Genomic DNA, 56,146 nt, shown 5'->3' on the forward strand with positions numbered 1-56,146 from the left:
TAGCAAAAACACAGGTCTCTGCGAAGCCGTAAGGCGAAGTATAGGGGCTGACACCTGCCCGGTGCTGGAAGGTTAAGGAGAGGGGTTAGCGCAAGCGAAGCTCTGAACTGAAGCCCCAGTAAACGGCGGCCGTAACTATAACGGTCCTAAGGTAGCGAAATTCCTTGTCGGGTAAGTTCCGACCCGCACGAAAGGTGTAACGATTTGGGCACTGTCTCAACCAGAGACTCGGTGAAATTATAGTACCTGTGAAGATGCAGGTTACCCGCGACAGGACGGAAAGACCCCGTGGAGCTTTACTGTAGCCTGATATTGAATTTTGGTACAGTTTGTACAGGATAGGCGGGAGCCATTGAAACCGGAGCGCTAGCTTCGGTGGAGGCGCTGGTGGGATACCGCCCTGACTGTATTGAAATTCTAACCTACGGGTCTCATCGACCCGGGAGACAGTGTCAGGTGGGCAGTTTGACTGGGGCGGTCGCCTCCTAAAGTGTAACGGAGGCGCCCAAAGGTTCCCTCAGAATGGTTGGAAATCATTCGTAGAGTGCAAAGGCATAAGGGAGCTTGACTGCGAGACCTACAAGTCGAGCAGGGACGAAAGTCGGGCTTAGTGATCCGGTGGTTCCGCATGGAAGGGCCATCGCTCAACGGATAAAAGCTACCCCGGGGATAACAGGCTTATCTCCCCCAAGAGTCCACATCGACGGGGAGGTTTGGCACCTCGATGTCGGCTCATCGCATCCTGGGGCTGTAGTCGGTCCCAAGGGTTGGGCTGTTCGCCCATTAAAGCGGTACGCGAGCTGGGTTCAGAACGTCGTGAGACAGTTCGGTCCCTATCCGTCGTGGGCGCAGGAAATTTGAGAGGAGCTGTCCTTAGTACGAGAGGACCGGGATGGACGCACCGCTGGTGTACCAGTTGTTCTGCCAAGGGCATAGCTGGGTAGCTATGTGCGGAAGGGATAAGTGCTGAAAGCATCTAAGCATGAAGCCCCCCTCAAGATGAGATTTCCCATAGCGTAAGCTAGTAAGATCCCTGAAAGATGATCAGGTTGATAGGTTCGAGGTGGAAGCATGGTGACATGTGGAGCTGACGAATACTAATAGATCGAGGACTTAACCATATAATATGAAGCAATGTTATCTAGTTTTGAAGGAATATACCTTCATCAGTTTGGTGATGATGGCAGAGAGGTCACACCCGTTCCCATACCGAACACGGAAGTTAAGCTCTCTAGCGCCGATGGTAGTTGGGACCTTGTCCCTGTGAGAGTAGGACGTCGCCAAGCAACCTTTAGACGAGTCATAATGACTCGTCTTTTTTGTATATAAAAAGTTTTGACTTCTCAGTTGGGAGGAAGAAACTTTCATTAAATAAAATACGAATTTGGTGATTAAGGAACAAAAAATTTGGCTACTATAGTGAAGAGGCAAAAGAGTTGCAAATTTCTTTAATACGTATATAATTAAAGTCAAAGATAGTCAAAGTCAATAAAGGTGGCGGATAAATGAGAAATATATCTGATATCATTGAGCAATATCTAAAGCAAGTTATTGACTTAAGCAATAATAATGTGATTGAAATTAAGAGAAATGAGATTGCCGATAGGTTTGATTGTGTGCCGTCTCAAATTAATTATGTAATCAATACCCGCTTTACGCTAGAAAGAGGATTTTTAGTTGAAAGCAAACGAGGTGGAGGAGGTTACATTCGCATTATCAAAGTCAAATTGCATGACGATATAGACATTATTGATCAAATGCTTCATATGATTGAGCGTAGTATTGCGCAAGGAAATGCAGAAAGTATTGTCATACGTTTAGTTGAAGAGGATATTGTGACAAAAAGCGAAGCAAAGCTTATGCTAAGCGTGTTAGATCGATCCGTATTATTAATGGATTTACCCTTTCGAGATGAACTTAGGGCTCGGATATTATGCGCAATGTTAAGAACGTTGAAATATAAATAAATACAGCTTTTGTTAAGAAGTGTTTTCACTGGTTATTCATTTCATAATGAGACTTTTTCACAGGTAATGTGTATTTTTCTCATAGAATAGTTTGAATGGAGAAAATAAAATCTAGTAATGTATGAAAAGTCTCATGGAATAACTCGTTCCTATTGTAAAGGTGGGGGGATTCGATGATTTGTCAAAATTGTAATACAAGACCAGCAGCTTTACATGTTACAAAAGTAATAAATGAACAAAAGACGGAAGTTCATCTTTGTGAGCAATGTGCTGAACAAAATGGCTATACGTCTTTCTTTCAATCACCACAATCTAGTTATTCTTTTCATGACTTATTAGCTGGATTACTACACGGGGAACAATCGATGTTTGAAAAACAGGAAGATAGTTTTTCGGATATAAAGGTATTGCGATGTCCAACGTGTAATATGACATATCAACAATTTGCTAAAATGGGTCGCTTTGGTTGTTCTTCCTGTTATGAAACATTTAAGGATCAACTACAGCCTATGTTAAAACGTCTTCATGGTGGTCATACACATCATTGTGGAAAAATTCCACAGCGTACAGGAGGAAATATTCATCTAAAGAAAGAATTAGATGAACTAAAACTAAAATTAAAGCGATGTGTACAACAAGAAGAGTTTGAAGAAGCGGCTCAGGTCCGTGATCAAATTCGAGGCATTGAAAATCAGCTTAGTGAGCATAGAGAGGGGGAATAATTCTATGTCACTGGATCGAATTATGAATGAAGCAATTAGCCCATGGATGAGGGGAGATGGTCCTGATTCCGATATTGTTTTAAGTAGTCGTGTTCGTTTGGCTCGTAATTTAAAAGATTATCATTTCCCTACTATGCAAACTGATAAAGAAGCAAAGCAGATCATCAAGATGTTTCAATCGAAGTTTGCTAATGAAACATCGAAATCCTTCGGGACGTTCGAACTATTAAAAATGAATGAACTTCAGCCGCTTCAAAGAAGAGTTTTAGTAGAAAAACATTTAATTAGTCCCAATCTTGCTGGAACAGAATTGGGTGCTTGTCTATTATCAGAAGGCGAACAGATAAGTGTGATGCTTAATGAAGAAGATCATGTGCGAATTCAGTGTTTGTTCCCGGGGCTACAATTATCAGAAGCACTCCAAAGTGCAAATCAAATGGATGATTGGATTGAAGAAGCGGTTGAATATGCTTTTGATGAATCAATTGGTTACATTACAAGTTGTCCTACAAACGTTGGTACGGGATTACGAGCTTCTGTAATGATCCATTTACCAGCGCTTGTTTTGACGAAACGAATAAACCGTATCATACAAGCAATTCAACAAATAGGTTTAGTTGTAAGAGGAATTTATGGTGAAGGTAGCGAAGCCTTAGGTAATATATTTCAAGTTTCCAATCAAATGACATTAGGAAAGTCAGAAGAAGATATTATAGAAGACTTAAAGAGTGTTGTTTATCAGCTTATACAGCAAGAAAGAGCAGCGCGAGAGATGGTTACGAAAAATTCAAGTATTGAACTTGAAGATCGAGTATATCGTTCTTATGGTGTATTAGCCAATAGTCGTTTAATTCAATCTGCTGAGGCAGCTACTTGTCTATCGGATATACGACTTGGCATTGATCTTGGTTATATAAAAAATGTATCAAGGCATATTTTAACGGAGCTAATGGTACTTACTCAGCCAGGAATCTTGCAGCAATATGCCGGTGGTCCCCTACAGCCTGGGGAAAGAGATTATCGTAGAGCGACTTTAATCCGTGAAAGATTAAGAATTGAACAAAATTGAGCGCAAGTAGGAGGCGATTTCTATGATGTTTGGAAGATTTACAGAACGAGCACAGAAGGTATTAGCTTTATCTCAAGAAGAGGCAATTCGCATTGGTCATAATAATATTGGAACAGAACATATTTTACTTGGGCTTGTACGCGAAGGTGAAGGAATTGCGGCTAAAGCATTAGTTGCTCTTGGGTTAAGTCCAGAAAAGGTGCAAAAAGAGGTAGAAGCATTAATCGGTCGTGGAACAGAAATGTCTCAAACGGTACATTACACACCTCGTGCAAAAAAAGTAATTGAGTTATCAATGGATGAGGCACGTAAACTTGGTCATTCTTATGTCGGAACGGAGCATATTCTACTTGGATTGATTCGTGAAGGTGAAGGAGTAGCGGCACGCGTTTTAAATAACTTAGGTGTAAGTTTAAATAAGGCAAGACAACAAGTACTGCAGCTTCTTGGAAGCAATGAGGCAACATCGGGTCATCAAGGCGGTGCTTCAGCAAGTGCGAATACACCAACACTTGATAGTTTAGCACGTGATTTAACAGTTGTTGCACGTGAAGGACGGTTAGATCCTGTTATTGGCCGCAGTAAAGAAATTCAACGTGTAATTGAAGTGCTAAGCCGTAGAACGAAAAATAACCCAGTGCTAATCGGGGAACCCGGCGTAGGTAAAACAGCAATTGCAGAAGGATTAGCACAACAAATTGTAAACAATGAAATTCCTGAAACTTTACGTGATAAGCGTGTTATGACATTAGATATGGGAACCGTTGTTGCTGGTACGAAATATCGTGGTGAATTTGAAGATCGCTTAAAGAAAGTAATGGATGAAATTCGCCAAGCGGGTAATATTATCTTATTTATCGATGAACTTCATACATTAATCGGTGCGGGTGGTGCAGAAGGTGCGATTGATGCATCTAATATTTTAAAACCATCTTTAGCGCGCGGGGAACTGCAATGTATTGGGGCGACAACGCTAGATGAATACCGTAAATATATTGAAAAAGATGCAGCATTAGAGCGACGGTTCCAACCGATTCATGTTGATGAACCAAGCTTAGAAGAATCTGTTCAAATTTTAAGAGGATTACGTGATCGTTACGAAGCGCATCACCGTGTTTCTATTACAGATGATGCAATTGAAGCGTCTGTAAAGCTTGCTGACCGTTATATTACAGATCGTTTCTTACCAGATAAGGCAATTGATTTAATCGATGAAGCTGCTTCCAAAGTACGCTTACGTTCTTATACAACACCACCAAATTTAAAAGAACTTGAAGTCAAACTTGAAGAAATTCGCAAAGAAAAGGATGCAGCTGTACAAAGTCAAGAATTTGAGAAGGCAGCTTCCTTACGTGATATGGAACAACGTTTACGTGAAAAATTAGAAGAAACAAAACGCCAATGGAAAGAGCAGCAAGGAAAAGAAAACTCGGAAGTGACAGTAGAAGATATTGCAAATGTCGTTTCTACATGGACGCGTATCCCTGTTTCTAAACTTGCACAAACAGAAACAAATAAATTGTTGAATCTAGAATCCATTTTACATGATCGTGTAATTGGTCAAGATGAAGCGGTTGTTGCGGTAGCAAAAGCAGTGCGCCGTGCGCGAGCTGGTCTGAAGGATCCAAAACGTCCGATTGGCTCATTTATTTTCTTAGGACCGACTGGTGTAGGTAAAACTGAGCTTGCACGTGCGTTAGCAGAATCTATGTTTGGTGATGAGGATGCAATGATCCGTATTGACATGTCTGAGTACATGGAGAAACATTCTACTTCTCGTTTAGTGGGATCTCCTCCAGGATATGTTGGATACGAAGAAGGTGGTCAACTGACAGAAAAAGTTCGTCGTAAACCATATTCTGTTGTTCTATTAGATGAAGTAGAGAAGGCACATCCAGATGTATTTAACATTTTACTGCAAGTGTTAGAGGATGGTCGTTTAACAGATTCTAAAGGACGTACAGTTGATTTCCGTAATACGATTGTAATTATGACATCTAACGTTGGCGCTGAGGCGTTAAAACGTAATAAACATCTTGGTTTTAATGTGCAAGATGAGAGCCGTGATTACTCAGATATGAAAGGAAAAGTAATGGATGAACTGAAAAAGGCATTTCGTCCAGAGTTCTTAAACCGTATCGATGAAATTATTGTCTTCCATATGCTTGAGAAAAAACATATTCAAGAAATTGTAATCCTTCTGGTTAATCAATTAGTGAAACGCTTAAAAGAAAACGAAATTGATTTAGAGTTAACAAGCGCGGCAATTGAAGCCATTGCTGATAAAGGATTTGACCGAGAGTACGGTGCTCGTCCACTCCGCCGAGCAATTCAAAAACATGTGGAGGATCGATTATCAGAAGAGCTTCTAAAAGGAGCGATTGAGAAAGGTCAAAAAGTTGTTTTTGATACTGAAGGAGAATCATTTGTCATTCGCAGTGCAGAAAAGGTAAAATAAGTATAGACAAACGAAGAGGGCTAAATGATAGCCCTCTTTCTTGTACGAGAAAAATATATGTATATATACATATGAAAGTGAAGTGAAGCGTAAAACACAATGGCTAAAAAGAAAACGAAATTTATATGTCAAGAATGTGGGTATCAATCGGCGAAATATATGGGGAAGTGTCCCGGATGCGGGCAATGGAATAAGCTTGTTGAGGAGATAGAACCAGTTGTATCATCACGTCGTATTAACTATGCAAATGCGATTCAATCAGAAGTAACGAAGCCACGTCGTCTTACAGAAGTAGAAACGAAATCAGAAGCACGTATTGAAACGAAATTTCAAGAGTTTAATCGTGTACTTGGTGGAGGAATTGTAGATGGTTCCCTTGTACTTATTGGAGGAGACCCTGGGATTGGAAAATCAACATTATTACTACAAATATCATCGCAACTAGCAGACTCCTCCTATGATGTGTTGTATATATCTGGTGAAGAATCAGCAAAGCAAATTAAAATACGCGCAGATCGTCTGCACGTAAATGGAAATAATTTATTTGTTGTTTCGGAAACAGATTTACAGCGAATTGCAACATATATAGATGAAATGAACCCTTCATTTGTTGTCATTGATTCCATTCAAACGATTCATTTACCGGAAGTGACTTCGGCGCCAGGAAGCGTCGCGCAAGTACGTGAATGTACAGCAGAGTTGATGAAACTTGCAAAAACGAAAGGAATTCCTATTTTTATCGTGGGGCATGTAACGAAAGAAGGGGCGATTGCTGGACCTCGTATGTTAGAGCATATGGTGGATGCGGTTCTTTATTTTGAAGGAGATCGTCATCATACATATCGTATTTTACGAGCAGTAAAAAATCGTTTTGGTTCCACAAATGAAATGGGAATTTTTGAAATGAAGGAATTGGGTCTTTCGGAAGTGTTAAATCCTTCTGAAATATTTCTAGAGGAAAGACCTGTTGGGGTCGCCGGCTCTACAGTTGTTGCTTCTATGGAAGGAACAAGACCTGTGTTAGTAGAAATACAAGCATTAATCTCTCCTACTAGTTTTGGAAATCCGCGAAGAATGGCTACAGGAATCGATCATAATCGTGTATCACTTATTATGGCGGTATTAGAAAAAAGAGCGGGACTATTATTGCAAAATCAAGACGCCTATCTAAAGGTTGCTGGTGGAATAAAGTTAGATGAACCAGCCGTTGACTTAGCGGTTGCCTTAAGTATTGCATCTAGCTTTCGAGATAAACCAACTGCGCCGGGAGATGCTGTGATAGGAGAAGTTGGTTTAACAGGTGAAGTACGGAGGGTATCACGAATTGAACAACGGGTACAAGAAGCGGCTAAATTAGGATTTCAACGAGTTATTATCCCGCGCAAGAATTTGGGTGGCTGGACAATTCCAGATGGGATTGAAGTGGTCGGTGTGTCCAATATAGGAGAGGCGCTTCGTTTGATATTAGGAGGCTAGGCTATGGAAGAAAACAAGCAACGAGTCAAAAGTATGATTAATATTTTACAGCTTGTTGCACCAGGGACACCGTTACGAGAAGGAATAGATAATGTACTTCGTGCGCAAACAGGTGGTTTAATTGTCCTTGGGTACAACGAGCAAATTAAAAGTATTGTCGATGGAGGATTTCACATTAATTGTGCATTCTCCCCTGCGAGCTTATATGAACTAGCAAAAATGGATGGAGCTCTTATTTTAAATGAGACGGGAAGTAAAATTTTAATCGCAAATGCACAGTTGGTTCCGGATGCATCTATTGATTCTATTGAAACAGGGATGCGTCATCGTACTGCAGAGCGAGTGGCAAAGCAAACGGCCAGTCTTGTTGTCGCTATTTCACAAAGGCGTAATGTCATTACGTTATATCAAGGAAGCTTACGTTATACATTAAAAGACATAGGTGTTATTTTGACAAAAGCAAATCAGGCGATTCAAACGTTAGAAAAATATAAAGCAGTATGGAATGATGGTATCACAAATTTGGGTATTCTAGAATTTGAAGAAGTCGTTACACTGTCTGAAGTTGTCCATGTTTTACACAGTGTTGAGATGGTGCTTCGTATTAAGAATGAAATCCTTAGCTATATTCATGAACTGGGGACAGAAGGTAGACTCATTCGGTTACAGCTTACCGAGCTCTTAGCAGATTTGGAAGCAGAGGCAGCGTTATTAATTAAAGATTATTACCAAGAAAAAACGCAAGACCACTATCAAATCCTAAAAAAATTACAAGAACTTGCGAATGCACAGCTATTAGAAGATAGTGATTTAGTCAAACTGCTTGGCTATTCTGGACAAACGAGTTTAGAGGAAAGTGTTACGCCAAGAGGGTACCGGATTGCGAGTAAAATTTCTAGAGTCCCACCTCTGATTATTGAAAATTTAATTAATCGATTTAAAAATCTGCAAGGGATTTGCCGTGCGACCATCAGTGATTTAGATGATGTAGAAGGAATTGGAGAAGTTCGAGCGAAAAAAATACGGGAAGGCTTAAAACGAATCCAAGAGCACCTATATATGAGTAGACACAATTAAGAATATTACATTGATTCCACAATATAACGACACTCAAACATTTTTGGTATATGATATGATATATTGGTAAATAAAGCAATTTATGAAAAGACACGTCCGCTTTTGCATTCGGCGTTTTGAGTAGCAAAACAATGGTTAATAATGAGTAGGAGGTGGTTGGATGTTAAGACGGATCGTACAGCTCTTCTTTTTAGTAATTGGTGGAGCGTTAGGGATTTTTCTGATCCCAAAAGTTATTAATGTATTGGACATTGGTGCAATCCCTTTGCTTGAAGGTTCTTATGTTCGTGCAATTATTGGTGCAATTATTTTATTTTTAACAACATTTTGGCTTGTAGATTATATCGTTCAACTTATTAAACATATTGAGGAAGCCCTTGTAAAGGCTCCTGTAACAGATGTTTTATTTGGCACGCTAGGATTAATTTCAGGTCTTATTGTTGCATATTTAATTTTGATACCAATTCGTGAATTTACAATTCCAGTCATTAGCACCGTATTGCAAATCTTCTTTACACTTTTACTTGGCTATTTAGGATTCCAAGTAGGATTTAAAAAGAGAAATGAATTGCTAGGGTTATTTACATTACCACAGCGCGGAGGTAAGAAGAAGAATAATAATAGCGAAAATGAAGATACAGAAGCAGAAAAGTCTTCTTCACATTGGAAGATACTTGATACAAGTGTAATTATTGACGGACGTATTGCTGATATTTGCCAAACAAAGTTTTTAGAAGGAACAATTGTGATTCCTCAGTTTGTGCTAGAGGAGTTGCAACATATTGCTGATTCTTCCGATGCGTTAAAACGTAATCGTGGCCGAAGAGGATTAGATATACTAAATCGCATTCAAAAGGAAATGCCGATTCCAGTAGAGATTTATGAAGGTGATTTCGAAGACATTCAAGAAGTAGATAGTAAGCTTGTAAAATTAGCGAAAATAACGGGCGGTACTGTTGTAACGAATGATTTTAATTTAAATAAAGTTTCTGAACTACAAGGAGTAACCGTTTTAAATATCAATGATCTAGCCAATGCAATTAAGCCGGTTGTCCTTCCTGGTGAGGAATTAAGCGTGTATGTCGTAAAAGACGGAAAAGAGCAAAATCAAGGTGTTGCCTATTTAGATGACGGCACAATGATTGTCGTAGAAGATGGTAGAGAGTACGTTGGTTCACAACTTGCTGTACTTGTTACGAGTGTACTGCAAACATCGGCTGGTCGCATGATTTTTGCGAAACGTAAATTATTAGAAAAAGCATTGTAAGTAGAGGGTTATTAGCATGTATACATTAATTATTCCAGCAGCAGGCCAAGGAAAACGAATGGGTGCTGGTAAAAATAAATTGTTTTTACTTATTAATGAAGTACCTATTATTGTGCATACATTACGTGCTTTTGAGAAAGATGAAGCATGTAAAAATATTATTATGGCGATTAATGAAGAAGAACGTTCTTATTTTTCCGAATTAATTCAGACATATCGTATTCAAAAGAGTGTTCAGTTTATTCATGGTGGAGCTGAAAGACAAGATAGCGTGTATAATGCGCTTCAACACGTAGAACATGTCGATTATGTCCTAGTACATGATGGGGCACGTCCATTTGTGACGAGCAAAATGATTCATCATGTATTGGAAGCAGCGAAGCAAAAGGGTGCCTCGATTTGTGCGGTACCTGTTAAAGACACGGTGAAAAAAGTAGAACAGAATACGGTGGTTGAAACAGTTGAACGTTCTCAGTTAAGAGCGGTACAAACACCCCAAGGATTTTATGTTCCGCTTTTATTGGAAGCACATAAGAGTGCGAAACAAGGATGCTTCTTTGGCACGGATGACGCGAGTCTAATAGAGCGGTTAGGTGAAAAAGTAGGTGTAGTAGAGGGGAGTTACTACAATATTAAGGTAACAACTCCTGAAGATTTATTGATTGCCGAAAGTTTTCTACGTGTTCAGTAGAAATGGTTGCGGTGGTATAATATGCTAAGAAAAGCTCGGTAGTTGCCGGGCTTTTCTTAATAGAGTCATCGATATAATATAAGTTCATAAAGTTCAGTAGTTTAGCTCAAGGAGGATGTAAAAATGTTTCGAATTGGACAAGGTTTTGATGTACACGAATTTGCAGAAGAAAGACCATTAATTCTAGGTGGAATTACAATTCCATATGAAAAAGGATTGTTAGGTCACTCAGATGCGGATGTACTTTTACATACAATTGCTGATGCATGTCTAGGAGCAATTGCTGCAGGTGACATCGGAAAGCATTTTCCGGATACAGATCCTGCCTTTAAAGATGCAGACTCAGCTGTGTTACTACAAAAAGTTTGGGAGTTTGTACGTGAGCAAGGATATGAATTAGGAAATTTAGATTGTACAATTATTGCACAGAAACCAAAAATGGCACCATATATTGAAAGTATGCGTAAACGTATTAGTGAATTGCTAGAAACGTCTATAGACAATATTAATGTGAAAGCAACAACAACTGAAAAATTAGGATTTACGGGAAGAGAAGAAGGAATTGCTTCTCAAGCAGTTGTATTATTACAGAAAAAATAGTTGTTTTTGAGTTGTAAGATGGATAATCGTATTTTTTTGGTGTACAATTATAGAATGTGTTGACATTAAGATTGGAAGGTGTACCAACTATGGAAAAGCAAGTGAGAGTGCGCTATGCGCCAAGTCCAACAGGACACTTACATATCGGAAATGCGCGTACGGCATTATTTAATTATTTATTTGCTCGTCATCAAAATGGCAAGTTCATTATTCGTATTGAAGATACTGATGTAAAACGTAACGTTGCTGGCGGTGAGGAAAGTCAATTAAAATACTTGAAATGGCTCGGTATGGACTGGGATGAAGGTGTTGATGTTGGCGGTGAATATGGACCGTATCGTCAAATGGAACGTTTAGATATTTATAAAAAGTTATATGAAGATTTATTAGAGCGTGGTTTAGCTTATAAATGTTATATGACAGAAGAAGAGCTAGAAGCAGAGCGTGAAGGACAAATCGCTCGCGGTGAAACACCTCGTTATGCAGGAAATCACCGTGATTTAACAGAAGAACAAGAGAAACAATTTGAAGCGGAAGGTCGTATTCCGAGCATTCGTTTCCGCGTGCCAGCAGACCGCGACTATACATTCAAAGATATCGTAAAGGATGAAGTAGCTTTCCACTCAAATGATTTTGGTGACTTCGTTATTGTGAAAAAAGATGGTATTCCAACTTACAACTTTGCAGTAGCAGTAGACGATCATTTAATGGAAATTACACATGTTCTTCGTGGTGATGATCATATCTCTAATACGCCGAAACAAATGATGATTTATGAAGCATTTGGATGGGATATCCCGGAATTCGGACATATGACATTAATCGTAAACGAAAGTCGCAAAAAATTAAGTAAACGCGATGAATCCATTATTCAATTCATTGAACAATATGAATCGCTTGGATATCTTCCAGAAGCAATCTTTAACTTTATCGCATTACTAGGTTGGTCACCAGTAGGAGAAGAAGAAATCTTCTCTAAAGATGAGTTTATCGAAATGTTTGATGCAGCTCGTTTATCAAAATCACCTGCATTATTCGATTCTCAAAAATTAAAATGGATGAACAACCAATATATGAAAAAGCAAGATCTAGATGGTGTTGTTGAGCTAAGCTTGCCACATTTAGTGAAAGCTGGTCGCGTAAGTGAAAACCTAAGTGAACAAGAAATGAATTGGGTTCGCGATGTAATAGCTTTATATCATGATCAAATGAGTTTTGGCGCTGAAATTGTAGAACTTTCTGACATGTTCTTCAAAGACCATGTGGACTATGAAGAAGAAGGACAAGAAGTATTAAAAGGTGAGCAAGTACCAGAAGTACTTCGCGCATTTGCAGCAGGACTAGAAGCATTAGAAGAAGTAGAGCCTGCAGCAATTAAAGCTACAATTAAAGCTGTTCAAAAAGAGACTGGTCATAAAGGTAAAGGTTTATTTATGCCAATTCGTGTTGCGACTACTGGTCAAACACATGGTCCAGAACTTCCGAATGCAATTGCATTGCTTGGAAAAGAAAAAGTTTTAAATCGTATTCATAAAGTAATTGGTTAACATTTTACGAATTTAGAAATATAATAAAAATACTTAAAACCTAATAAGGAAAAGCGACGAGAAGGAGAAGTAGAAAATCAGGCTTTTTACAGAGAGAACCACCATTTGGCTGGAAGTGGTTTATAAGCGGATTTTTGAAATGCCCCTTCGAGTCTTCTGCCCAACAACGAAGAGTTTCGGGAAACGTCATCAGGACGTAAAGTAAGCAGAAGCGGTATAAACCGTTATCATGGATGAGTTTGGGGTTTTTTTAAAAACCTAAACAGAGTGGAACCGCGCTTGAAAAGCGTCTCTGTCTATTGACAGAGGCGCTTTTTTTTATACCATGTAATTGGGTATGAGTATAAGCCTTTACACAGTTGGATAAAGAATAGGTAACAAGTGAGGGACAATTGTTAGCGATAGATCGGTTCACTCGGAAAAGCGGCCCATAAAGTGAAACTTCCATCAGTGGGAGTTTTTGATTCCCTACTGATGAAAAGCTATCACCAATCAGGCTCTTACGGATAGTTATTCTCCACCTAACTTTATTGTTTTTTTCGGATTTTGAGGTGAAGGTTTTACTACCCGTTATAGCGGGATAAAAGGGGAGGGGACGTCGATGTTTAAGAGACTTCGAGAGGATATTGAAGTCGTTTTTGAACAAGATCCAGCGGCGCGGAGTTATTTTGAAGTTATTTTAACTTACTCTGGATTACATGCAATTTGGGCACATCGAATTGCGCATGCCTTTTATAAACGGAATTTTTTCTTTATTGCACGTTCTGTTTCACAGGTTAGTCGTTTTTTTACCGGCATTGAGATACATCCAGGGGCCACAATTGGTCGCCGCTTTTTTATTGACCATGGCATGGGAGTTGTAATTGGGGAAACGTGCGAAATTGGAGATAATGTAACCATCTATCAAGGGGTTACGTTAGGTGGTACAGGGAAAGAAAAAGGAAAGCGTCATCCGACGATTCAAGATAATGTATTAATTGCAACAGGCGCGAAAGTACTCGGATCAATTACGGTTGGGGAAAATGCCAAAATTGGTGCCGGGTCTGTCGTATTGAAAGAAGTTCCAGCTCATTCTACAGTTGTAGGTATTCCTGGGCGCGTCAAGGTTCAAAATGGAGTGAAAGTAGGTCAAGAGTTAAATCATGCTGATCTACCAGATCCAATCTTTGATAAATTGAAAGTGATGGAAGAAGAGCTTGAACAATTAAAAAAGCAACTTGCAGTGAAAATGGAAAGGAAGGACGAAAATGACTATTCACATTTATAATACGTTAACGCGTCAAAAAGAAGAATTTGTTCCATTAGAAGAAAATAAAGTGAAGATGTATGTATGCGGACCGACAGTATACAATTATATTCACATTGGAAATGCAAGGCCACCTATGGTATTCGATACAGTGCGTCGCTACCTAGAACATAAAGGTTATGAGGTGCAATACGTTTCTAACTTTACAGATGTGGATGATAAGTTGATTAAAGCAGCAAATGAACTAGGAGAAGACGTTCCAACAATTGCAGATCGTTTTGTTGAAGCGTACTTTGAAGATGTAACTGCACTAGGTTGCAAGCATGCAACTGTTCATCCTCGTGTAACAGAAAATATGGATATTATTATCGAGTTTATTCAAGAGCTTGTGAATAAAGGATATGCATATGAATCTGAAGGTGATGTGTATTACAAAACAAAGGAATTTGAAGGTTACGGTAAACTGTCACATCAACCAATTGCAGACTTACGTCATGGTGCACGTATTGAAATTGGTGAGAAGAAACAAGATCCATTGGACTTTGCTTTATGGAAAGCTGCGAAAGAAGGCGAAATCTTCTGGGAGAGTCCGTGGGGGAAAGGTCGTCCTGGATGGCATATTGAATGCTCTGCGATGGCGCGTAAATATTTAGGTGATACAATTGACATTCATGCTGGTGGGCAGGATTTAGCGTTCCCACACCACGAGAATGAAATTGCACAATCAGAAGCGCTGACGGGAAAAACATTTGCACGCTACTGGATGCATAATGGATATATTAATATTAACAATGAAAAAATGTCTAAATCGCTAGGGAACTTCATTTTAGTTCACGATATTATTAAGCAATATAATCCGCAATTAATTCGCTTCTTTATGTTATCTGTTCACTATCGTCATCCAATTAACTTTAGTGAAGAATTATTACAGAATACGAATAATGGGTTAGAGCGTATTAAAACGGCATACGGTAATTTAAAACATCGCATGGAAAGCAGTACGGATTTAACGGATCATAACGAGAAATGGTTGGCTGAAATGGAGAAATTCCAAGTTGCATTTGAAGCAGCGATGGATGATGATTTTAATACAGCAAACGCAGTGACAGAATTATATAACTTAGCAAACCATGCAAATCAATATTTACTAGAAGAGCATACATCAAAAGCTGTGCTTGAGGCGTATGTAAAACAGTTTGAAACATTATTTGGCATCTTAGGATTAGAATTAACAAAAGAAGAATTACTTGATGAAGAGATTGAAATGTTAATTCAAAAACGTATTGAAGCTCGTAAAAATCGTGATTTCGCATTATCAGATCAAATTCGCGATGATTTAAAAGAGCGTAATATTATTTTAGAAGATACAGCACAAGGTACAAGATGGAAAAGAGGATAAACATGATTGATGCAAAGCAATTGAATAGCTTAGCGTTAGCATATATGGGTGATGCGGTATATGAACAATATATCCGCCATCACCTCCTTCAAAAAGGAACGGTTCGTCCCAATCAACTACATCGTTTAGGGACAAGCTTTGTTTCAGCAAAGGCGCAGGCGAAAGTTGTTTATTATTTTTTAGAGACGGCATTTCTAACAGAGGAAGAAGATGCGGTACTACGAAGAGGACGTAATGCGAATTCTGGTACTGTTCCAAAAAATACGGATGTACAAACGTATCGCTATAGTACTGCCTTTGAGGCATTGCTCGGCTATCATTATTTATTGAACAATCGTGAACGATTAGAAGAGCTTGTATATAAAGCAATTGATGTATTAGAGGTAAAGGAAGGAGACACATCAACATGAGTAGTGAATACATTATCGGCCGTAACCCTGTAATTGAAGCGTTACGATCAGGACGAGATATTAATAAGATTTGGATTGCAGAAGGTGCTACCAAAGGACAAGTGCAAATTGTATTAGCGTTAGCGAAAGAGAATAAAATTATTTTGCAGCATGCACCAAAGAAAAAATTAGATCAGCTTGTTGAAGGAAATCATCAAGGGGTGATTGCACAAGTTGCGGCATATCAGTATGCGGAATTAGAAGATTTATTTGAGGTGGCTGCTAAGCGTAACGAAGATCCGTTCTTCTTAATTCTTGATGAAATTGAAGATCCACATAACCTAGGATCTATTATGCGTACAGCAGATGCAACCGGAGCGCATGGGATTATTATTCCAAAGCGCCGAGCAGTTGGATTAACGGCATCGGTTGCAAAGGCTTCAACGGGAGCAATTGAATACATTCCAGTTGCTCGTGTGACAAATCTATCACGAACAATTGATGAGTTAAAGGAACGTGGTCTTTGGATTGCGGGCACAGATGCAAAAGGGAAAACAGATTATCGCAACTTAGATGGCAATATGCCGATTGGATTAGTAATTGGTAGTGAAGGGAAAGGTATGAGCCGTATTATTGGTGAAAAGTGTGATTTCCTTATTCATTTACCAATGGTTGGTAAAGTTACATCCTTAAATGCTTCAGTAGCTGCTAGTCTGCTAATGTACGAGGTATATCGCAAACGTCACCAGATTGGTAAGTAAAAATGGACGATATTTTAATCGTTGACGGTTATAACATTATTGGGGCTTGGAGCGATTTGAAACAACTTAGGGATGTGGATTTACAAGCATCAAGGGATGCGTTGATTGATAAAATGGCGGATTATCAAGGATACACAGGAACAAAAGTGATGATTGTATTTGATGCCTACACTGTTCAGGGTATTGAGAAGAAGATGAAGCAAGCGCGTGTTGATGTTATATTTACAAGAAAAAATCAAACGGCCGATGAAAAAATTGAGCAGCTTGCAATTGAACTCCGCAATATAAATACACAAATTTATGTTGCGACTTCAGATTACACAGAGCAGTGGGTTATTTTTGGTCAAGGTGCATTGCGAAAATCAGCCCGTGAGTTAGAGCTGGAGGTTAAGACGATGGAGCAGCAAGTACGTCGTCAAACACAAGAAGTGAAAGAAAAACAGCCAGCTATGCGAACGATATTTAGTAAGGATATTACAGAAAAGTTAGAAAAATTAAGGCGGGGAGAGCGTTGAAGCATTGACGCTCTTCAAGTATTTACTGTATAATATTTCTAAATAAATAGCGGTCGGAGGGATCAGGGTGGAAGCAAGCTTCGTGAGTACCAACAACGTTACGTTTCGCGATTTAGAGGATGAGGCAATAGTTGAGTTAGTTCGACAAGGTAATATCGATGCCCTTGAATATTTGATTCATAAGTACAAAAACTTTGTTCGTGCAAAATCAAGATCGTATTTTTTAGTGGGTGCCGATCGGGAAGATATTGTTCAAGAGGGTATGATTGGATTGTTTAAAGCGATTCGTGATTATAAAGAGGACAAGCTATCTTCTTTTAAAGCGTTTGCTGAACTGTGCATTACCCGTCAAATTATCACCGCTATTAAGACGGCAACAAGACAAAAACATATTCCTTTAAATTCCTATGTTTCTTTGGACAAACCGATTTATGATGAGGAATCTGATCGTACGCTATTAGATGTTATTTCAGAGTCGAAAGTGACCGATCCTGAAGAAATGATTATTAGTCAGGAAGAGTATAGTGACATAGAATTAAAAATATCTGAATTATTAAGCGATTTAGAAAGGAAAGTCCTTTCTTTATATTTAGATGGTCGCTCTTATCAAGAGATTTCAGAGCAGCTCAATCGTCATGTGAAATCAATTGATAATGCGCTGCAACGTGTAAAAAGAAAATTAGAACGTTATATGGAAATGAGAGAAAATACAACTTTAAATTCATAGTGTATGTTGCAGGGGAGATGGTTCTCCTGTATTCTTTTTTTACGAGGGACTAAGCGGCATGTCATTGACATTGTCTTTTATTGTATGATACATTTTTAACAGAACTCCCCTTCCATAAGCATTTCTAGGGCATATCCTAGGTGTTAGGGAGGAGATGAATGGTAATCACGTGTAATACGAAGTTTCTATTTCTTTTTTATTTTTGCAACAAGGATTAGAATAATTACCTGGAGAATGAATGAAACTGTAGGGCAAGCTTGTGTCCAAACAGTATAAATGACGCCTGTGGAGAGTATGTAAGGCTACTTGAATATCTCAATCAGCAATGCTCTATGAAACAGGAAGCTCCTTCTTCAAACGACTTGTTAGTGTGTTAAGGCGGGGTCATTCACAGACATAATGTTACAAGGTTGGTGTAACAAATGAGAAAAAAAGTTGTGCTCTCATGTGAAGAGTGTAAGAATCGAAACTACTCCACAATGAAAGATACGAGCTCGACAGAGCGACTTGAGATAAAGAAATTTTGTAAAACATGCAATATGCATACAGTTCACAAGGAAACAAAATAAATAATTGAAACAATACACTGGAGGTCCAGCAAATGCGTTTAACGAACTTTTTCGGCGATGTAGGTCGCGAAATGAAAAAAGTAAGTTGGCCCAAAAAAGATGAATTACTTCGTTCGACAGTTACTGTTATTGCGACAGTTGCATTTTTTGCGATTTTCTTTGCAGTAGTTGATATGGGGATTTCTTCTTTAATTCGGTTAATTCTTGAATAAGAAGCACTTATCCATGATATAATGTTATTTATACGAACTGTGTAAAAGCCCGGTGAACGGGTTTTTTCATTTGCACAAAAAAATGTACGTCAGGGAGGGAAGGACGCTCGTCCTAAATGAATGGAAAAAAGTTGGTATGTTGTCCATACTTATTCTGGATATGAAAATAAAGTAAAAGCAAACCTGGAGAAACGTGTAGAATCAATGGGGATGCAAGATAAAATTTTCCGTGTTGTTGTTCCGGAAGAAGTAGAAGTAGAAATGAAAAACGGGAAAGAAAAATTAACAAAACGAAAAGTATTCCCGGGTTATGTATTAGTTGAACTAATTATGACGGATGATTCTTGGTACGTTGTTCGTAATACGCCAGGTGTAACAGGTTTTGTTGGATCTTCTGGATCAGGTTCAAAACCATCTCCTCTATTAGAAGAGGAAGTTGTTACCATCATGAAGCATATGGGAATGGACAATGAAGTGGTTGATTTCGACTTTGAACTTCATGAAACGGTGCGTGTAAATGAAGGGCCATTCGCGAACTATACAGGTGCGATTGAAGAAATAGATATGGAAAAACAAAAAATAAAAGTGCTTGTAGATATGTTTGGTCGTGAAACGCCAGTTGAGCTCGACTTCCACCAAATAGAAAAATTATAAAATGAAACTTGAAATGAATTGTAAAAAGTGATAATATCTTTTAAGTCAGTACGTCTTCGGTAACGGAGACGTTTTTTGAAAAGATTTTATCGCTACAGATAAAATATGAAGTGGGAGGGCAAAAATTAATTGCCCAATTGACCACATCACGGACTTAAGGAGGTGTGTCTCGTGGCTAAAAAGGTAATTAAAATGGTAAAACTTCAAATTCCTGCAGGTAAAGCTAACCCAGCGCCACCAGTTGGTCCAGCATTAGGACAAGCGGGTGTTAACATCATGGGCTTCTGTAAAGAGTTCAACGCTCGTACAGCAGATCAAGCTGGTCTAATCATTCCTGTTGAAATTACGGTATTCGAAGACCGTTCATTCACTTTCATTACTAAAACTCCTCCTGCTGCTGTTCTTCTTAAGAAAGTAGCTGGTATTGAGTCTGGTTCTGGTGAACCAAACCGTAATAAAGTGGCAACTGTTAAGCGTGATAAAGTACGCGAAATCGCTGAAACTAAAATGCCTGACCTAAACGCTGCTAGCGTAGAAGCTGCAATGCGTATGGTTGAAGGTACTGCACGCAGTATGGGCATCGTTATCGAAGACTAATTCGATTTGTTTTTTTGTAAAAAAGGTTGCGGGTCTGGAATTCCAATTCGCAACCTTTATTATCGTAAATGAAAAGTGTTTTTAAATAAAAGGGTGGGCGCACATCCTCGATCATGTCGGAAAGAAGGCGTAAACGTGGGAGGTTATTCCGCTAAAACCACATTCAAGGAGGAAATAAACATGGCTAAAAGAGGTAAAAAGTACGTAGAAGCTGCGAAGCTTGTTGATCGTGCAACTGCTTATTCTGCAACAGAAGCAGTAGAATTAGTAAAGAAAACAAATACAGCTAAATTTGATGCAACTGTAGAAGCTGCATTCCGTTTAGGTGTTGACCCTAAGAAAGCTGACCAACAAATTCGTGGTGCAGTTGTTCTTCCACACGGTACTGGTAAAGTACAACGTGTATTAGTATTTGCTAAAGGCGAAAAAGCGAAAGAAGCAGAAGCTGCTGGCGCTGACTTCGTAGGCGATGCTGACTACATCGGTAAAATCCAACAAGGTTGGTTCGGTTTTGACGTAGTAGTGGCAACTCCTGACATGATGGGTGAAGTTGGTAAACTTGGTCGCGTATTAGGACCTAAAGGTTTAATGCCAAACCCTAAAACTGGAACAGTTACTTTCGACGTAACAAAAGCAGTTAACGAAATCAAAGCTGGTAAAGTTGAATACCGCGTTGATAAAGCTGGTAATATCCACGTGCCAATCGGTAAAGTGTCATTCGAAGATGCTAAATTAGTAGAAAACTTCAAAACAATCGCTGATACGCTATTAAAAGCGAAACCAGCTGCTGCAAAAGGTACTTACATGAAGAATGCAACTGTTGCTTCTACAATGGGACCTGGCGTACGTGTAGACGTTTCTACTATCGCGTAAAATTTGGAAGTTGACTTCGTGAAGAAGTTTTAATATAATCATTTATGTTGTGAATTTAAATAGTGTACCGTAGACAGTAGGCGCCAATGCGGCTTAATTTCCTACCTAGGTGTGAATATACGAAACGGAATTTTTTTCTGTGACTATATGCCTCCATGTCTACAATTGGGCATGGAGGTTTTTTAGTGCACTTTCGGTACATCTTCTATATAATCTACAGGAGGTGTAATAACATGAGCAAAGCAATCGAATCTAAACAACAAGTTGTAACTGAAATCGCTGAAAAACTTCGCGATAGTAAATCTACAATCGTTGTTGACTACCGTGGTTTAACAGTATCTGAAGCAACTGAATTACGTAAAAACTTACGTGAAGCTGGCGTTGAGTTCAAAGTTTACAAAAACTCTTTAACTCGTCGTGCTGCAGAATCTGCTGAAATGGCTGAGTTAAATGAATTCTTAACGGGACCAAACGCAATCGCGTTCAGTAACGAGGATGTAATTGCTCCTGCGAAAGTATTAAACGACTTCGCTAAAGATCATGAAGCTTTAGAAATTAAAGCAGGCGTAATCGAAGGTAAACTTGTATCACTTGATGAGGTTAAAGCTATCGCTACTCTTCCATCACGTGAAGGCTTACTTTCTATGCTTCTTAGCGTTCTTCAAGCTCCAATGCGTGGTCTTGCAATCGCTACTAAAGCAGTTGCAGATCAAAAAGAAGAGCAAGGCGCTTAATTTTCAAAAGATAATTACGTGTTATCGATAAAACAATAAGAACCTAATTAAGGGAGGATATTTACAATGACTAAAGAACAAATCATTGAAGCAGTTAAATCTATGACTGTATTAGAACTTAACGACCTAGTAAAAGCTATCGAGGAAGAATTCGGCGTAACTGCTGCTGCTCCTGTAGCTGTAGCTGGTGGCGCTGGTGAAGCTGCTGCTGAGCAAACTGAATTTGATGTTGTACTTGCTAGCGCAGGCGCACAAAAAATCAAAGTTATCAAAGTTGTTCGTGAAATCACTGGTCTTGGCTTAAAAGAAGCTAAAGAAGTAGTTGACAACACTCCAAAAGCAGTTAAAGAAGGCGCTTCTAAAGAAGAAGCTGAAGAAATCAAAGCTAAACTTGAAGAAGTTGGCGCTTCTGTAGAAGTTAAGTAATTAACTTTTGAAGCTATAAAAAAGCTCGCTCTTATGCGGGCTTTTTTTTTAACTGTAAAGAAAAGAGGTGGCCACGTGGCAGACCATTATTTTTCTAATGACCCTTCTAGTAAAAGTGATCGTAAACGATGGGAGTATACATTGAGAGGAAATCAATTTATTTTCTTATCTGATCATGGGGTGTTTTCGAAAAACGAGGTAGACTTTGGTTCTCGTCTTTTAATTGAAGCATTTCAAATGCCAGATGTTCGAGGCGATGTGTTAGATGTTGGGTGTGGATATGGTCCGATTGGTTTGTCGTTAGCAAAAGAGTCTCAAGGGCGCGAGGTTCATATGGTGGATGTGAATGAAAGAGCACTTGAACTTGCGAAAGAAAACGCTGCTAATAATAAAATCGGGAATGTCCGCATTTATCAAAGTAGTGTCTATGAGAATATTGATGGACAATACGCTGCGATTCTATCTAATCCGCCAATTCGTGCAGGTAAGCATGTTGTGCATGAGATTTTAGAAAAGGCTGTCGATCATCTTGTCCCTGGCGGCGAACTTTGGATTGTTATTCAAAAGAAGCAAGGGGCACCATCTGCAATGAAAAAACTAGAAGCAGTGTTTTCTGAAGTGGACGTTGTAGAAAAGAAAAAAGGATATTATATCATAAAATCAAAAAAACGTTGACGGTTATTTTTGGCTATGTTAACATTATACAATGCCAATATATGATTTTCTGCGTTGAGAAAGATGTATATTTTTGTTTCTCTTGGAAAAGATAGTAAAATCAGCAGATTATGAAACAGAATGATGGTTTTCTTATAGAAGCCATTTTTCTTTTTTGAGCAGCTAGAAATACTCAACGTATCTATCTTTAAGAGAAAAAAGCTACGCTAAGTGCGTTAGCTGTATTTATTTGTGATTTTGCACATTTTTTGTGCATTTATAATACTCATGATTTGAGGGGTGAAGCAGTTGACAGGTCAACTAGTTCAATACGGACGCCACCGCCAACGAAGAAGTTATGCCCGTATTAGTGAAGTATTAGAGTTACCAAATCTTATCGAAATTCAAACCTCTTCTTATCAGTGGTTTCTTGATGAGGGTTTGCGAGAAATGTTCCAAGACATTTCTCCGATTGAAGACTTTACGGGAAATCTATCGCTTGAATTTATCGACTACAGTTTAGGTGAACCGAAATACTCTGTAGAAGAATGCAAAGAGCGTGATGTGACGTATGCAGCACCACTTCGTGTGAAAGTTCGTCTAATCAATAAAGAAACTGGTGAAGTAAAAGAACAAGATGTGTTCATGGGAGATTTCCCACTCATGACAGAGACTGGAACATTCGTAATTAACGGTGCAGAACGTGTTATCGTTTCCCAGTTAGTTCGCTCTCCAAGCGTATACTATAGTGGCAAAGTGGATAAAAACGGAAAACGTGGTTTTACTGCTACTGTAATTCCAAACCGCGGAGCTTGGTTAGAGTATGAAACAGATGCTAAGGATGTTGTATATGTGCGTATTGACCGTACGCGTAAACTTCCTGTAACTGTTTTGTTACGCGCATTAGGGTTTGGCTCTGATCAAGAAATCACCGAGCTTTTAGGTGATAACGAATACTTAAGCAATACGCTAGAAAAAGACAACACAGACAGCACAGAAAAAGCATTGCTCGAAATTTATGAGCGTCTACGTCCTGGTGAACCACCAACAGTAGAAAATGCGAAAAGCTTGCTTGTTTCTCGCTTCTTCGATCCGAAGCGTTACGATTTAGCGAATGTAGGTCGCTATAAAATTAACAAAAAACTGCACATTAAAAACAGATTGTTTAACCAACGCTTAGCTGAAACGTTAGTAGATCCAGAAACTGGAGAAATTTTAGCAGCAGAAGGAACAATCTTAGATCGTCGTACACTAGATCGCATTTTACCTTACTTAGAGAAAAACATTGGATTCAAAACAGCGAAACCAATGGGTGGAGTGGTAGAAGGCGATGTTGAGCTGCAATCTATTAAGATTTATGCTCCGGAGTCAGACGGTGAACGTTCTATCAATGTGATTGGGAATGCAAATATCACTCGTGATGTAAAACACATCACACCAGGCGATATCCTTGCTTCTATTAGCTACTTCTTTAACTTACTGTATAAAGTAGGGGATACAGATGATATTGACCATTTAGGTAACCGTCGTCTACGTTCTGTAGGAGAGTTATTACAAAACCAATTCCGTATCGGTCTTTCTCGTATGGAACGTGTTGTTCGTGAGAGAATGTCGATTCAAGATACAAATGCAATTACACCGCAAGCATTAATTAACATTCGCCCGGTTATTGCATCTATTAAAGAGTTCTTCGGAAGTTCTCAGTTATCTCAGTTCATGGACCAAACAAACCCATTAGCAGAGTTAACTCATAAACGAAGACTATCTGCATTAGGACCCGGTGGTTTAACGCGTGAGCGCGCAGGCTTTGAAGTACGTGACGTTCACTATTCTCACTATGGTCGTATGTGTCCGATTGAAACGCCAGAGGGACCGAACATTGGTTTGATTAACTCGTTATCTTCGTTCGCGAAAGTAAATGAGTTTGGTTTCATTGAAACGCCATACCGTCGTGTTGATCCAGAGACTGGTCGTGTAACAACACATGTAGACTATTTAACAGCAGATGAACAAGATAATTATGTTGTAGCACAGGCAAATGCACGTTTATCTGAAGAAGGGGACTTCCTTGATGAAGATGTTGTAGCACGTTTCCGCGATGAGAACGTTGTGGTAAAACGTGAGCGCATTGACTACATGGATATCTCTCCGAAACAGGTAGTTTCTGCAGCGACAGCTTGTATTCCGTTCTTAGAAAACGATGACTCCAACCGTGCACTTATGGGTGCGAACATGCAACGTCAGGCGGTTCCGTTAATGAATCCGGAATCTCCGATTGTAGGTACAGGTATGGAGTACGTATCAGCAAAAGATTCAGGTGCTGCAGTAATCTGTAAACATCCTGGTACTGTTGAACGCGTAGAAGCACGTGAAGTTTGGGTGCGTCGTTATATAGAAGTAGACGGTCAAAAAGTAAAAGGCGATTTAGATCGCTATAAAATGCTGAAATTCATTCGTTCTAACCAAGGAACTTGCTACAACCAACGTCCAATCGTAAGTGTTGGAGATCAAGTTGTAAAAGGTGAAATCCTTGCGGATGGTCCTTCTATGGAAAAAGGTGAACTAGCACTTGGACGTAACGTGCTTGTTGGCTTTATGACATGGGACGGTTATAACTACGAGGATGCGATCATTATGAGTGAGCGCCTTGTAAAAGATGATGTGTACACTTCTATTCATATTGAAGAATATGAGTCAGAAGCTCGTGATACGAAGCTTGGACCAGAAGAAATCACACGTGACATTCCGAACGTTGGGGAAGATGCACTTCGCAACCTTGACGAACGTGGTATTATCCGCGTCGGTGCAGAAGTAAAAGACGGAGATCTACTTGTTGGTAAAGTAACACCAAAAGGTGTAACAGAATTAACAGCAGAAGAACGTTTATTACATGCAATCTTCGGTGAAAAAGCACGTGAAGTACGTGATACATCACTACGTGTACCACACGGTGGTGGCGGTATTATCTTAGACGTGAAAGTATTCAACCGCGAAGATGGCGATGAATTGCCACCAGGTGTGAATCAACTTGTACGTGCATATATCGTTCAAAAACGTAAAATTTCTGAAGGTGACAAGATGGCTGGTCGTCATGGTAACAAAGGTGTTATCTCCCGTATTTTACCGGAAGAAGATATGCCTTACTTACCAGATGGTACACCAATCGATATCATGTTGAACCCATTAGGGGTACCATCTCGTATGAATATCGGTCAGGTGTTAGAGCTTCATCTTGGTATGGCAGCAAGATACCTTGGTATCCATGTTGCAACACCAGTATTCGATGGTGCTCGTGAGGAAGATGTATGGGGAACAATCGAAGAAGCTGGTATGGCAAATGATGCTAAGACAGTTCTATATGATGGACGTTCTGGTGAGCCGTTCGACAACCGCGTATCTGTTGGTGTCATGTATATGATCAAACTTGCGCACATGGTTGACGACAAACTTCATGCTCGTTCTACTGGACCATACTCACTTGTAACGCAGCAGCCTCTTGGAGGTAAAGCACAGTTCGGTGGACAACGTTTCGGTGAGATGGAGGTTTGGGCACTTGAAGCTTACGGTGCTGCTTATACTCTTCAAGAAATCTTAACAGTGAAGTCTGACGATGTTGTTGGCCGTGTGAAGACATACGAAGCGATTGTTAAAGGCGAAAATGTTCCAGAGCCAGGTGTTCCGGAATCATTTAAAGTGTTAATTAAAGAGCTACAAAGCTTAGGTATGGATGTTAAGATGATGTCTAGCGATGATACAGAAATTGAAATGCGTGATACTGAAGATGATGATCATCAATCCGCAGATAAATTAAATGTAGAAGTTGAGACAACGAAGGAATAATTGGGATAACCTGTAGACTAAAAGGGAGGTAGGCCCCTTGATAGATGTAAATAACTTTGAATATATGAAGATTGGACTTGCTTCACCCGACAAGATTCGCTCTTGGTCATACGGTGAAGTAAAGAAACCAGAAACAATTAACTATCGTACGTTAAAGCCTGAAAAAGATGGCTTATTCTGCGAGCGTATTTTCGGACCGCAAAAAGACTGGGAATGTCATTGCGGAAAGTATAAACGTGTACGTTATAAAGGTGTAGTTTGTGATCGATGTGGCGTTGAAGTAACGCGTGCAAAAGTTCGTCGTGAACGTATGGGTCACATTGAATTAGCTGCTCCTGTATCTCATATTTGGTATTTCAAAGGTATCCCAAGCCGCATGGGACTTGTCTTAGACATGTCCCCTCGCGCGCTTGAAGAAGTAATTTATTTCGCTTCTTATGTTGTAACAGAAAGTGGAGATACACCACTTGATAAGAAGCAATTACTTTCTGAAAAAGAATACCGTGCGTATCGTGACCGATACGGTAGCACATTCCAAGCTGCTATGGGTGCAGAAGCAATTAGAAAGTTATTACAAGATATCGATTTAGATAAAGAAGTAGACTTCTTAAAAGAAGAGTTAAAAACAGCGCAAGGACAACGTCGTACTCGTGCTATTAAACGTCTAGAAGTATTAGAAGCATTCCGTAACTCTGGAAATGCACCATCTTGGATGATCCTAGAAGTTCTTCCGGTTATCCCGCCAGAGCTTCGTCCAATGGTACAGCTAGATGGTGGACGTTTTGCAACTTCTGATTTAAATGACTTATATCGTCGTGTAATTAACCGTAACAATCGTTTAAAACGTTTATTGGACTTAGGTGCACCTAGCATCATCGTTCAAAACGAAAAACGTATGTTACAAGAAGCTGTAGATGCATTAATCGATAATGGTCGTCGTGGCCGTCCAGTTACTGGACCAGGTAACCGTCCGTTAAAATCACTTTCTCACATGTTGAAAGGTAAACAAGGACGTTTCCGTCAAAACTTACTAGGTAAACGTGTTGATTACTCTGGCCGTTCCGTTATCGTTGTAGGACCGAACTTAAAGATGTATCAATGTGGTTTACCAAAAGAAATGGCGCTTGAACTGTTCAAACCTTTCGTTATGAAAGATTTAGTGGAAAAAGGTTTAGCACACAATATCAAGAGTGCGAAACGTAAAATTGAGCGTGTACAACCTGAGGTTTGGGATGTTTTAGAATCTGTGATTAAAGAACACCCGGTGCTTCTAAACCGTGCTCCAACACTTCACCGTCTTGGTATCCAAGCGTTCGAACCTACATTAGTAGAAGGACGTGCAATCCGTCTTCACCCACTTGTATGTACTGCATACAACGCGGACTTTGACGGTGACCAAATGGCGGTTCACGTTCCGTTATCATCAGAGGCACAAGCAGAAGCTCGTCTTCTTATGTTAGCGGCACAAAACATCTTGAACCCGAAAGACGGAAAACCAGTTGTTACACCATCTCAGGATATGGTATTAGGTAACTATTACCTAACACTTGAGCGTGAAGGTGCAATTGGTGAAGGTATGGTGTTCAAAGATACAAATGAAGCATTGCTTGCGTATCAAAACGGATATGCACATTTGCACACTCGTGTCGCAGTTGCTGCAAGTTCAGTAAACAACGAAACATTTACTGAAGAGCAAAAGAGCAAACTTCTATTAACAACAGTTGGTAAATTAATATTTAACGAAATCTTACCGAAGTCGTTCCCTTATATTAATGAACCAACAAATTCAAACCTTGAAAAAGAAACACCAGCGAAATATTTCGTTGAAAAAGGTGCGAACATTAAAGAGATTATTGCTAGTCGCGAAGAAGTGGCACCATTTAGCAAGAAAATTCTTGGTAATATCATTGCGGAAGTATTTAAACGTTTCAAAATTACAGAAACGTCTCGCATGCTTGACCGTATGAAAAACTTAGGATTTAAATACTCTACTAAGGCTGGTATTACAGTTGGGGTAGCGGATATTCTTGTATTAGGTGAAAAAGATGAAATTCTACACGAAGCACAAGCAAAAGTAGATACAGTAATTAAGCAATTCCGTCGCGGTTTAATCACGGAAGAAGAACGTTACGATCGCGTAATCTCTATTTGGAGTAATGCGAAAGATGTTATCCAAGGAAAACTGATGAAATCCTTGAATAAACGCAACCCGATCTTCATGATGAGTGACTCTGGTGCCCGTGGTAACGCATCGAACTTTACTCAGCTTGCTGGTATGCGTGGTTTGATGGCTAACCCATCTGGTCGTATCATCGAACTTCCGATCAAATCAAGTTTCCGTGAAGGTTTAACAGTACTCGAGTACTTCATCTCTACGCATGGTGCGCGTAAAGGTCTTGCCGATACAGCACTTAAGACTGCCGATTCTGGTTACTTAACACGTCGTCTTGTAGACGTTGCACAAGATGTTATCGTTCGTGAAGACGATTGTGGAACAGATCGCGGCTTACTAATTGGTGCGATTAAAGAGGGTAATGAAATTATCGAGTCCTTATATGATCGTCTTGTAGGACGTTTTGCACGAAAAACTGTAAAACATCCTGAAACAGGTGAAGTATTAGTTCGTGAAAATGAATTAATTACAGAAAATATTGCTCATATCGTTGAAACTTCTGGTGTTGAAACAGTAAACATCCGTTCAGCGTTTACATGTAACACTCGCCACGGCGTATGTAAGAAGTGTTACGGTCGTAACTTAGCTACTGGAACAGACGTAGAAGTAGGAGAAGCGGTAGGTATTATCGCAGCTCAATCTATCGGTGAGCCAGGTACACAGTTAACGATGCGTACGTTCCATACAGGTGGGGTTGCTGGAGACGATATCACACAAGGTTTACCGCGTATCCAAGAGATCTTCGAAGCGCGTAATCCGAAAGGTCAGGCAGTTATCAGTGAAATCGACGGTGTTATCGCAGCGATCAACGATGTTAAAGATCGTCAAGAGGTAGTTGTACAGGGCGACGTTGAAGCTCGCACATATGCAATTCCTTACGGAGCTCGTCTGAAAGTAGCACCAGGACAGCCGATTGAACACGGAAAAGAGTTAACAGAAGGTTCTATTGATCCGAAAGAATTACTAAAAGTAACAGACATTACAGCAGTTCAAGAATACTTACTACGTGAAGTACAAAAAGTATACCGTATGCAAGGGGTAGAAATTGGTGACAAACACGTAGAAGTAATGGTTCGCCAAATGCTGCGTAAAGTCCGTGTAAGTGATGCAGGTGAAACGGATGTATTACCAGGAACATTACTAGATATCCATCAGTTTACTGATGCGAATGCGAAAGTGTTGCTAAAAGGTAAACAACCAGCAACAGCAAGACCAGTTCTTCTTGGTATTACGAAAGCTTCACTTGAAACAGATTCATTCTTATCTGCAGCATCGTTCCAAGAAACAACTCGTGTCTTAACAGATGCAGCAATTAAAGGTAAGCGCGATGAACTTCTAGGATTGAAAGAAAATGTTATTATCGGTAAACTTGTTCCGGCGGGAACTGGTATGAATCGTTATCGCAGAGTGGACCTTGTCAAAACAGCACAAGACGGCATGAATGTAGAAAACGATGAGGTTTACGTAGAACAGTAAAATTTTCCGGCGTAAATTTTGTATAAAAACAAATAATCCTAGTTGACATTGTACGAGTCAAAATGTTACTATAATCAAGGTTGCTCCTAAACGATGCTTTGGAGGATATGTATATGTCTTATCAAAGAGTATCAATTGCGGAAAATGTAGTCGTTGGTCATAAACGTACATTGGAAGCGATCAAAAATGGTACAGTTAAAGAAGTTGTTATTGCAGAAGATGCTGACATGCGGTTAACCCATGTTATAACTCGAACTGCCTTGCAACATAACGTGCCCATAACCAAAGTTGAATCTATACGTGAACTTGGAAAAGTTTCGGGGATTCAAGTAGGAGCTTCAGCAATAGGAATAATAAGTTAAAACTGTTTTTGTGAGGAGAGAGCATTTGCTCTTCCTTGCAAAAACTTTGTTTTCAACTAATAATGAACCACCTGGATATGTGGTCATACAAACATGCGAAGGGAGGATAAATCAAATGCCTACTATTAACCAATTAGTGAGAAATGGTCGTACTGATAAAGTATGGAAATCTAAATCACCTGCGTTAAACAAAGGTTTCAACTCTTTAAAGAAAAAATCAACTGATATCTCTGCACCTCAAAAACGTGGTGTATGTACTCGTGTTGGTACAATGACTCCAAAGAAACCGAACTCAGCGTTACGTAAATACGCTCGTGTACGTTTAACAAACGGTATCGAGGTTACTGCTTACATCCCAGGTATCGGTCATAACCTACAAGAGCATAGCGTAGTATTAATTCGCGGTGGTCGTGTAAAGGATTTACCAGGGGTACGTTACCACATCGTTCGTGGTGCGCTTGACACAGCTGGTGTTGACAAACGTATGCAAGGACGTTCTAAATATGGTACTAAGAGACCAAAACCTGCTAAGAAATAATAAACTTGAACTGAAAGGAGGAAATCAATATGCCTCGTAAAGGACCTGTTGCGAAACGTGACGTGTTACCAGATCCAATGTACAATTCTAAACTAGTAACACGCCTAATCAACAAAATGATGGTTGACGGTAAAAAAGGTAAATCTCAAACAATTCTTTATAACGCGTTCGATATCGTTCGTGAACGTGCTGGTAAAGAACCAATGGAAGTATTCGAGCAAGCTCTTAAGAACATTATGCCTGTTCTTGAAGTACGCGCTCGTCGTGTTGGTGGTGCTAACTACCAAGTTCCAGTTGAGGTTCGTCCAGAACGCCGTACAACTTTAGGTCTTCGCTGGTTAGTAAACTATTCTCGTCTTCGTGGTGAAAAAACTATGGAAGAGCGTTTAGCTTACGAAATCTTAGATGCAGCTAACAATGCTGGTGCATCTGTTAAGAAACGTGAAGACACTCATAAAATGGCAGAAGCTAACAAAGCATTTGCTCATTACCGTTGGTAGGATTCAACGTAAAATAATTGTAAGCATAAACCGCTTTATTTGTCGCTTATGAAAGTGTGGAGAGGGAGAATGCCTCTCCCTTTCAATGGGCGCTCGTTTTACATAATGAGGGCACTGGACATACTGACATGTGTAACAAAATAAAGTGGCTTTTTTGCTACTTAAAATAAAATAATCCAATCCATAACAGGAAGGAGAAAGACACCAAATGACTAGAGAGTTCTCCTTAGAAAACACTCGTAATATTGGTATCATGGCTCACATCGATGCTGGTAAAACAACAGCAACTGAGCGTATCCTGTACTATACAGGCCGCATCCACAAAATCGGTGAAACTCACGAAGGTGCATCTCAGATGGACTGGATGGAGCAAGAGCAAGAGCGTGGTATCACAATTACTTCTGCTGCAACTACAGCTCAATGGAAAGGTCACCGTGTAAACATTATTGACACTCCAGGACACGTAGACTTCACAGTAGAAGTAGAACGTTCTTTACGCGTACTTGATGGCGCGGTAGCAGTACTTGATGCACAATCTGGTGTTGAACCACAAACAGAAACTGTTTGGCGTCAGGCTACTACTTACGGCGTACCACGTATCGTATTCGTTAACAAAATGGATAAAATTGGTGCGGACTTCTTATACTCTGTAGGAACAATCCACGATCGTTTGCAAGCAAACGCACATCCAATTCAGTTACCAATTGGTGCTGAAGATGAGTTCAATGGTATCATTGATCTTGTAGAAGAGTGTGCTTACATGTACGCAAACGATTTAGGAACAGACATCGAGCGTGTTGAAATTCCTGAAGAGCATAAAGAATTAGCTGCTGAATACCGCGGAAAACTTATTGAAGCGGTAGCAGAACTTGATGAAGAAATGATGATGAAGTACCTAGAAGGCGAAGAGATCTCTATTGAAGAGCTTAAAGCTGGTATCCGTAAGGCTACAACTTCTGTTGAATTCTTCCCAGTAATCTGTGGTTCAGCATTCAAAAATAAAGGTGTTCAAATTCTGTTAGATGCAGTTATTGACTACCTACCATCTCCACTTGATGTACCTGCTATCAAAGGTATCGTTCCTGATACTGATGAAGAGTTAGTACGTCATTCTAGCGACGAAGAGCCATTCGCAGCTCTAGCGTTTAAAATTATGACTGACCCTTATGTTGGTAAGTTAACGTTCTTCCGTGTGTACTCTGGTGTGTTAAACTCTGGATCATACGTGAGAAACTCAACTAAAGGTAAGCGTGAGCGTGTAGGTCGTATCCTACAAATGCACGCAAACAGCCGTCAAGAGATTTCAACAGTTTATGCTGGTGATATCGCTGCTGCTGTCGGTTTAAAAGATACTACAACTGGTGACACTCTTTGTGATGAGAAGGGTCTTGTTATTCTTGAGTCTATGGAGTTCCCTGATCCAGTTATTTCTGTAGCTATCGAACCAAAATCTAAAGCTGACCAAGATAAAATGGGTACAGCATTATCTAAGCTTTCTGAAGAAGATCCAACTTTCCGTGCTCATACTGATCAAGAAACTGGCCAAACAATCATCGCTGGTATGGGTGAACTTCACCTTGATATCATCGTTGACCGTATGCGTCGTGAGTTCAAAGTAGAAGCAAACGTTGGTGCACCTCAGGTAGCATACCGTGAAACTTTCCGCGCTGCTGCGAAAGTTGAAGGTAAGTTTGCTCGTCAATCTGGTGGTCGTGGACAATTCGGTCACGTTTGGATTGAATTTGCACCTAACGAAGAAGGTAAAGGATTCGAATTTGAAAACAAGATTGTCGGCGGTGTAGTTCCACGTGAATATATCCCTGCTGTACAAGCTGGTCTTCAAGACTCACTTAAAAACGGTGTACTAGCTGGCTATCCACTAGTAGACGTTAAAGCTGCATTAGTTGACGGATCTTACCATGATGTTGACTCCTCTGAAATGGCGTTCAAAATTGCTGCGTCTATGGCACTTAAAGCTGCTGCTTCTAAGTGTAACCCAGCAATCCTTGAGCCAATGATGAAAGTTGAAGTAGTAATCCCTGATGAGTACCTAGGTGACATTATGGGTGACGTTACTTCTCGTCGTGGTCGTGTAGAAGGTATGGAAGCTCGTGGTAACGCGCAAGTTGTTCGTGCTATGGTTCCACTTTCTGAGATGTTCGGTTATGCAACGTCTCTACGTTCTAACACACAAGGTCGCGGAACATTCTCAATGGTATTTGACCATTACGAAGAAGTTCCACGTTCTATCGCAGAAGAAATTGTTAAAAAAAATAAAGGTGAATAATTGATTTTTATCGATTGTTCAAGTATAACTACTTATGTAAGCTTAGAAAGTTGGGGAGTTAATCCCCTTACTTTCTAGTCTAAATATAAAATAACCTATATAAACTAAGGAGGAATTTAGAATGGCTAAAGCTAAATTCGAACGTTCTAAACCCCATGTTAACATCGGTACAATCGGCCACGTTGACCATGGTAAAACTACATTAACTGCTGCAATCACTACAGTTCTTGCAAAAGCTGGTGGTGCTGAAGCACGCGGATACGACCAAATCGATGCTGCTCCAGAAGAAAGAGAGCGCGGTATCACAATCTCAACTGCACACGTTGAGTACGAAACTGAAACTCGTCACTATGCACACGTTGACTGCCCAGGACATGCTGACTATGTTAAAAACATGATCACTGGTGCTGCTCAAATGGACGGCGGTATCTTAGTAGTATCTGCTGCTGATGGCCCAATGCCTCAAACACGTGAGCACATCCTTCTTTCTCGTCAAGTAGGTGTTCCTTACATCGTTGTATTCTTAAACAAATGCGACATGGTAGACGACGAAGAATTATTAGAATTAGTAGAAATGGAAGTTCGCGATCTATTATCTGAATATGGCTTCCCAGGCGATGATATCCCTGTAGTTAAAGGTTCTGCTCTTAAAGCTCTTCAAGGAGAAGCTGAGTGGGAAGAAAAAATCATCGAATTAATGGCTGAAGTTGATTCTTATATCCCAACTCCAGAACGTGAAACTGACAAACCATTCTTAATGCCTATCGAGGATGTATTCTCTATCACAGGTCGTGGTACAGTTGCAACTGGTCGTGTAGAGCGTGGAATCGTTAAAGTTGGTGACGTAGTAGAAATCATCGGTCTTGCTGAAGAGAATGCTACTACAACTGTAACTGGTGTAGAAATGTTCCGTAAGCTTCTTGACCAAGCTCAAGCTGGAGACAACATTGGTGCTTTACTTCGTGGGGTTGCTCGTGAAGATATCCAACGTGGACAAGTTCTTGCTAAAAGTGGCTCTGTAAAAGCTCACGCTAAATTCAAAGCTGAAGTTTTCGTTTTATCTAAAGAAGAAGGTGGACGTCACACTCCATTCTTCGCTAACTACCGTCCGCAATTCTACTTCCGTACAACTGACGTAACTGGTATCATCCAATTACCAGAAGGTACTGAAATGGTAATGCCTGGTGACAACATCGAAATGACTATTGAACTTATCGCTCCAATCGCAATTGAAGATGGAACTAAGTTCTCTATCCGTGAAGGTGGACGTACTGTAGGTTACGGCGTAGTTGCTACAATCGTTGCTGAGTAATCTTTAAATAGATTTAAAAAACTCAAGGGATCTTCCCTTGAGTTTTTTTGTTTATGAGAATTAGTATTTTCTAGTTTTAAACGAGTTTCTTCTATAGTATATAAACAACATAACTTAACATCCAAAAACTGTAAATAGAATTACGGTAGAGGAAAACTTGAAATTCTTTAAAGTGCCATGTATAATAGCAAAAGTAGAAGAAAAGATGATGCAAACAAAATTAGTGTTGCATCTAGACGAATAACATTGTATAATAGACAATGTTGGTCTTTGACTGCGATGAAGTGGAAGGTTGCTGACACACCCGGCCGCTTTGCCATGGCATGGTGTGAAGGAAATTTCCATGGAGAAGGTCTATTTTAGAAATAGGCGAACGAAGGAGGGAAAATAATGGCAAAAGAAAAAATTCGTATCCGTTTAAAAGCTTACGATCACCGTATTCTTGATCAGTCAGCTGAGAAAATTGTAGAAACAGCAAAACGTTCTGGGGCAACAGTTTCTGGTCCGATCCCATTACCAACGGAAAAAACTGTTTACACAATTCTTCGTGCTGTTCATAAGTACAAAGATTCTCGTGAGCAATTCGAAATGCGCACGCACAAACGTTTAATCGACATCGTGAGCCCTACTCCACAAACAGTAGACTCATTAATGCGTTTAGACTTACCATCTGGTGTAGATATCGAAATCAAACTATAATTTATATAACTTAAAAATGTAGGAGGTGTAACTCATGACCAAAGGAATCTTAGGAAGAAAGATCGGTATGACTCAAGTATTTGCTGAAAATGGTGAGCTAATCCCTGTAACAGTAATCGAATCAACTCCAAACGTTGTTCTTCAAAAGAAGACAGCTGAAACTGATGGCTACAATGCAATTCAGTTAGGATTTGACGATAAACGTGAAAAATTAGCTAACAAACCTGAACAAGGCCATGCTGCAAAAGCAACTACTGCTCCTAAGCGCTTCATTCGCGAAATCCGCGATGCAGACGTGGACGGACTTGAGGTTGGTCAAGAGGTAAAAGTTGAAGTTTTCACTGCAGGTGAAATCGTAGACGTAACAGGAATTTCTAAAGGTAAAGGTTTCCAAGGTGCTATTAAACGCCACGGACAATCTCGCGGACCTATGTCTCATGGTTCTCGTTACCACCGTCGTCCTGGTTCAATGGGACCAGTTGCTCCGAACCGCGTGTTCAAAGGCAAAAAGCTTGCTGGACGTATGGGTGGAGACCAAGTTACGGTTCAAAATTTAGAAATCGTTCAAGTTGACGCTGAGCGCAACTTATTGTTAGTAAAAGGTAACGTTCCAGGTGCTAAGAAATCTCTTGTAGTTGTTCAAGGCGCTGTGAAGGCTAGCAAATAATTCACAATAGGAAGGAGGAATTCCAATGCCAAAAGTTACTGTATATAACCAAACTGGTTCTCAGGTTGGTGAAATCGAATTAGCTGAAGCTATTTTCGGTATCGAACCAAATGAAGCTGTACTTTTTGAAGCTGTAATGATGCAACGTGCATCTTTACGTCAAGGTACACATAAAGTAAAAACTCGCTCTGAAGTGCGTGGCGGTGGTCGTAAACCATGGCGTCAAAAAGGAACTGGACGTGCTCGTCAAGGTTCTATCCGCTCTCCTCAATGGCGTGGTGGTGGTACGGTATTCGGACCTACACCAAGAAGCTATGCTTACAAACTTCCTAAGAAAGTTCGTCGCTTAGCTATTAAATCTGCATTAGCTACTAAAGTAGTAGAGAATAACATTGTAGTTCTTGAAGACTTAGTGTTAAATGCACCAAAAACAAAAGACATGGTAGCAGTACTTAAAGGATTGACTGTTGAGAAGAAAGCTCTTATCGTAACTGCTGATGTAAACGAAGCTGTTGAGTTATCTGCTCGCAACATTCCGGGAGTAACAGTAATCACTGCTGATGGCGTAAACGTTTTAGACGTGCTTCATCATGATAAGCTAATCATGACAAAAGCGGCAGTGGAAAAAGTAGAGGAGGTGCTTGCATAATGAGAGATCCTCGTGATATCATTAAGCGCCCAGTTATCACTGAACGTTCTATGGAAATGATGGCTGAAAAAAAATACACGTTCGATGTGGACGTTAAATCTAATAAAACAGAAGTTAAAGATGCTGTAGAAGCGATCTTTGGTGTTCAAGTTGATAAAGTAAACATCATGAACTACAAGCCGAAAGCAAAACGCGTTGGTCGTCACGCTGGTTTTACTAACCGTCGTCGTAAAGCAATCGTTAAGCTAACTGCTGATAGCAAAGAAATCGAAATCTTCCAAGGCGTTTAATTCTTACTAAAGAAGGAGGGAAATTGAGATGGCAATTAAAAAGTATAAACCAACCACTAACGGTCGTCGTAATATGACTACTAATGATTTCGCTGAAATCACGACTGATAGACCGGAAAAATCTTTACTTGCACCTTTAAGTAAACAGGCTGGACGTAACAACCAAGGTAAAATCACTGTACGTCATCAAGGTGGCGGACACAAACGACAATACCGTATCATCGACTTTAAACGTAACAAAGATGGAATTCCAGGACGCGTTGCTACGATCGAATACGATCCAAACCGCTCTGCGAATATCGCATTAATTAACTACGTTGACGGTGAAAAACGTTACATCCTTGCTCCTAAAAGCTTAGAAGTAGGTATGGAAATTATGTCTGGCGCTGATGCTGACATTAAAATCGGTAACGCATTACCATTAATCAACATTCCAGTAGGTACTGTTGTTCATAACATCGAGCTTAAACCTGGCCGTGGCGGACAATTAGTTCGTTCTGCAGGTACTTCTGCTCAAGTACTTGGTAAAGAAGGTAAATACGTACTTGTACGTTTAACTTCTGGTGAAGTACGTTTAGTATTATCTGCTTGTCGCGCTACAGTAGGTCAAGTAGGTAACGAACAACACGAACTTATCAAAATCGGTAAAGCAGGTCGCTCTCGCTGGTTAGGTAAGCGCCCAACAGTTCGTGGTTCTGTAATGAACCCGGTTGATCACCCACACGGTGGTGGTGAAGGTCGCTCTCCAATCGGACGTAAGTCTCCAATGTCTCCATGGGGTAAACCAACTCTTGGATTCAAGACTCGTAAGAAAAATAAAGCGTCTGACAAATTCATCGTTCGTCGTCGTAAAAAATAATGGGGTTGTAGTACGGTTCATCTCTAGAACCGTACGCCAATCACGAAGGGAGGCACCAAAATGGGACGTAGCTTAAAAAAAGGACCATTTGTCGATGAGCATTTAATGAGTAAAATGGAAAAATTAGTTGCATCTGAGCAAAAACAAGTTGTTAAAACTTGGTCTCGCCGTTCAACAATCTTCCCACAGTTCATCGGTCATACAATTGCTGTATATGACGGTCGTAAACACGTACCTGTGTACATCACTGAGGACATGGTTGGCCATAAGTTAGGTGAATTCGCACCAACTCGTACGTACAAAGGTCACCTTGCTGACGATAAGAAAACTAGAAGATAATGAGAGGAGGCACTTCAATGCAAGCTAAAGCAGTAGCGAGAACAGTTCGTATTGCTCCTCGTAAAGTTCGTTTAGTAGTAGACTTAATCCGAGGTAAGCAAGTGGGTGAAGCGATTGCTATCCTTAACCACACACCAAAAACTGCTTCTCCAGTTGTAGAAAAAGTTTTAAAATCTGCAATCGCAAATGCAGAGCATAATTATGAAATGGACATTAACAACTTAGTTGTTGAAACAGTTTTCGTTGACGAAGGTCCTACGTTAAAACGTTTCCGTCCACGTGCAATGGGTCGTGCAAGCCAAATTAACAAACGCACAAGCCACATCACAGTTGTGGTATCAGAAAAAAAGGAGGGATAATCGATGGGTCAGAAGGTTAATCCAATTGGTCTTCGTGTCGGTATCATTCGTGATTGGGAATCTCGTTGGTTCGCTGAAAAAGATTACGCTACACTATTACATGAAGACATCAAAATCCGTGAGTACATTACTGTTCGCTTAAAAGATTCTGCTGTTGCTAAAGTAGAAATCGAACGTGCAGCAAATCGTGTAAATGTTACAATTCACACTGCAAAACCTGGTATGGTAATTGGTAAAGGTGGTACAGAAGTTGAAGCACTTCGTAAAGCTCTTAACCAATTAACAGGCAAGCGTGTACACATCAACATTTTAGAAGTTAAGAGAGCTGATCTTAACGCTAAATTAGTAGGCGAAAACATCGCTCGTCAATTAGAAAACCGTGTATCTTTCCGTCGCGCACAAAAACAAGTTATTCAACGTGCTATGCGTGCAGGCGCTAAAGGTATTAAAACACAAGTTTCTGGTCGTCTTGGCGGAGCTGATATCGCTCGTGCAGAATCTTACAGTGAAGGAACTGTTCCACTTCATACACTTCGCGCTGATATTGACTATGCAGCAGTTGAAGCTGATACAACATACGGTAAATTAGGCGTAAAAGTATGGATCTACCGTGGAGAAGTCCTTCCTACAAAAAAGAAAGCTTCTGAGGAAGGAGGAAAATAATATGTTAATGCCTAAACGCGTAAAATATCGTAGAGAGCATCGTGGTAAAATGCGTGGTCGTGCAAAAAACGGCACTGAAGTTCATTTTGGTGAATTTGGTCTACAAGCTCAAGAAGCTTCATGGATTACAAACCGTCAAATCGAGGCAGCTCGTCGTGCAATGACACGTCATATGAAACGTGGCGGTCAAGTATGGATTAAAATTTTCCCTTCTAAACCTTACACTGCTAAACCTCTAGAAGTTCGTATGGGTTCCGGTAAAGGTGCTCCAGAAGGCTGGGTTGCAGTAGTAAAACCTGGGAAAGTTATGTTTGAAATCGCGGGTGTATCTGAAGAGGTAGCACGCGAAGCATTACGTCTTGCGGCTCATAAATTACCAGTGAAATGTAAGTTCGTAAAACGTGAAGAAAATGGTGGTGAATCTAATGAAAACTAATGATATTCGTGAATTAACCACTGCCGAAATCGAAACAAAAGTTAAAGCTTTAAAGGAAGAGTTGTTTAACCTTCGCTTCCAACTTGCTACAGGACAATTAGAGAACCCAACTCGCATTCGTGAAGTGCGTAAAGCGATCGCTCGTATGAAAACTGTAGTTCGTGAAAGAGAGATCGGAATTAATCGATAAATTGAGGGGAGGTTTGCAAAGTGAGCGAACGTAACCAACGCAAAGTTTATACTGGTCGTGTTGTGTCTGACAAAATGGACAAAACGATTACAGTTTTAGTTGAAACTTACAAAACTCATTCCTTGTACGGAAAACGCGTTAAGTATTCTAAGAAGTACAAAGCGCATGATGAGCAAAACCAAGCAAAAGTTGGCGATATCGTTAAAATCATGGAAACTCGCCCGCTTTCTGCTACTAAGCGTTTCCGTTTAGTTGAAATCGTTGAAGAAGCGGTTATTATCTAAATAGACGAATCGGAATTTTTAGTCCGAAGGGAGGTTTCATAACATGATCCAACAAGAATCTCGTTTGAAAGTTGCTGACAACTCTGGTGCACGTGAACTTTTAACAATTAAAGTATTAGGCGGCTCTGGTCGTAAATATGCTAACATCGGTGATATTATCGTTGCTACGGTAAAACAAGCAACACCAGGTGGCGTTGTTAAAAAAGGTGACGTTGTTAAAGCGGTAGTAGTACGTACGAAGAGCGGTGCTCGTCGTCCAGACGGTTCTTACATTCGTTTTGATGAAAACGCAGCGGTTATCATTAAAGACGATAAGAGCCCACGTGGTACTCGTATCTTCGGACCAGTAGCTCGTGAATTACGTGATAGCAACTTCATGAAGATCGTTTCTTTAGCTCCAGAAGTTCTATAATTTAAGGTATTGCCTTGCTAAGGAGGTGCAGAATTAAGATGCATGTAAAAAAAGGTGATAAAGTTCAGGTAATCACTGGTAAAGACAAAGGAAAACAAGGCGTTATCCTTGTGGCTTTCCCAAAAGAAAACCGTGTTATCGTTGAGGGTGTTAACATCGTTAAAAAACACTCTAAGCCATCTCAATTGAATCCACAAGGTGGAATCATTACGAAAGAAGCACCTATCCACGTATCTAATGTTATGGTATTAGATCCGAAAACAGGTGAACCTACTCGCGTAGGCTTCAAAGTAGAAGATGGTAAAAAAGTTCGTATTGCAAAAAAATCTGGTGAATTATTAGATAAATAATTTTCTTATGAAAGGAGGTCACTTCATTGAATCGCCTTAAAGAGAAGTTCCAAAAGGAAATTACTCCTGCTCTAGTGAGCAAGTTTAACTATAAATCTGTAATGGAAGTACCGAAGATCGAAAAGATCGTAATCAACACGGGTGTTGGTGACGCGGTATCCAACTCTAAAGCTTTAGACAATGCAGTAGAAGAATTAACTCAAATCGCAGGTCAAAAACCTGTTGTAACTCGCGCGAAAAAATCTATCGCAGGTTTCCGTCTTCGTGAAGGTATGCCTATCGGTGCAAAAGTTACTTTACGCGGCGAGCAAATGTATGAGTTCTTCGACAAATTAGTAACAGTTTCTTTACCACGTGTACGTGATTTCCGTGGTGTATCTAAGAAATCTTTCGATGGTCGTGGTAACTACACATTAGGTGTTAAAGAGCAACTAATTTTCCCTGAGATTGATTATGATAAAGTAAGTAAAGTCCGCGGTATGGACATCGTAATCGTTACAACAGCGAAAACTGATGAAGAAGCTCGTGAACTTTTAACACAATTCGGTATGCCATTCCAAAAATAATGGAAGCCAACGCTAAGTAGAGGAGGCGAAAACGTGGCTAAAAAATCTATGATCGCGAAACAAAAGCGTACTCCTAAGTTTAAAGTACAAGAGTATACACGTTGCGAACGCTGCGGTCGTCCGCATTCTGTATACCGCAAATTTAAGCTTTGCCGTATTTGTTTCCGTGAACTTGCATATAAAGGTCAAATTCCTGGTGTTAAAAAAGCTAGTTGGTAAAACCCACAAATGGGAAGGAGGTAAAACACATGGTGATGACAGATCCAATTGCAGATATGCTTACTCGCATCCGTAATGCGAACATGGTACGTCATGAGAAATTAGAGGTTCCTGCTTCTAAAATCAAAAAAGAGATCGCTGAACTTTTAAAACGTGAAGGTTTCATTCGTGATGTAGAATACATCGAGGATAACAAACAAGGTATCCTTCGTATTTTCCTGAAATATGGTGCAAACAACGAACGTGTAATCACTGGATTAAAACGTATCAGTAAACCTGGCTTACGCGTTTACGCAAAAGCTGATGAAGTACCACGTGTACTTAACGGATTAGGTATCGCTCTTGTTTCTACATCTAAGGGAGTAATGACGGACAAAGACGCTCGTCAATTACAAACTGGTGGAGAAGTAGTAGCATACGTTTGGTAATATATATTTAAACGAACGGAGGTGTGACCACATGTCTCGTATTGGTAAAAAGATTCTTGAAATCCCTGCAGGTGTTACTATCACAGTAGCAGAAAATAATACTGTAACAGTAAAAGGCCCTAAAGGGGAATTAACTCGTACTTTCAATGCTGATATGTCTATCAAGATTGAAGAAAATACACTAACAGTTGAGCGTCCATCTGAACAGAAGGACCACCGTGCATTACACGGTACAACTCGTGCTTTACTAGGTAACATGGTTGAAGGTGTAACTACAGGTTTCACACGCGGACTTGAATTAGTCGGTGTTGGTTACCGTGCTCAAAAACAAGGCGACAAACTTGTATTAAGCGTAGGTTATTCTCATCCAGTAGAAATGACTCCAGAAGCAGGCCTTGAAGTTGAAGTACCTGCTCCAACAAAAATCGTAATCAAAGGTATCGACAAGCAACGTGTTGGCGAATTTGCTGCTAACGTTCGTGCTGTACGTGCTCCAGAGCCATATAAAGGCAAAGGTATTCGTTACGAAGGCGAAACTGTTCGTCGTAAAGAAGGTAAAACTGCTAAGTAAGCCCGTTAGGTGAAAGAAAGGAGTGACAAGAATGATCACTAAAGCTGATAAAAATGTAACTCGTAAGAAAAGACATGCACGTGTACGTGCTAAGCTTACTGGTACTGCAGAACGTCCACGTTTAAACGTTTTCCGTTCTAATCAACACATTTACGCTCAAGTTATTGATGATGTAAATGGTGTAACATTAGTAAGTGCATCTACTCTTGATAAAGACCTTGCTCTTAACGGTACAAGCAACACTGAAGCTGCTACGAAAGTTGGCGAATTAGTTGCTAAGCGTGCTGTAGAGAAAGGCGTTAAAGAAGTAGTATTCGATCGCGGCGGTTACTTATACCATGGCCGTGTTAAAGCTCTAGCTGAAGCTGCTCGTGAGGCTGGATTACAATTTTAATGGTCAAAGGAGGGAAAATTGATGCGTCGCATTGACCCAAGTAAATTAGAACTTGAAGAACGTGTAGTTACGATAAATCGTGTTGCGAAAGTTGTTAAGGGTGGTCGTCGTTTCCGCTTTGCTGCACTAGTTGTAGTTGGTGATAAAAACGGTCACGTTGGATTCGGTACTGGTAAAGCACAAGAGGTACCAGATGCAATTCGCAAGGCTATCGAAGATGCTAAGAAAAACTTAATCGAAGTACCACTAGTTGGTACAACAATTCCACACGTAATCAACGGTCATTTTGGAGCTGGTGAAGTATTCTTAAAACCTGCTGCAGAAGGTACTGGAGTTATCGCTGGTGGACCAGTTCGTGCGGTTCTTGAATTAGCTGGTGTACAAGATATTCTTTCGAAATCTCTTGGTTCTAACACACCAATTAACATGATTCGTGCAACTGTAAACGGATTAAGCGAGCTTAAGCGTGCTGAAGATGTTGCAAAATTACGCGGTAAATCTGTAGAAGAGCTACTAGGTTAAGAAGGAGGGAAAACAAATGGCGAAAAAGTTAGAAATTACCCTCACTCGTAGTGTAATTGGTCGTCCACAAGATCAACGTGCGACTGTAGAAGCGTTAGGACTTAAAAAGCTTAATTCAACTGTAGTTAAGGAAGAAACTCCTGCTATTCGCGGTATGATCAACAAAGTTTCTCACCTTGTAACTGTAAAAGAAGCTTAATGATAACTCATTAATATAAGGAGGTGCCTGGGAATGAAACTTCATGAATTACAACCTGCAGAAGGTTCTCGTAAAGTACGTAACCGTGTCGGTCGTGGTATCGGTTCTGGTAACGGAAAAACTGCTGGTAAAGGTCATAAAGGACAAAACGCTCGTTCTGGTGGTGGTGTTCGTCTTGGCTTCGAAGGTGGTCAAACTCCATTATTCCGTCGTTTACCAAAACGCGGCTTCACAAACATTAACCGTAAAGAGTTTGCTATCGTGAACTTATCAACGTTAAATCGTTTTGAAGATGGTACAGAAGTTACACCTGAATTATTGCTGGAAACTGGCGTTATCAGCAAGTTAAACGACGGTGTTAAAATTCTTGCAAGCGGAGCAGTTGAGAAAAAACTTACTGTGAAAGCTCACAAGTTCTCTTCAAGTGCTAAAGAAGCAATTGAAGCAGTTGGCGGAACAGTAGAGGTGATCTAATGTTTCGTACAATCTCCAACTTTATGCGCGTTGCTGAGATAAGACGTAAAATATTATTCACTTTAGCGATGTTAATCGTATTCAGAATTGGCACGTTTATCCCAGTGCCATTTACAAATGGAGACGTACTGAAAGCACAAGATCAGTTAAATGCATTAGGGATCCTAAATACATTTGGCGGTGGCGCTTTGAAAAACTTCTCCATCTTTGCGATGGGAATCATGCCGTATATTACAGCATCCATCATCGTGCAATTATTGCAGATGGATGTTGTTCCTAAATTTTCGGAATGGTCGAAGCAAGGCGAAATGGGCCGTCGTAAATTAACACAGTTTACGCGTTACTTTACGATTGTTCTTGCGTTTATTCAGGCGTTCGGTATGTCAATCGGTTTTAACGGTATGGTAGGTGGGCAGTTAATTTTGAATCCAGGTTGGAGCACTTATTTATACATTGCTACGGTACTGACTGCTGGTACTGCATTTTTAATGTGGTTAGGTGAACAGATTACTGCAAAAGGTGTAGGAAACGGAATTTCCATCCTCATCTTTGGAGGTATTGCCGCAGCGATCCCAAGTGTATTATCTCAAGTGTATTTACAGCAGTTTCAAAATGTCGGAGATCAACTGTTCATGAGTATCGTTAAAGTTGGATTGATTGTACTGGCTGTGCTAGCGGTTGTTGTTGGAGTTATTTTCATCCAACAGGCTGTTCGAAAAATCCCAATTCAATATGCGAAGCGTGTAACAGGAGGAAATGGTAGTTATACTGGAGCACAAAACACACATTTACCGCTTAAGGTAAATAGTGCGGGTGTTATTCCAGTAATTTTTGCTGTTTCATTCTTGATTACACCTCCAACCATTGCACAGTTCTTCCCGAAACATGATGTATCGCAGTGGATTATCCAAAACTTTAACTATTCTCACCCAGTGGGAATGATCATATATGTTGCGCTCATTGTAGCCTTCACATATTTCTATGCTTTTGTTCAGGTGAATCCAGAGCAAATGTCAGAGAATCTAAACAAGCAAGGTGGATATGTTCCTGGTATTCGTCCGGGTAAGAATACAGAACAATATCTAACAAAAATCTTGTATCGTTTGACCTTTGTGGGATCTATTTTCCTAGCAGCGATTGCTATTCTACCAGTTATTTTCACTAAACTTGGGAACCTTCCGCCATCTGCACAGATTGGTGGAACGAGTATGCTAATCGTTGTTGGCGTTGCTTTAGAAACAATGAAGCAGCTAGAAAGCCAACTGGTAAAACGCCATTACAAAGGGTTTATCAAACAGTGAGCAAGTGGGAAGAGATATCTTCCCTACATGTTCATTGATCAGGGGGAATACAGATGAACTTAATTTTAATGGGGCTTCCTGGTGCTGGTAAAGGTACACAAGCCGAACAGATTGTTGCCAAGTACAACATCCCTCACATCTCGACAGGAGATATGTTTCGTGCAGCTATGAAAGATGAGACTGAACTTGGTTTACAAGCTAAATCCTTTATTGATAAAGGTGCGCTCGTTCCAGATGAGGTTACAATCGGAATCGTTCGTGAACGTTTAAGTCAAGAAGACTGTGTAAAGGGCTTCTTATTAGATGGTTTTCCACGAACAGTTGCACAAGCATCTGCGCTTGAAGAGATTATGAAAGATCTTGGCAAAAAAATCGACTATGTTTTAAACATTAATGTGGATTCAGGATTGCTATTAAAACGTCTAACAGGACGTCGCATTTGTAAAGAGTGCGGTGCGACTTACCACTTAGAATTCAATCCGCCAGCAAAAGCTGACGTGTGCGATAAATGTGGCGGCGAATTATATCAGCGTTCTGATGACAATGAAGAAACTGTAGCAAAACGTTTAGAGGTAAACATTAAGCAAACACAACCTTTGCTTGATTTCTACGACGAGCTTAGTTACTTGCAAAACATTAATGGTGAGCAAGATATCAATAAAGTATTTGCTGATATCGATGTTCTCATCGGAGGCTTAGCGTAATGATCATTTGCAAAACTCCTCGCGAGATAGAGGTTATGCGAGAAGCTGGCAGGATCGTTGCTTTAACTCATCAAGAGTTAAAAAAGCATATTGCGCCAGGAATTACAACGAAAGAGCTCGATCAAATAGCGGAAAAGACGATTCGTAAATATGGTGCTACGCCATCGTTTAAAGGATACAACGGATTTCCGGGAAGCATCTGTGCTTCTGTAAATGAAGAGCTTGTACATGGGATTCCAGGAAAGCGCAAGCTCCAAGAAGGCGATATCATCAGTATCGATATTGGTGCGAAATACAATGGGTACCATGGAGATTCTGCATGGACGTATCCAGTAGGAAACATTTCTGAATCTGTTCAAAAGCTACTTGATGTCACAGAAAAATCGTTGTATCTTGGTTTAGAACAAGTAAAACCAGGCGAGAGATTATCGAATGTCTCACATGCGGTTCAAACGCATGCTGAAGATAATGGGTTCTCGATCGTTAGGGAGTATGTTGGTCACGGAATCGGGCAAGACTTACATGAAGACCCACAAATCCCGCACTATGGTCCACCAAATAAAGGTCCTAGATTAAAGCCGGGAATGGTCATCTGTGTTGAACCGATGGTGAATCAAGGAAGACGATATGTAAAAACACTATCTGATGACTGGACAGTGGTAACGGTAGATGGTAAATGGTGTGCACACTTTGAGCACACGATTGCTCTTACAGAAGCAGGATACGAAATCCTTACCACTTTATAAGTAGCTGGCTCTCCGGGATTTCAGAACAGTGTAAAATACTACTGATTTGAAGAAGGGAGAACATTGAATGGCTAAAGATGATGTAATTGAAGTCGAAGGTACCGTTCTTGAAACGTTGCCAAATGCTATGTTCAAAGTAGAATTAGAGAATGGGCATGTCGTATTGGCTCACGTTTCTGGTAAAATCCGCATGAATTTCATTCGTATTTTACCAGGAGACAAAGTTACGGTAGAATTATCTCCGTACGATTTAAATCGTGGTCGTATTACGTACCGTTTTAAATAATATAGCACTCCGTAATCTTTAAGGAGGTTCGAGACATGAAAGTAAGACCGTCAGTTAAACCAATCTGCGAAAAATGTAAAGTTATTCGTAGACGTGGAAAAGTAATGGTTATTTGTGAAAACCCTAAACATAAACAAAAACAAGGTTAATCTGAAGGAGGTGCATTCGGAATGGCACGTATCGCAGGTGTAGATATTCCTCGTGACAAACGCGTTGTTATTTCTTTAACTTACGTATTCGGCATTGGTCGCACGACTGCCGAAAAAATTCTTGCTGAAGCTGGAGTTTCTGAAGAAACTCGAGTTCGCGAATTAACTGAAGACGAATTAGGTCGTATCCGTGATATCGTAGACCGCATTAAAGTTGAGGGAGATCTTCGTCGTGAAGTTTCTCTAAACATTAAGCGTCTTATGGAGATCGGTTCTTACCGTGGTCTTCGTCATCGTCGTGGTTTACCAGTTCGTGGTCAAAATTCTAAAAACAATGCTCGTACACGTAAAGGTCCACGTCGTACAGTAGCAAATAAAAAGAAATAATAAGTAAAGGAGGTTGAACTAACAATGGCACGTAAAACAAACACTCGTAAAAAACGTGTGAAAAAGAATATTGAAGCTGGTATTGCTCATATTCGTTCTACTTTCAACAATACAATCGTAACACTTACAGATACTCACGGTAACGCACTTTCTTGGTCTAGTGCAGGTGCACTTGGTTTCCGTGGATCTCGTAAATCTACTCCATTCGCTGCACAAATGGCTGCTGAAGCAGCTTCAAAAGTAGCTATGGAACACGGTTTAAAAACTTTAGAGGTTACTGTTAAAGGTCCTGGTGCTGGTCGTGAAGCTGCAATTCGTGCGCTTCAAGCTGCAGGTCTAGAAGTAACAGCAATCAGAGATGTTACTCCAGTACCTCATAATGGATGTCGTCCGCCAAAACGTCGTCGTGTATAATTTTTCTGTATAGATTTTTCCCTATTGTCTATAATGGATATGATGCATTATCGAGAAATTTCGTACAGAAACATCGCTTGTTGTGCACAATCGGGAACTGCCTAAGGGGGACTTTCGGTTAGGCAGAGGTTTTTACCTGTGCTTAACCGAGGTTTCGACGTTTTGAAGGAGGGTTTAGTTAATGATTGAAATTGAAAAACCGAAAATCGAAACGGTTGAACTTAACGAAGATGCTAAGTATGGCAAATTCGTGATTGAACCGCTTGAGCGTGGATACGGTACTACGTTGGGTAACTCCTTACGTCGTATTCTTTTATCCTCACTCCCTGGTGCTGCTGTAACTGCTATCCAAATCGATGGCGTTTTACACGAATTTTCAACAGTTGAGGGCGTAGTAGAAGACGTTACGACGATCATCTTAAACTTGAAAAAGTTAGCTCTTAAAATCTACTCTGAAGAAGAGAAGACGTTGGAAATCGATGTGCAGGGCGAAGGTATTGTCACAGCTGCTGATATTACTCACGATAGTGATGTTGAAATCTTAAATCCAGATTTATACATTGCAACGTTAGCAAAGGATGCGCATTTCCGCATGCGTTTAACTGCAAAGCGTGGCCGTGGGTATACGCCAGCTGTTGCTAATAAAAGCGAAGATCAACCAATAGGTGTTATTCCTATTGATTCTATTTATACTCCAGTATCACGTGTAACTTACCAAGTGGAAAAGACACGTGTCGGACAAGTGGCAAATTATGATAAGCTTACGCTTGATGTATGGACGGATGGAAGCATCGGGCCAAAAGAAGCTATCTCTTTAGGTGCCAAAATCTTAACTGAGCATTTGAACATCTTCGTTGGTTTAACTGATGAAGCGCAAAATGCTGAGATTATGGTCGAAAAGGAAGAAGATCAAAAAGAAAAAGTTCTAGAAATGACAATTGAAGAACTTGATCTTTCTGTTCGTTCTTATAATTGCTTAAAACGTGCAGGTATTAATACTGTACAAGAGCTTGCGAACAAAACAGAAGAAGATATGATGAAAGTTCGTAACTTAGGACGTAAATCCTTAGAAGAAGTTAAGCATAAACTTGAAGAATTAGGTTTAGGTTTACGTAAAGACGACTGAGGATTTAAACTCATCAACAAAGGAGGGAACTACGAATGGCATACAGAAAATTAGGCCGTACAAGTGCGCAACGTAAAGCTATGTTACGTGACTTAGCTACTGATTTAATTATCAACGAGCGCATCCAAACGACAGAAACTCGTGCAAAAGAACTTCGTTCCGTAGTGGAAAAAATGATCACTTTAGGTAAACGCGGAGATCTTCATGCTCGTCGTCAAGCAGGAGCTTTCATTCGCAATGAAGTTGCTAATGCTGAGACTGGTCAAGATGCACTTCAAAAATTATTCGCTGATGTAGCTCCACGCTATGCTGAGCGTCAAGGCGGATACACTCGTATTGCAAAAATTGGTCCACGTCGCGGTGACGCTGCACCAATGGTGATTATCGAGTTAGTATAATGATAATAAAAGGGCAGGACAGTTCTTTTCAAGTAACTGGTCATGGCCCTTTTTTTTTCAATATAGAAAATAGATCAGCTTGATTCAAGAACGAAAGAGGGTGCCTTGACATTGAAAAAAGAGAAACTTCGTACCCAAAATATATCATTTCAATATCCGGGGGCAACTTCTTATGCGTTAAAAGATGTATCAATGTCCTTATATGAGGGAGAATGGGTATCTGTCATTGGACAAAATGGTTCAGGGAAGTCTACACTTGCAAAACTATTAAATGGTTTATTCTTGCCAGAATCAGGAACGATTATTGTAAATGATAATATGATTTTATCTGAAGAAACGGTGTGGGATATCCGAAAGCAAATTGGTATGGTATTTCAAAATCCTGATAATCAATTTGTTGGAACAACAGTGCAAGATGATGTTGTATTTGGACTTGAGAATATCGGAATGCCACGGGAACAAATGATAGAGCGGATGAATCAGGCATTGCAGCTTGTTCGAATGGAAGAGTTTCAGAATGAAGAACCTCATTCGTTATCAGGTGGGCAAAAGCAACGTGTTGCGATTGCAGGCGTATTAGCTTTGCAACCATCTATTTTAATATTGGATGAAGCAACATCTATGTTAGATCCACAAGGACGTCGTGAAGTGATGGAGACAGTAAGGCAACTTGTTGATACAAAAGGTATTACTGTATTGTCGATTACACACGATTTGGAAGAAGCGGCACAGTCAGATCGCATTATCATTTTAAACCAGGGAGAGATATTAGAGGAAGGAACACCACAGCAAATTTTTCAATCCTCTCATATGCTTCAAGAAATCGGATTAGATGTACCATTCTCGGTAAAGATGGCAGAATTATTAAAAAGAAGTGAAATTTCACTACAAAATACGCATCTTACAATGGAAAGCTTGGTGAACGAACTTTGGAGATTACATTCCAAACAGTAGAGCATCGTTATCAATATAAAACTCCATTTGAAAGACGCGCACTTTATGATGTAAACGTGTCGTTTCCGAGTGGGGGATATTACGCCATTATCGGTCATACTGGTTCAGGCAAATCGACGATGATTCAACATTTAAACGGTTTATTGCAGCCGACAAAGGGTACAGTCCAAATTGGAGAGCACCTGATCTCCTCACAAAAGAAAGAAAAAAAGTTAAAGCCTCTTCGAAAAAAAGTTGGGGTTGTCTTTCAATTTCCTGAGCATCAGCTGTTTGAAGAAACAGTTGAGAAAGATATTTGCTTTGGTCCCTCAAACTTTGGAGTGTCCAAAGAGGAGGCAAAGCAAAAAGCAAGGGATGCGATCGGGCTAGTAGGTTTGGATCCTGAATTATTAGCACGGTCTCCGTTCGAGTTAAGCGGTGGGCAGATGAGACGTGTTGCGATAGCTGGTGTACTAGCGATGGAACCTGAGGTATTGGTACTGGATGAACCAACAGCCGGACTTGATCCAAAAGGTCAGCATGAGCTTATGGAGATGTTTTATCACCTTCATAAGGAGCAAGGTCTGACAGTAATCCTTGTTACGCATAATATGGAAGATGCTGCGAAGTATGCAGATCAAATTGTCGTCATGCATAAAGGAACGGTCTTTTTGCAAGGAACAGCAGAGGAAGTATTTTCACATGCAGATGAATTAGAACAAATCGGCGTGTCTCTTCCGATGTCTTTAAAGTATAAACGTGCAATTGAAGAGAAGCTTGGCGTCTCCATTCCGAAGGCGACCTTATCTTTAGAGGATCTAACTCATGAAGTTGTACAGGTGCTACGAAAAGGTGGTCGTGAATCATGCAGCAGTTGATTATTGGGAGATATATTCCAGGCGGGTCACTCATTCATCAACTTGATCCTCGTACGAAGCTGTTGATGGTCTTTTTATATGTATTTGTTGTCTTTTTAGCAAATAATGTGATTTCATATGGGCTTTTATTTTTATATGCACTCATTGCTTTATTTTTTGCAAAAGTGCCGATTCGTTATGTACTTTCGGGCTTAAAACCAATTTTATGGATTTTTCTTTTTACATTTTTCCTGCATATTTTTACAAATAAAGAAGGGGATGTACTTTTCCAGCTTGGTTGGTTTTCGATACACGAAAAAGGATTAGAGCAAGGAATTTATATTTCGATACGCTTCTTTGTCATTATTTTGATGACAACATTATTAACACTAACCACAACACCGATTGAAATTACGGATGGGATGGAAACGTTGTTAAAACCATTAAAACGTATAAAGGTTCCTGTTCATGAAATCGCATTAATGATGTCTATTTCTCTTCGTTTTATTCCAACATTAATGGATGAGACGAGCAAAATTATGAAAGCACAAGCATCCCGTGGTATTGATTTTGCTGGTGGTCCGATAAAAGATCGATTGAAGGCGGTCATTTCTTTGCTTGTACCGCTTTTTATTAGTGCTTTTAAGCGTGCCGAGGACTTAGCGATTGCAATGGAAGCACGTGGCTATCAAAGCGGTGAGGGACGTACAAAATTTAGGCAGCTGCGCTGGAAAATAAGTGATACGTTAACGATAATGAGTTTATTTTGCTTAGCGTGCATGTTAGTATGGGTGCGGTCATAATGGAGAATAGAGAAATGGAAAGAATAAAATGTACAATTGCATATGATGGCATTAATTTTTGTGGTTATCAAATTCAACCACAGCATCGTACTGTTCAACAAGAAATAGAGAAAGCTTTGCAAAAGGTGCATAAGGGAGAAGCTGTTCGTGTTCAGGCCTCCGGAAGGACCGATTCCACTGTTCATGCAAAAGGACAAGTTATTCATTTTGATACACCATTGTCACTTGCAGAAAGGCAATGGATGAATGCCTTAAATACAATGCTTCCAGATGATGTTATTGTGCGTCAGGTGGAGAAAAAAACAGAAGATTTTCATGCGCGTTACGGTGTTGAGAAAAAAGAATACCGCTATCGTGTATTATTATCCAAAACGGCTGATGTATTTCGTAGACATTACGTATATCAGCATCCATATGCACTGGAAATAGAAGCTATTCGAAAAGCGATTCCTTATTTTATTGGAACGCATGATTTTACTTCATTTTGTTCGGCAAAAACTGACAAAAAAGATAAAGTACGAACAATTTATGAAATAGATTTGATGGAGCAAGGTGATGAGCTAGTCTTTCGCTTTGTTGGGAATGGTTTTTTATATAATATGGTTCGAATTATTGTCGGTACGCTGCTTAGCGTCGGTCAAGGGAAGATTGCTCCTGAAAGCATCCCAGACATTTTAAAAAAACAAGACCGTAGTTTTGCTGGGAAGATGGTACCGGGTCATGGGCTTTACTTATGGCAGGTAAACTATAACAACTAATCCTGGTGTAACATTTGCTTGACATTAGAAACTCAAAAGGATATCATAACATATGGTATTGTTTCTAAAACCACGATTAGCCCCGGAAGGAAATCGTGTTTAAGATAAACAATAGATTTTTTCTATGGAAAAGATAGCGAGTAGGAGGGAAACAAATGCGTACGACTTTTATGGCAAAAGCTAACGAAGTTGAGCGTAAATGGTATGTGGTTGATGCTGAAGATAAAACTTTAGGTCGCCTTGCTACTGAAGTAGCGTCCATTTTACGTGGTAAAAACAAACCAACATTTACACCACATATTGATACTGGTGATCATGTAATTATTATTAACGCTGAGAAAGTTCACTTAACAGGTAATAAATTAAACGATAAAATTTACTACCGTCACACAAATCACCCAGGTGGACTTAAACAAAGAACAGCTCTAGAAATGCGTACAAACTACCCTGTACAAATGTTAGAGCTTGCAATTAAAGGCATGCTTCCAAAAGGACGCTTAGGTCGTCAAATGTCTAAAAAATTAAACGTGTATGCTGGAGCAGAGCATCCACACCAAGCACAAAAACCAGAAGTTTACGAACTTCGCGGATAATTAATTAAAGGAGGGCTTACTTTGGCACAGGTACAATACTATGGTACTGGACGTCGTAAAAGTTCAGTAGCACGCGTACGCCTAGTTCCAGGCGAAGGACGCGTTATCATTAACGGTCGTGATTTTGAAAACTACATCCCATTTGCTGCATTACGTGAAGTAGTGAAACAACCTCTAGTTGCAACAGAAACTTTAGGTAACTACGATGTACTTGTAAACGTAAATGGTGGTGGATACACTGGTCAAGCTGGTGCAATCCGCCACGGTATTTCTCGCGCTTTACTAAAAGCTGATCCAGAATACCGTCTAACATTAAAACGTGCAGGTCTATTAACTCGTGACGCACGTATGAAAGAGCGTAAAAAATACGGTCTTAAAGGCGCACGTCGTGCACCTCAGTTCTCAAAACGTTAATTTTTGCGAACTACAACCTCAGCCTATTGGCTGGGGTTTTTTTATTTTATAGAATAAGTAGCCTTATTAATCGAAATAAACATACCTTATTTCCTCGCAACATGTTTCCTTATATAATCCACAGTGTTTGGAATAATTTAGTGCTGTTTTCCTACGTATGCTTCACCTTTAGAGGTTTAGACTAATACATATTAGGGAGGTTTATAAGTACTATGAATGTCATTGTTAGCCTACAAGAAAAACAAAAAGAAAAGCAGTTAAAGTATGAAAGAAAGATGCTTCGGGAATTATCGTTAAAAACTTTGCGATCGAATATTCAAGATGCTTTCTGTATGAAAGAGTTACATCGTCAATATGAAGATTATTGTATTGAACTAGGAATTGAGTCGTACTTATTAGGAGCGAGATACAGTAAGTTTGGCTATTATGGAGAATCTTTTTTTGATGTGAAATATAGATCTTTAGAGGAAGAACAGCAATTAACAGAAATGCTGTTTCACTTTTTAACGAGCGCCACCTTGCAGGATATAGAATCAAATGAGGAAGAAATATTATATGAATCCTGCCAACGCTTTATTAGCTCGTGGTGGCGTGAAGGGTATGAAAAAGGTGAGCGAAGATATCGCCTAAAGCTACATTAAGAAAAGCATAAACTTTCCTCTTGTCCCATATAAGTAATTAGAGGGACTAGCTGGAGGAGGAAAGGTATGAAGAGAATTCGAATTATCTCTTTCATGTTAGCTGCAGTTGTACTGTTTTTCTTGGTAAAACAAGAATTTCAAATTACAAAATCGTGGCGATCATGGAATTTACCTTTGTCTGGGAAGGTCATTGTATTAGATGCTGGACATGGTGGACCAGATGGAGGTGCAGTTGGTGGTAAGGATATTGTAGAAAAGGATATTACTCTCGAAATTACAAAAATGGTACAAGATTATTTACAGGAGCAAGGTGCTTTGGTCATTTTAACGCGAGAGGGAGATTATGACTTAGCTGATAAAAATACAAAAAGATATAGTAGACGTAAAGCAGAGGACTTGAAAAAGCGTGTGGAAATCATCAATAAGCCTGAGGTGGATTTTTTTGCAAGCATTCATTTAAATGCCCTGCCAAGCGGTGGTTCAAGGGGGGCGCAAACATTTTACTATCGCTCTTTAATTGAGAATGAGCGTATAGCTAAATTTATACAAGCTGAATTACGAACAAGTTTAGAAAATACAAATCGCTCAGCTAAAACAATTTCTCACGTATATTTGCTTAAGCATGCCAAAACACCAGGGGCTTTAATTGAAGCTGGGTTTTTATCAAATGTAAATGAAAGATATATGTTAAATTCAGAGAAATATCAGCAGAAGGTAGCGGCAGCTATATATCGCGGAATATTACGTTATTTTACGGAAAAAGGAAATCCTCCTGAATAAGGGGGTTTTTTTGAATCCGTCTTGTTAACGAAGTTTTCCGAAAATATGTTATACTGGAAATGAAAACGCATTTATTTTTAGAATGTAAAGATACACACCCAATGCATTTAACATTACTTTATTTTTCATACAGGGGGCTGGGCTGATTATGGTAACGAAAGAACAAGT

The 56,146-nt window shown here is 39.9% G+C and carries 70 protein-coding genes, 2 rRNA genes and 2 other annotated features (2 of these 74 cut by a window edge); all 72 genes read left to right on the forward strand.

What is annotated here, in order from left to right; translation table 11 throughout:
* A 23S ribosomal RNA gene (locus QRE67_RS00500) occupies positions 1-1,121 on the forward strand (it extends 1,801 nt beyond the left edge of the window).
* A gap of 49 nt (positions 1,122-1,170) precedes the next feature.
* Positions 1,171-1,286: ribosomal RNA gene (gene rrf, locus QRE67_RS00505) — 5S ribosomal RNA — on the forward strand.
* Between the two features lie 219 nt (positions 1,287-1,505).
* Complete coding sequence (locus QRE67_RS00510) at positions 1,506-1,967, forward strand: CtsR family transcriptional regulator (protein WP_286123079.1); 462 nt, start codon at positions 1,506-1,508, stop codon at positions 1,965-1,967.
* Positions 1,968-2,140: 173 nt separating this feature from the next.
* Positions 2,141-2,689 carry a protein-arginine kinase activator protein McsA gene (gene mcsA / locus QRE67_RS00515; protein WP_286123080.1) on the forward strand — a complete coding sequence of 183 codons (549 nt, stop codon included), beginning with the start codon at positions 2,141-2,143 and terminating at the stop codon, positions 2,687-2,689.
* Between the two features lie 4 nt (positions 2,690-2,693).
* Positions 2,694-3,758: a protein-arginine kinase McsB gene (gene mcsB / locus QRE67_RS00520; protein WP_286123081.1), complete on the forward strand. Its 1,065-nt coding sequence runs from the start codon at positions 2,694-2,696 to the stop codon at positions 3,756-3,758.
* 22 nt (positions 3,759-3,780) lie between these two features.
* Entirely contained in the window at positions 3,781-6,216 is a 2,436-nt protein-coding gene (gene clpC / locus QRE67_RS00525) for an ATP-dependent protease ATP-binding subunit ClpC (RefSeq protein WP_286123082.1), read from the forward strand.
* 99 nt (positions 6,217-6,315) lie between these two features.
* On the forward strand, positions 6,316-7,692 hold the full coding sequence (gene radA / locus QRE67_RS00530) for a DNA repair protein RadA (RefSeq protein ID WP_286123083.1): 1,377 nt from the start codon (positions 6,316-6,318) through the stop codon (positions 7,690-7,692).
* Positions 7,693-7,695: 3 nt separating this feature from the next.
* Entirely contained in the window at positions 7,696-8,769 is a 1,074-nt protein-coding gene (gene disA / locus QRE67_RS00535) for a DNA integrity scanning diadenylate cyclase DisA (protein ID WP_286123084.1), read from the forward strand.
* Positions 8,770-8,929: 160 nt separating this feature from the next.
* Positions 8,930-10,036 (forward strand): PIN/TRAM domain-containing protein, encoded by a 1,107-nt coding sequence (locus QRE67_RS00540; protein WP_286123085.1) that lies wholly within the window; start codon positions 8,930-8,932, stop codon positions 10,034-10,036.
* A 16-nt stretch (positions 10,037-10,052) separates the two neighbouring features.
* The gene (gene ispD, locus QRE67_RS00545; protein WP_286123086.1) at positions 10,053-10,727 is read left to right on the forward strand and encodes a 2-C-methyl-D-erythritol 4-phosphate cytidylyltransferase; all 675 of its coding nucleotides are present in this window, start codon (positions 10,053-10,055) and stop codon (positions 10,725-10,727) included.
* A gap of 123 nt (positions 10,728-10,850) precedes the next feature.
* On the forward strand, positions 10,851-11,327 hold the full coding sequence (gene ispF / locus QRE67_RS00550) for a 2-C-methyl-D-erythritol 2,4-cyclodiphosphate synthase (RefSeq protein WP_286123087.1): 477 nt from the start codon (positions 10,851-10,853) through the stop codon (positions 11,325-11,327).
* 89 nt (positions 11,328-11,416) lie between these two features.
* A complete protein-coding gene (gene gltX / locus QRE67_RS00555) occupies positions 11,417-12,874 on the forward strand; it encodes a glutamate--tRNA ligase (protein ID WP_286123088.1) in 1,458 nt (485 codons plus the stop codon).
* A gap of 47 nt (positions 12,875-12,921) precedes the next feature.
* Positions 12,922-13,171, forward strand: a binding site (T-box leader).
* A gap of 304 nt (positions 13,172-13,475) precedes the next feature.
* On the forward strand, positions 13,476-14,141 hold the full coding sequence (cysE, locus tag QRE67_RS00560; RefSeq protein ID WP_286123089.1) for a serine O-acetyltransferase: 666 nt from the start codon (positions 13,476-13,478) through the stop codon (positions 14,139-14,141).
* The gene (cysS, locus tag QRE67_RS00565; protein WP_286123090.1) at positions 14,122-15,519 is read left to right on the forward strand and encodes a cysteine--tRNA ligase; all 1,398 of its coding nucleotides are present in this window, start codon (positions 14,122-14,124) and stop codon (positions 15,517-15,519) included. The genes cysE and cysS overlap by 20 nt, the downstream gene beginning before the upstream one ends.
* Positions 15,520-15,521: 2 nt before the next feature.
* Complete coding sequence (locus QRE67_RS00570; RefSeq protein WP_286123092.1) at positions 15,522-15,929, forward strand: Mini-ribonuclease 3; 408 nt, start codon at positions 15,522-15,524, stop codon at positions 15,927-15,929.
* Complete coding sequence (rlmB, locus tag QRE67_RS00575; protein ID WP_286123093.1) at positions 15,926-16,669, forward strand: 23S rRNA (guanosine(2251)-2'-O)-methyltransferase RlmB; 744 nt, start codon at positions 15,926-15,928, stop codon at positions 16,667-16,669. Before QRE67_RS00570 ends, rlmB begins: the two co-directional genes overlap by 4 nt.
* A 2-nt stretch (positions 16,670-16,671) precedes the next feature.
* Entirely contained in the window at positions 16,672-17,184 is a 513-nt protein-coding gene (locus QRE67_RS00580; RefSeq protein ID WP_286123094.1) for an NYN domain-containing protein, read from the forward strand.
* 67 nt (positions 17,185-17,251) lie between these two features.
* Positions 17,252-17,911 (forward strand): RNA polymerase factor sigma-70, encoded by a 660-nt coding sequence (locus QRE67_RS00585; RefSeq protein ID WP_286123095.1) that lies wholly within the window; start codon positions 17,252-17,254, stop codon positions 17,909-17,911.
* Positions 17,912-18,333: 422 nt separating this feature from the next.
* Positions 18,334-18,480 (forward strand): 50S ribosomal protein L33, encoded by a 147-nt coding sequence (gene rpmG / locus QRE67_RS00590; RefSeq protein ID WP_286123096.1) that lies wholly within the window; start codon positions 18,334-18,336, stop codon positions 18,478-18,480.
* A 32-nt stretch (positions 18,481-18,512) separates the two neighbouring features.
* Complete coding sequence (gene secE / locus QRE67_RS00595) at positions 18,513-18,692, forward strand: preprotein translocase subunit SecE (protein ID WP_286123097.1); 180 nt, start codon at positions 18,513-18,515, stop codon at positions 18,690-18,692.
* Between the two features lie 120 nt (positions 18,693-18,812).
* Positions 18,813-19,346 carry a transcription termination/antitermination protein NusG gene (gene nusG / locus QRE67_RS00600; protein WP_286123098.1) on the forward strand — a complete coding sequence of 178 codons (534 nt, stop codon included), beginning with the start codon at positions 18,813-18,815 and terminating at the stop codon, positions 19,344-19,346.
* A 171-nt stretch (positions 19,347-19,517) separates the two neighbouring features.
* Positions 19,518-19,943 (forward strand): 50S ribosomal protein L11, encoded by a 426-nt coding sequence (gene rplK / locus QRE67_RS00605; protein WP_001085872.1) that lies wholly within the window; start codon positions 19,518-19,520, stop codon positions 19,941-19,943.
* Positions 19,944-20,123: 180 nt separating this feature from the next.
* Positions 20,124-20,816, forward strand: a complete 693-nt coding sequence (gene rplA, locus QRE67_RS00610) for a 50S ribosomal protein L1 (RefSeq protein WP_286123099.1) — start codon at positions 20,124-20,126, stop codon at positions 20,814-20,816.
* A 49-nt stretch (positions 20,817-20,865) separates the two neighbouring features.
* Positions 20,866-21,009, forward strand: a sequence feature (ribosomal protein L10 leader region).
* A gap of 40 nt (positions 21,010-21,049) precedes the next feature.
* Complete coding sequence (rplJ, locus tag QRE67_RS00615) at positions 21,050-21,550, forward strand: 50S ribosomal protein L10 (protein WP_286123100.1); 501 nt, start codon at positions 21,050-21,052, stop codon at positions 21,548-21,550.
* Between the two features lie 66 nt (positions 21,551-21,616).
* The gene (gene rplL, locus QRE67_RS00620; RefSeq protein ID WP_003194333.1) at positions 21,617-21,976 is read left to right on the forward strand and encodes a 50S ribosomal protein L7/L12; all 360 of its coding nucleotides are present in this window, start codon (positions 21,617-21,619) and stop codon (positions 21,974-21,976) included.
* 75 nt (positions 21,977-22,051) lie between these two features.
* Complete coding sequence (locus QRE67_RS00625; protein ID WP_286123101.1) at positions 22,052-22,651, forward strand: class I SAM-dependent methyltransferase; 600 nt, start codon at positions 22,052-22,054, stop codon at positions 22,649-22,651.
* Between the two features lie 288 nt (positions 22,652-22,939).
* Positions 22,940-26,470, forward strand: a complete 3,531-nt coding sequence (gene rpoB / locus QRE67_RS00630; RefSeq protein ID WP_286123102.1) for a DNA-directed RNA polymerase subunit beta — start codon at positions 22,940-22,942, stop codon at positions 26,468-26,470.
* Between the two features lie 37 nt (positions 26,471-26,507).
* Positions 26,508-30,119 carry a DNA-directed RNA polymerase subunit beta' gene (gene rpoC / locus QRE67_RS00635; protein WP_286123103.1) on the forward strand — a complete coding sequence of 1,204 codons (3,612 nt, stop codon included), beginning with the start codon at positions 26,508-26,510 and terminating at the stop codon, positions 30,117-30,119.
* A 113-nt stretch (positions 30,120-30,232) separates the two neighbouring features.
* Positions 30,233-30,481, forward strand: coding sequence for a ribosomal L7Ae/L30e/S12e/Gadd45 family protein (locus QRE67_RS00640; protein ID WP_286123104.1), 249 nt, complete (start codon positions 30,233-30,235; stop codon positions 30,479-30,481).
* A gap of 115 nt (positions 30,482-30,596) precedes the next feature.
* Entirely contained in the window at positions 30,597-31,019 is a 423-nt protein-coding gene (gene rpsL / locus QRE67_RS00645) for a 30S ribosomal protein S12 (protein WP_001142341.1), read from the forward strand.
* A gap of 29 nt (positions 31,020-31,048) precedes the next feature.
* Positions 31,049-31,519 carry a 30S ribosomal protein S7 gene (gene rpsG, locus QRE67_RS00650; RefSeq protein ID WP_286123105.1) on the forward strand — a complete coding sequence of 157 codons (471 nt, stop codon included), beginning with the start codon at positions 31,049-31,051 and terminating at the stop codon, positions 31,517-31,519.
* Positions 31,520-31,727: 208 nt separating this feature from the next.
* Positions 31,728-33,806 (forward strand): elongation factor G, encoded by a 2,079-nt coding sequence (fusA, locus tag QRE67_RS00655; RefSeq protein ID WP_286123106.1) that lies wholly within the window; start codon positions 31,728-31,730, stop codon positions 33,804-33,806.
* Between the two features lie 121 nt (positions 33,807-33,927).
* The gene (gene tuf, locus QRE67_RS00660; protein ID WP_286123107.1) at positions 33,928-35,118 is read left to right on the forward strand and encodes an elongation factor Tu; all 1,191 of its coding nucleotides are present in this window, start codon (positions 33,928-33,930) and stop codon (positions 35,116-35,118) included.
* A 390-nt stretch (positions 35,119-35,508) separates the two neighbouring features.
* Complete coding sequence (gene rpsJ, locus QRE67_RS00665; RefSeq protein ID WP_001040596.1) at positions 35,509-35,817, forward strand: 30S ribosomal protein S10; 309 nt, start codon at positions 35,509-35,511, stop codon at positions 35,815-35,817.
* 34 nt (positions 35,818-35,851) lie between these two features.
* Complete coding sequence (gene rplC, locus QRE67_RS00670; RefSeq protein ID WP_286123108.1) at positions 35,852-36,484, forward strand: 50S ribosomal protein L3; 633 nt, start codon at positions 35,852-35,854, stop codon at positions 36,482-36,484.
* 25 nt (positions 36,485-36,509) lie between these two features.
* Positions 36,510-37,133, forward strand: coding sequence for a 50S ribosomal protein L4 (rplD, locus tag QRE67_RS00675; protein ID WP_286123109.1), 624 nt, complete (start codon positions 36,510-36,512; stop codon positions 37,131-37,133).
* The gene (gene rplW / locus QRE67_RS00680) at positions 37,133-37,423 is read left to right on the forward strand and encodes a 50S ribosomal protein L23 (protein ID WP_286123110.1); all 291 of its coding nucleotides are present in this window, start codon (positions 37,133-37,135) and stop codon (positions 37,421-37,423) included. Before rplD ends, rplW begins: the two co-directional genes overlap by 1 nt.
* A gap of 28 nt (positions 37,424-37,451) precedes the next feature.
* On the forward strand, positions 37,452-38,282 hold the full coding sequence (gene rplB, locus QRE67_RS00685; RefSeq protein WP_286123111.1) for a 50S ribosomal protein L2: 831 nt from the start codon (positions 37,452-37,454) through the stop codon (positions 38,280-38,282).
* A gap of 60 nt (positions 38,283-38,342) precedes the next feature.
* Positions 38,343-38,621, forward strand: coding sequence for a 30S ribosomal protein S19 (rpsS, locus tag QRE67_RS00690; RefSeq protein WP_286123112.1), 279 nt, complete (start codon positions 38,343-38,345; stop codon positions 38,619-38,621).
* 17 nt (positions 38,622-38,638) lie between these two features.
* Positions 38,639-38,980, forward strand: coding sequence for a 50S ribosomal protein L22 (gene rplV, locus QRE67_RS00695; protein ID WP_003194358.1), 342 nt, complete (start codon positions 38,639-38,641; stop codon positions 38,978-38,980).
* Positions 38,981-38,983: 3 nt separating this feature from the next.
* On the forward strand, positions 38,984-39,643 hold the full coding sequence (gene rpsC, locus QRE67_RS00700) for a 30S ribosomal protein S3 (protein WP_002009771.1): 660 nt from the start codon (positions 38,984-38,986) through the stop codon (positions 39,641-39,643).
* Between the two features lies 1 nt (position 39,644).
* Positions 39,645-40,079, forward strand: a complete 435-nt coding sequence (rplP, locus tag QRE67_RS00705) for a 50S ribosomal protein L16 (protein ID WP_286123113.1) — start codon at positions 39,645-39,647, stop codon at positions 40,077-40,079.
* Positions 40,069-40,269 (forward strand): 50S ribosomal protein L29, encoded by a 201-nt coding sequence (rpmC, locus tag QRE67_RS00710; protein WP_000855718.1) that lies wholly within the window; start codon positions 40,069-40,071, stop codon positions 40,267-40,269. Before rplP ends, rpmC begins: the two co-directional genes overlap by 11 nt.
* Before the next feature lie 20 nt (positions 40,270-40,289).
* Positions 40,290-40,553 (forward strand): 30S ribosomal protein S17, encoded by a 264-nt coding sequence (rpsQ, locus tag QRE67_RS00715; RefSeq protein WP_011983253.1) that lies wholly within the window; start codon positions 40,290-40,292, stop codon positions 40,551-40,553.
* A 43-nt stretch (positions 40,554-40,596) separates the two neighbouring features.
* Positions 40,597-40,965 (forward strand): 50S ribosomal protein L14, encoded by a 369-nt coding sequence (gene rplN / locus QRE67_RS00720; RefSeq protein WP_011983254.1) that lies wholly within the window; start codon positions 40,597-40,599, stop codon positions 40,963-40,965.
* 38 nt (positions 40,966-41,003) lie between these two features.
* Complete coding sequence (gene rplX / locus QRE67_RS00725; protein ID WP_286123114.1) at positions 41,004-41,315, forward strand: 50S ribosomal protein L24; 312 nt, start codon at positions 41,004-41,006, stop codon at positions 41,313-41,315.
* Between the two features lie 26 nt (positions 41,316-41,341).
* On the forward strand, positions 41,342-41,881 hold the full coding sequence (gene rplE, locus QRE67_RS00730; protein ID WP_286123115.1) for a 50S ribosomal protein L5: 540 nt from the start codon (positions 41,342-41,344) through the stop codon (positions 41,879-41,881).
* A gap of 33 nt (positions 41,882-41,914) precedes the next feature.
* Positions 41,915-42,100 carry a 30S ribosomal protein S14 gene (gene rpsN / locus QRE67_RS00735; protein ID WP_001085700.1) on the forward strand — a complete coding sequence of 62 codons (186 nt, stop codon included), beginning with the start codon at positions 41,915-41,917 and terminating at the stop codon, positions 42,098-42,100.
* 29 nt (positions 42,101-42,129) lie between these two features.
* Positions 42,130-42,528, forward strand: a complete 399-nt coding sequence (gene rpsH / locus QRE67_RS00740; protein ID WP_000245511.1) for a 30S ribosomal protein S8 — start codon at positions 42,130-42,132, stop codon at positions 42,526-42,528.
* Between the two features lie 31 nt (positions 42,529-42,559).
* Positions 42,560-43,099, forward strand: a complete 540-nt coding sequence (gene rplF / locus QRE67_RS00745; RefSeq protein ID WP_286123116.1) for a 50S ribosomal protein L6 — start codon at positions 42,560-42,562, stop codon at positions 43,097-43,099.
* Positions 43,100-43,130: 31 nt separating this feature from the next.
* Positions 43,131-43,493 carry a 50S ribosomal protein L18 gene (gene rplR, locus QRE67_RS00750; RefSeq protein ID WP_286123117.1) on the forward strand — a complete coding sequence of 121 codons (363 nt, stop codon included), beginning with the start codon at positions 43,131-43,133 and terminating at the stop codon, positions 43,491-43,493.
* Positions 43,494-43,514: 21 nt separating this feature from the next.
* Positions 43,515-44,015, forward strand: coding sequence for a 30S ribosomal protein S5 (gene rpsE, locus QRE67_RS00755; protein WP_286123118.1), 501 nt, complete (start codon positions 43,515-43,517; stop codon positions 44,013-44,015).
* A 16-nt stretch (positions 44,016-44,031) separates the two neighbouring features.
* Positions 44,032-44,214 carry a 50S ribosomal protein L30 gene (gene rpmD, locus QRE67_RS00760; protein WP_020062307.1) on the forward strand — a complete coding sequence of 61 codons (183 nt, stop codon included), beginning with the start codon at positions 44,032-44,034 and terminating at the stop codon, positions 44,212-44,214.
* Between the two features lie 33 nt (positions 44,215-44,247).
* On the forward strand, positions 44,248-44,688 hold the full coding sequence (rplO, locus tag QRE67_RS00765; RefSeq protein WP_286123119.1) for a 50S ribosomal protein L15: 441 nt from the start codon (positions 44,248-44,250) through the stop codon (positions 44,686-44,688).
* On the forward strand, positions 44,688-45,989 hold the full coding sequence (gene secY / locus QRE67_RS00770; protein ID WP_286123120.1) for a preprotein translocase subunit SecY: 1,302 nt from the start codon (positions 44,688-44,690) through the stop codon (positions 45,987-45,989). Before rplO ends, secY begins: the two co-directional genes overlap by 1 nt.
* 53 nt (positions 45,990-46,042) lie before the next feature.
* Complete coding sequence (locus QRE67_RS00775; protein ID WP_286123121.1) at positions 46,043-46,693, forward strand: adenylate kinase; 651 nt, start codon at positions 46,043-46,045, stop codon at positions 46,691-46,693.
* Positions 46,693-47,439, forward strand: coding sequence for a type I methionyl aminopeptidase (gene map, locus QRE67_RS00780; RefSeq protein ID WP_286123122.1), 747 nt, complete (start codon positions 46,693-46,695; stop codon positions 47,437-47,439). The genes QRE67_RS00775 and map overlap by 1 nt, the downstream gene beginning before the upstream one ends.
* 67 nt (positions 47,440-47,506) lie before the next feature.
* Positions 47,507-47,725, forward strand: a complete 219-nt coding sequence (infA, locus tag QRE67_RS00785; RefSeq protein WP_001029884.1) for a translation initiation factor IF-1 — start codon at positions 47,507-47,509, stop codon at positions 47,723-47,725.
* A gap of 35 nt (positions 47,726-47,760) precedes the next feature.
* Positions 47,761-47,874, forward strand: coding sequence for a 50S ribosomal protein L36 (gene rpmJ, locus QRE67_RS00790; RefSeq protein ID WP_000868344.1), 114 nt, complete (start codon positions 47,761-47,763; stop codon positions 47,872-47,874).
* A gap of 21 nt (positions 47,875-47,895) precedes the next feature.
* Positions 47,896-48,261 (forward strand): 30S ribosomal protein S13, encoded by a 366-nt coding sequence (gene rpsM / locus QRE67_RS00795; RefSeq protein ID WP_286123123.1) that lies wholly within the window; start codon positions 47,896-47,898, stop codon positions 48,259-48,261.
* Between the two features lie 24 nt (positions 48,262-48,285).
* Positions 48,286-48,675, forward strand: a complete 390-nt coding sequence (rpsK, locus tag QRE67_RS00800; RefSeq protein ID WP_002009745.1) for a 30S ribosomal protein S11 — start codon at positions 48,286-48,288, stop codon at positions 48,673-48,675.
* A 181-nt stretch (positions 48,676-48,856) separates the two neighbouring features.
* Positions 48,857-49,801, forward strand: a complete 945-nt coding sequence (locus QRE67_RS00805; protein ID WP_286123124.1) for a DNA-directed RNA polymerase subunit alpha — start codon at positions 48,857-48,859, stop codon at positions 49,799-49,801.
* Positions 49,802-49,836: 35 nt separating this feature from the next.
* Positions 49,837-50,199 carry a 50S ribosomal protein L17 gene (gene rplQ / locus QRE67_RS00810; RefSeq protein WP_286123125.1) on the forward strand — a complete coding sequence of 121 codons (363 nt, stop codon included), beginning with the start codon at positions 49,837-49,839 and terminating at the stop codon, positions 50,197-50,199.
* Between the two features lie 111 nt (positions 50,200-50,310).
* On the forward strand, positions 50,311-51,153 hold the full coding sequence (locus QRE67_RS00815) for an energy-coupling factor ABC transporter ATP-binding protein (protein ID WP_286123126.1): 843 nt from the start codon (positions 50,311-50,313) through the stop codon (positions 51,151-51,153).
* Positions 51,129-52,010, forward strand: a complete 882-nt coding sequence (locus QRE67_RS00820) for an energy-coupling factor ABC transporter ATP-binding protein (RefSeq protein WP_286123128.1) — start codon at positions 51,129-51,131, stop codon at positions 52,008-52,010. The genes QRE67_RS00815 and QRE67_RS00820 overlap by 25 nt, the downstream gene beginning before the upstream one ends.
* Positions 51,998-52,792, forward strand: a complete 795-nt coding sequence (locus QRE67_RS00825; RefSeq protein ID WP_286123129.1) for an energy-coupling factor transporter transmembrane component T family protein — start codon at positions 51,998-52,000, stop codon at positions 52,790-52,792. Before QRE67_RS00820 ends, QRE67_RS00825 begins: the two co-directional genes overlap by 13 nt.
* A gap of 14 nt (positions 52,793-52,806) precedes the next feature.
* Entirely contained in the window at positions 52,807-53,550 is a 744-nt protein-coding gene (gene truA / locus QRE67_RS00830) for a tRNA pseudouridine(38-40) synthase TruA (protein WP_353507051.1), read from the forward strand.
* A 155-nt stretch (positions 53,551-53,705) separates the two neighbouring features.
* A complete protein-coding gene (rplM, locus tag QRE67_RS00835; RefSeq protein ID WP_286123131.1) occupies positions 53,706-54,143 on the forward strand; it encodes a 50S ribosomal protein L13 in 438 nt (145 codons plus the stop codon).
* Between the two features lie 21 nt (positions 54,144-54,164).
* On the forward strand, positions 54,165-54,557 hold the full coding sequence (rpsI, locus tag QRE67_RS00840) for a 30S ribosomal protein S9 (RefSeq protein ID WP_000079986.1): 393 nt from the start codon (positions 54,165-54,167) through the stop codon (positions 54,555-54,557).
* Between the two features lie 212 nt (positions 54,558-54,769).
* Positions 54,770-55,198 (forward strand): DUF2521 family protein, encoded by a 429-nt coding sequence (locus QRE67_RS00845; protein ID WP_286123132.1) that lies wholly within the window; start codon positions 54,770-54,772, stop codon positions 55,196-55,198.
* A gap of 66 nt (positions 55,199-55,264) precedes the next feature.
* Positions 55,265-55,978: an N-acetylmuramoyl-L-alanine amidase CwlD gene (gene cwlD / locus QRE67_RS00850; protein WP_286123133.1), complete on the forward strand. Its 714-nt coding sequence runs from the start codon at positions 55,265-55,267 to the stop codon at positions 55,976-55,978.
* 148 nt (positions 55,979-56,126) lie between these two features.
* Positions 56,127-56,146, forward strand: partial view of an iron-sulfur carrier protein/transcriptional regulator SalA gene (salA, locus tag QRE67_RS00855; RefSeq protein ID WP_286123134.1) — the 5' portion only. The gene runs 1,048 nt beyond the window's last position; only the first 20 of its 1,068 coding nucleotides appear in the window; its start codon is at positions 56,127-56,129; its stop codon lies off the right edge, out of view.

Origin of the sequence: Bacillus sp. DX3.1 (assembly GCF_030292155.1) — a bacterium.
Classification (GTDB): domain Bacteria; phylum Bacillota; class Bacilli; order Bacillales; family Bacillaceae_G; genus Bacillus_A.

Coding starts and splice junctions, on each gene's coding strand:
- cysS (WP_286123090.1), top strand. CDS start 14,122: ATGACTATTCACATTTATAATACGTTAACGCGTCAAAAAGAAGAATTT.
- mcsB (WP_286123081.1), top strand. CDS start 2,694: ATGTCACTGGATCGAATTATGAATGAAGCAATTAGCCCATGGATGAGG.
- rplC (WP_286123108.1), top strand. CDS start 35,852: ATGACCAAAGGAATCTTAGGAAGAAAGATCGGTATGACTCAAGTATTT.
- secE (WP_286123097.1), top strand. CDS start 18,513: ATGCGTTTAACGAACTTTTTCGGCGATGTAGGTCGCGAAATGAAAAAA.
- radA (WP_286123083.1), top strand. CDS start 6,316: ATGGCTAAAAAGAAAACGAAATTTATATGTCAAGAATGTGGGTATCAA.
- rpmJ (WP_000868344.1), top strand. CDS start 47,761: ATGAAAGTAAGACCGTCAGTTAAACCAATCTGCGAAAAATGTAAAGTT.
- rpsG (WP_286123105.1), top strand. CDS start 31,049: ATGCCTCGTAAAGGACCTGTTGCGAAACGTGACGTGTTACCAGATCCA.
- QRE67_RS00775 (WP_286123121.1), top strand. CDS start 46,043: ATGAACTTAATTTTAATGGGGCTTCCTGGTGCTGGTAAAGGTACACAA.
- rplN (WP_011983254.1), top strand. CDS start 40,597: ATGATCCAACAAGAATCTCGTTTGAAAGTTGCTGACAACTCTGGTGCA.
- rpsH (WP_000245511.1), top strand. CDS start 42,130: ATGGTGATGACAGATCCAATTGCAGATATGCTTACTCGCATCCGTAAT.
- rpsM (WP_286123123.1), top strand. CDS start 47,896: ATGGCACGTATCGCAGGTGTAGATATTCCTCGTGACAAACGCGTTGTT.
- ispD (WP_286123086.1), top strand. CDS start 10,053: ATGTATACATTAATTATTCCAGCAGCAGGCCAAGGAAAACGAATGGGT.
- rplA (WP_286123099.1), top strand. CDS start 20,124: ATGGCTAAAAGAGGTAAAAAGTACGTAGAAGCTGCGAAGCTTGTTGAT.
- rplL (WP_003194333.1), top strand. CDS start 21,617: ATGACTAAAGAACAAATCATTGAAGCAGTTAAATCTATGACTGTATTA.
- rplP (WP_286123113.1), top strand. CDS start 39,645: ATGTTAATGCCTAAACGCGTAAAATATCGTAGAGAGCATCGTGGTAAA.
- rpsS (WP_286123112.1), top strand. CDS start 38,343: ATGGGACGTAGCTTAAAAAAAGGACCATTTGTCGATGAGCATTTAATG.
- rlmB (WP_286123093.1), top strand. CDS start 15,926: ATGAGTAGTGAATACATTATCGGCCGTAACCCTGTAATTGAAGCGTTA.
- rpsJ (WP_001040596.1), top strand. CDS start 35,509: ATGGCAAAAGAAAAAATTCGTATCCGTTTAAAAGCTTACGATCACCGT.
- rplX (WP_286123114.1), top strand. CDS start 41,004: ATGCATGTAAAAAAAGGTGATAAAGTTCAGGTAATCACTGGTAAAGAC.
- QRE67_RS00825 (WP_286123129.1), top strand. CDS start 51,998: ATGCAGCAGTTGATTATTGGGAGATATATTCCAGGCGGGTCACTCATT.
- rplO (WP_286123119.1), top strand. CDS start 44,248: ATGAAACTTCATGAATTACAACCTGCAGAAGGTTCTCGTAAAGTACGT.
- disA (WP_286123084.1), top strand. CDS start 7,696: ATGGAAGAAAACAAGCAACGAGTCAAAAGTATGATTAATATTTTACAG.
- rplW (WP_286123110.1), top strand. CDS start 37,133: ATGAGAGATCCTCGTGATATCATTAAGCGCCCAGTTATCACTGAACGT.
- cwlD (WP_286123133.1), top strand. CDS start 55,265: ATGAAGAGAATTCGAATTATCTCTTTCATGTTAGCTGCAGTTGTACTG.
- rplJ (WP_286123100.1), top strand. CDS start 21,050: ATGAGCAAAGCAATCGAATCTAAACAACAAGTTGTAACTGAAATCGCT.
- rplQ (WP_286123125.1), top strand. CDS start 49,837: ATGGCATACAGAAAATTAGGCCGTACAAGTGCGCAACGTAAAGCTATG.
- rpmG (WP_286123096.1), top strand. CDS start 18,334: ATGAGAAAAAAAGTTGTGCTCTCATGTGAAGAGTGTAAGAATCGAAAC.
- QRE67_RS00845 (WP_286123132.1), top strand. CDS start 54,770: ATGAATGTCATTGTTAGCCTACAAGAAAAACAAAAAGAAAAGCAGTTA.
- QRE67_RS00805 (WP_286123124.1), top strand. CDS start 48,857: ATGATTGAAATTGAAAAACCGAAAATCGAAACGGTTGAACTTAACGAA.
- rplR (WP_286123117.1), top strand. CDS start 43,131: ATGATCACTAAAGCTGATAAAAATGTAACTCGTAAGAAAAGACATGCA.
- clpC (WP_286123082.1), top strand. CDS start 3,781: ATGATGTTTGGAAGATTTACAGAACGAGCACAGAAGGTATTAGCTTTA.
- gltX (WP_286123088.1), top strand. CDS start 11,417: ATGGAAAAGCAAGTGAGAGTGCGCTATGCGCCAAGTCCAACAGGACAC.
- rplV (WP_003194358.1), top strand. CDS start 38,639: ATGCAAGCTAAAGCAGTAGCGAGAACAGTTCGTATTGCTCCTCGTAAA.
- nusG (WP_286123098.1), top strand. CDS start 18,813: ATGGAAAAAAGTTGGTATGTTGTCCATACTTATTCTGGATATGAAAAT.
- truA (WP_353507051.1), top strand. CDS start 52,807: ATGGAAAGAATAAAATGTACAATTGCATATGATGGCATTAATTTTTGT.
- rpmD (WP_020062307.1), top strand. CDS start 44,032: ATGGCGAAAAAGTTAGAAATTACCCTCACTCGTAGTGTAATTGGTCGT.
- rpsL (WP_001142341.1), top strand. CDS start 30,597: ATGCCTACTATTAACCAATTAGTGAGAAATGGTCGTACTGATAAAGTA.
- infA (WP_001029884.1), top strand. CDS start 47,507: ATGGCTAAAGATGATGTAATTGAAGTCGAAGGTACCGTTCTTGAAACG.
- rplB (WP_286123111.1), top strand. CDS start 37,452: ATGGCAATTAAAAAGTATAAACCAACCACTAACGGTCGTCGTAATATG.
- QRE67_RS00510 (WP_286123079.1), top strand. CDS start 1,506: ATGAGAAATATATCTGATATCATTGAGCAATATCTAAAGCAAGTTATT.
- QRE67_RS00640 (WP_286123104.1), top strand. CDS start 30,233: ATGTCTTATCAAAGAGTATCAATTGCGGAAAATGTAGTCGTTGGTCAT.
- QRE67_RS00540 (WP_286123085.1), top strand. CDS start 8,930: ATGTTAAGACGGATCGTACAGCTCTTCTTTTTAGTAATTGGTGGAGCG.
- rpsC (WP_002009771.1), top strand. CDS start 38,984: ATGGGTCAGAAGGTTAATCCAATTGGTCTTCGTGTCGGTATCATTCGT.
- secY (WP_286123120.1), top strand. CDS start 44,688: ATGTTTCGTACAATCTCCAACTTTATGCGCGTTGCTGAGATAAGACGT.
- QRE67_RS00570 (WP_286123092.1), top strand. CDS start 15,522: ATGATTGATGCAAAGCAATTGAATAGCTTAGCGTTAGCATATATGGGT.
- rpsE (WP_286123118.1), top strand. CDS start 43,515: ATGCGTCGCATTGACCCAAGTAAATTAGAACTTGAAGAACGTGTAGTT.
- mcsA (WP_286123080.1), top strand. CDS start 2,141: ATGATTTGTCAAAATTGTAATACAAGACCAGCAGCTTTACATGTTACA.
- rpsK (WP_002009745.1), top strand. CDS start 48,286: ATGGCACGTAAAACAAACACTCGTAAAAAACGTGTGAAAAAGAATATT.
- tuf (WP_286123107.1), top strand. CDS start 33,928: ATGGCTAAAGCTAAATTCGAACGTTCTAAACCCCATGTTAACATCGGT.
- rplM (WP_286123131.1), top strand. CDS start 53,706: ATGCGTACGACTTTTATGGCAAAAGCTAACGAAGTTGAGCGTAAATGG.
- ispF (WP_286123087.1), top strand. CDS start 10,851: ATGTTTCGAATTGGACAAGGTTTTGATGTACACGAATTTGCAGAAGAA.
- QRE67_RS00580 (WP_286123094.1), top strand. CDS start 16,672: ATGGACGATATTTTAATCGTTGACGGTTATAACATTATTGGGGCTTGG.
- rplF (WP_286123116.1), top strand. CDS start 42,560: ATGTCTCGTATTGGTAAAAAGATTCTTGAAATCCCTGCAGGTGTTACT.
- rplD (WP_286123109.1), top strand. CDS start 36,510: ATGCCAAAAGTTACTGTATATAACCAAACTGGTTCTCAGGTTGGTGAA.
- cysE (WP_286123089.1), top strand. CDS start 13,476: ATGTTTAAGAGACTTCGAGAGGATATTGAAGTCGTTTTTGAACAAGAT.
- rpmC (WP_000855718.1), top strand. CDS start 40,069: ATGAAAACTAATGATATTCGTGAATTAACCACTGCCGAAATCGAAACA.
- fusA (WP_286123106.1), top strand. CDS start 31,728: ATGACTAGAGAGTTCTCCTTAGAAAACACTCGTAATATTGGTATCATG.
- map (WP_286123122.1), top strand. CDS start 46,693: ATGATCATTTGCAAAACTCCTCGCGAGATAGAGGTTATGCGAGAAGCT.